The following is a 57,671-nucleotide window of genomic DNA, read 5'->3' on the forward strand; positions in this document are numbered from 1 at the left end:
ACCGATGTTGTTCGTATGATGGCGGTTTGCCAGGGTTGTGGTTGTACTGTCCCTGTGGCAACAGTGATGACCAAAGAAGTTACTTATTGCCACCCAAACGACTTGTTGCGCAATGTATGGGCGACTATGAAGGAGCAAAATCTTCTGCATGTCCCTATCGTGGATGAAAATTTTAAACCATTGGGGGTAATTAATGCACGTGATGCTCTTTTGGTTCTTATGGAAAAAGCAGAGTTTGAGAGCTCATTATTACGCGATTACGTCATGAACGTTGGATATCGATGATTTTATTCTATGCTGCTATGACGATGAGATTTAGAAACGAGTTGAGAGTGATAAGCAATTCTTATGTCAGCAAGACTAATGCCAGCCGTCATCCGAGCAAGATTTGCTTGAAGTATTTTGTGAAACATATGGAAAAAATCATCTGTTTTATTTGTGTCTTTTTCATGTGAAGCATTCATTATTCATAATCCAGTATTTTTAGATGAATGACAATCACTTGAACGTGAACATCCAAATTATAAACTGAGTCCAACGATGACCTCCAGCTGCTATGGTCACCGCAATGTGTCAGATGCTCAAAGAAGCCGGTATTGATAATGACCATATCCGTACCGAAGAATTTTCTGAGTATTAATGCCATACTTAACCTACATGGATGTAGTTGCATTTTAAAAAGATAGGAGGTCTTGAATGCGTTTTTCTATTTACCGTTATAATCCCGAAACGGATGCAAAACCCTATGTAAAAGACTACGATTTAGATATCCCACCCGATTCCAGCATGATGGTATTGGATGCACTGCAACTAATAAAAGAGCAGGATGAAACTTTAGCTTTTCGTGCATCATGTCGCGAAGGGGTTTGTGGTTCCGATGGTATGAACATTAATGGATTAAATCGTTTAGCGTGCATCACCTCAATTTCATCTCTAACACCACCTATTGTGATAAGGCCATTAATAAGTTTCACGATTATTCGCGATTTAGTGGTGGATTTTACGTTATTTTTCAAACAATACGAACGGGTTAAACCCTATTTACAAAATGACTCTGAACCTCCTTTGAAAGAGCGACTGCAAACACCAGAAGAACGTGCCAAATTAGACGGACTTTATGAATGCATTTTATGTGCTTGCTGTACCAGTAACTGCCCCTCTTCCTGGTGGAATCCAGAAAAATTTATCGGTCCTGCAGGGTTATTATCAGCTAATCGCTTCCTGCAAGACAGTCGTGATACAGCAGCAGAGGAGCGTTTAGCCAATTTACAGGATCCCTTTAGTGTTTATCGATGCCGTACCATTATGAATTGTACTGTGGTTTGCCCTAAACATTTAAATCCTGCAGAAGCGATTGCAGATATTCGTCGTTTAATGACCAAAAAAGGATCTTAACTCTTATTCAAGGAACTTATATGAATCAGCAAAAATTTCGTAATTTTGATTTACTGACGTTCAGTTATCCTTTTACAGCAATTATCTCAATCTTGCATCGAATTTCTGGAGTTTTTTTGTTTTTACTGATTCCATTTCTATTATGGATGCTTGAAACTGCCACAACTTCCCCAGATGGCTTTACCTACATCGTTGCAATATTAACAAATCCGTTTGCTAAATTAATACTATGGTTTTTTTTAGTAGCCTTTTGGTATCACCTTCTCGCTGGCATTCGTCATTTACTCATGGATGTTGGCATAGGTGAAAGCCTAAAAAATGCGCGTTTCAGTGGAGGAGTAATCCTAGCATTTACTCTCATCGTCGCACTCTTCATAGGGAGTTGGTTATGGTAAACAAGTTGATTACAGAAATGAGTTTAACGGGAAATGGTTTGCGAGATTGGCTAGTACAACGTTTTTCAGCACTCATCGTGGCAGCTTATTTTTTAGTGTTATTCGGTTTTTTTATTCTTCATCCACATCTTAATTACCTTGGGTTACGCCAATTTTTTTCAACTACATGGATGCAAGTATTTACGCTCATTGCTTTGTTGAGTTTATTTGTGCATGCCTGGATTGGGATCTGGACTGTCATCACGGATTATATAAATCCTATTGTCCCGCGCTTAAGCCTCCAAGTCTTGGTCATTTTGACGCTATTTATTTATTTCTTTTGGGGTGTAGAAATTTTATGGAAACTACTTAAATGAGAGCATGACTATGTTAACAACTTATACATTCGATGCAGTTATTGTGGGTGCAGGTGGTGCAGGAATGAGGGCTTCGCTTCATCTTGCACATTCGGGACTCAAAGTTGCAGTTCTTTCAAAGGTTTATCCAACACGTTCACACACAGTTTCTGCACAAGGTGGTATTGCTGCCGCATTAGGCAATGTACATGAAGATGATTGGCGTTGGCATATGTATGATACGATTAAAGGTTCTGATTATTTAGGCGATCAAGACAGTATCGAATACATGTGCCAGATGGCACCTAGTGCAATGTATGAGCTGGAACACATGGGTATGCCTTTTTCACGCTTGGATAATGGGAAAATATATCAACGTGCCTTTGGTGGCCAAACAATTCACTTTGGGAAAGACATAGCACATCGCACTTGTGCTGTAGCCGATCGTACTGGACATGCTTTACTGCATACTTTATTTCAAAATAATATCAAAGCAAAAACCCATTTTTTTAATGAGTGGTTTGCTATTGACCTAGTAAAAAATTCACAGAACCAAATTGCGGGTGTCATCGCATTATGCGTTGAAACAGGAGAAATGGCCTTTTTTAATGCCAAAAACACAATTCTTGCTACGGGTGGCGCAGGACGAATTTATGCTTCATCCACCAATGCACTGATTAATACGGGTGATGGCTTAGGTATGGTATTACGTGCTGGATTTCCATTGCAAGATATTGAAATGTGGCAATTTCATCCAACGGGGATCCCTGGGGTTGGCATATTAATTACCGAAGGTGTACGCGGTGAGGGTGGTTATTTGCTGAATAAACATGGAGAGCGGTTTATGGAGCGTTACGCACCTCATGCCAAAGATCTTGCCTCTCGCGATGTAGTCTCTCGTGCCATAGCTTTAGAGCTACGCGCAGGGAATGGGTATAATCCAGAAGGTATTGATTATGTTAAATTAAAACTCGACCACTTAGGTGCGGATATTATTAATTCACGTTTACCTGGAATAAGAGAGTTGGCAATAACCTTTGCTCATGTTGATCCCCTTGCTGAGTTAATCCCTGTAACACCAACTTGTCATTATATGATGGGTGGGATACCAACCAATGTACACGGACAAGCGTTGACCTTAGGGCCTGAAGATAAGGATGTAATTATTGAAGGTCTTTATGCGATTGGTGAATGCGCTAGTGTGTCAGTGCACGGTGCTAATCGCTTGGGAAGTAATTCATTATTGGATTTAGTGGTATTTGGTCGCGCAGCGGGTCTACATGCAGAACAATCAATTAAAGAGGGTTTAACCCATTCTAAAATCAGTGAAAGCGATATTGAAGCCGCCCTAGTTCGCATAAATCGGTGGAATAACACCTCCAACGGAGAAAGCGTTACTGCTATTCGGCAAGAAATGCAAAAAGCGATGCAAAGAGATTTTGGCGTATTCAGACAAGAAGAACCAATGATTGAAGGACTTAAAAAACTAAACGATTTACGTGAACGATTAAAACATGCTGCATTGACTGATAATAGCCAAGTTTTTAATACAGCACGTATTCAGGCATTGGAACTCGATAATCTCATGGAAGTAGCGTTTGTCACAGCAGTCGCTGCATTGACACGTAAGGAAAGTCGAGGCGCGCACAGTCGGGAAGATTATCCTAAACGTGATGATAAAAACTGGTTAAAGCATTTATTATGTTATTCCGACGGAAAGACAAACTATCGTCCAGTCAATATGAAACCTCTAACGGTCGACCCATTTAAGCCGACTGAAAGGGTGTATTAAGAACTATAGGGAATGAATATGAATGCCTCATTTACATTACATCCTATCGCTCCCTATCGATTGGATTATACCGTTTTCACATTACGCAGAAGAAGTAAAAATAGTGTTGATCGTTGGGATGGCCAATACTATACGCGCATATTTAACCTGGACAATAAACCCATTAAAGTGATGGTTAAGCAAACAAATAGCTTTAATAATCCAGAGATTCTTGTATCACTCGACAAGCCCATTCATCCTGTAGTTCAAGAAAAAATAAAGCACCTTATCGAAATGATGTTGGGACTCAAGCGAGATCTTACTGATTTTTATAAAATGGCCGAAGAGGATACACGATTGAGTCCACTGGTATTTCAATTTATGGGCGTCAAACCACCTCGTTTTCCTTCTCTTTTTGAAGCGCTAATTAATGCGATTTCATGCCAACAAATATCTCTTGATGCAGGCTTACACATTCAAAATCGATTGGTTCAATATATTGGCATGAAAATGAATCATAATAATCAAGTGTTGTATGCATTTCCAAGCGCAGAGGATGTGTGTCATTGTTCCGTTGTTGAACTAAAAAAAATAGGCTATAGCACCCATAAAAGTGAAACAATTCTTCGCTTGGCATCAGCGCTTATAGAAGAGCAAGCTGCCTTTAATCGTTTGGAGGGGAAACCCAATGATGAGGTGATTCAATTTCTCTGTCAATTTAAAGGGATCGGTCGTTGGACTGCTGAATATATTTTATTGCGCGGGTTAGGAAGAATTGATGTTTTTCCAGGAGATGACATCGGCGCACAAAATAATTTACATAAGTTCCTTCACCTTGAGGAGAAGCTCAATTATAAAAAAACTTCAGAAATTACTGCGCTATGGCACCCTTATGCCGGTTTAGTTTATTTTCATTTATTATTGCAAAAACTTGATGAGAAAGGAGTACTCTAAAATGCCAAACATTGAACTTAAAAGGATTTATGAGGAACCCAAAAAAACAGATGGATTTAGGATATTGGTCGACAAACTATGGCCACGTGGCATTAAGAAAGAGGATGCTGCTATTGATTTATGGCTCAAAGAGATTGCACCGAGTGATGCGCTAAGAAAGTGGTTTAACCATGATGCTCACAAATGGGCAGAGTTTCAAAAGCGTTATGCAAAAGAATTAGAAGAGAAGCATGAATTACTTAATTCAATTAAAGAAAAAGCAAAACAACAAAAAGTTACACTACTGTTTGCTTCTAAAGAAGTAGAACACAATAATGCAGTTGCATTACTCAATATACTCCTTCATCACGCGCAGTAACATCAGGAGATGTCCAAATGCTAATAAAAAAATGGATGGCTTGGTTCAAAGGCTCCCACGCAAAAAACGCCCAAACAATCATCAATGAATCATCAGAAGCATCATTTCCTGCAAGCGATCCCCCTTCTTGGATCACCCAAGAGCATGAAATTAAAAAACCGGCCATTGCATCATCCATTATTTTAGAAAAGGAATTTCACCAAAAAATACAACAATCTCTGGTAATAAATGGCATGGAATATCATTACTACAGTTTACCAGAAGCAGAACGTGCAGGCCTTAAAGGGTTATCGCAGCTGCCCTATACTTTGAAAATTCTTCTAGAAAATTTACTTCGTCATTTAGATGGGCATACGGTTACTGTAGATGATGTCAAAGCACTTGTTGATTGGTTACAAGATAAAGCTTCCGATCGTGAAATTGCCTATCGACCTGCGCGTGTATTGATGCAAGATTTTACCGGTGTTCCTGCCATCGTTGATCTCGCAGCAATGCGTGATGCCATTAAAGAAATGGGAGGAGATACGCAACAAATCAACCCATTGACTGCGGTTGATTTGGTCATTGATCATTCCATACAGGTCGATCATTTTCTTGATTCCGATGCATTTACTATCAATGCCCAAAAAGAAATGGAGCGAAATTATGAACGCTATAAATTTTTACGTTGGGGACAAAAAGCCTTTCAAAATTTTCGTGTAGTGCCACCGGATACGGGAATATGCCACCAAGTAAATTTGGAATATTTGGCGAAGACGGTTTGGAGCCAAGAAATCAATGGAAAAGCTTATGCTTTTCCAGATACATTGGTCGGCACAGACAGCCATACGACTATGATCAATGGCCTTGGTGTATTAGGATGGGGCGTTGGGGGTATTGAAGCGGAAGCCGCGATGCTAGGACAACCCATTTCAATGCTCATTCCAGAAGTTATGGGTGTCAAATTAACAGGTCACTTGCAAGAAGGTGTGACAGCAACAGATCTCGTGCTTTCGATTACTCAACTTCTACGCAAAACAGGGGTAGTGGGTAAATTTGTTGAGTTTTTTGGAGAAGGATTAGCTGAATTATCCATTGCTGATCGAGCCACCATCAGTAATATGGCGCCTGAGTATGGTGCAACCTGTGGTTTTTTTCCAATTGACCAAACAACGCTTGATTACTTACATTTAAGCGGAAGAGACAAGCAAACCATTGCTTTGGTTGAGGCCTATGCCAAAACTCAAGGTTTATGGCATGAGTTGGGCCAAGTGGAACCTGTTTATACGGATGTTATCACCCTGGATTTAGCAACAATTCGTCCTTGCATGGCGGGGCCAAAACGTCCACAAGATTATGTTGAGTTATCCAATCTGGTTCACATCATGGATCAATTTCTAGCTGAAAGTAGTCGAAGTGACGAAAAGTATAAGGCATTTAGTACTGGTGCGGGTTATGAATTACATCATGGTGATGTGGTCATTGCTGCGATTACCAGTTGCACCAATACGTCAAACCCCAACGTGCTTATTGCTGCTGGATTGTTAGCAAAAAAAGCAGTTGAAAAAGGTTTGAAAAGAAAATCATGGGTCAAAACCTCATTTGCTCCAGGCTCTCAGGTAGTTACTCGATATTTAGAGCAAACAGGCTTACAAGACTATCTTAATGAATTAGGATTTACCTTAGTAGGTTATGGTTGTACGACGTGCATTGGTAACTCAGGCCCACTTCTTGAATCTGTTGAGAAAACCGTGATTCATCATGATTTGATTGTGTCTGCAGTACTGTCTGGTAATCGTAATTTTGAAGGACGGATCCATCCACTGGTGAAAGCTAATTGGCTCGCATCTCCCCCACTTGTTGTAGCCTTTGCTCTTGCTGGAACAACTTTATTTGATTTAACTCACGAGCCTCTGGGAGTTGATAAGACAGGAAATCCTGTTTATCTTAAGGATTTATGGCCAACAAATAATGAAATTGCCCATGAAGTAGCAAAAATAACCAAGCACATGTTTCATGAAACTTACGCTCATATCTTTAATGGTACTGAAGAATGGCAGGCCATGACAATTGATGAATCTGATACTTATGTTTGGCAATCTGATTCTACCTATATTCAACATCCACCATTTTTTGAGGCAATGGATGTGATGCCAGAAAAAATACAGGATATTAAAGAAGCTAGAATTCTTGCACTGTTTGGTGATAGTATCACCACCGATCATATTTCACCTGCTGGTTCAATTAAACCAGATAGCCCCGCAGGACAATACCTTCAATCCCAAGGGATTGCTGCTAAAGAATTTAATTCTTATGGTTCACGTCGAGGTAACCATGAGGTGATGGTTCGTGGCACGTTTGCGAACATCCGCATTAGAAATGAAATGGTTCCGGGTGTTGAGGGTGGTTTAACTCGACATATTCCTACTGGTAATATAGTACCCATATATGATGCAGCAATGCGGTACAAAAAAGAACATATTCCCTTAATTGTTATTGCTGGAAAAGAATATGGGACTGGATCTTCTCGTGATTGGGCAGCAAAAGGGCCGAAGCTTCAAGGCATAGTGGCTGTTATTGCAGAAAGCTTTGAGCGAATTCATCGCTCAAATTTAATAGGTATGGGTATTCTTCCTCTGGAATTTTCTGAAGGATTCACGCGTAACACACTAAAAATTACAGGTTCTGAACAAATTGATATTTTAGATCTTGCCCAACAACTGAAACCGCATGCATCGATAAAAGCGGTAATTCGTAAGGAAGATGGAACACAAACAGAAATAAACCTTATTTCGCGAATTGATACGTTAACTGAATTGGCGTACTTCAAAAATGGTGGTATTTTACAGCATGTACTTAGAGAGATGTTAAATGCTTAGGGGTAGTGACAATTCAGTTCTCGACATCCCGCGGACAAGCCAGGGGATGTCAGGTCTTAAAAAGAGAATTGTCAACAGCCCTAATAAATATCAATAGAAAAATAAAAGAATGATGGGTTATTTTTATTTAGAACTTATCTATTAATTACACTCTTATTTTTCTGTAAGTTTATTTTTAAGGATGACTTTTTTATTCATCTAGAGACTTAATCATTTAAAACAACGTGTTTCGCATAAGGAATGTGCCAAATGGGTAATACATCCCCAGTTACAATCAATGCTCACTCAAATTCTGATTCTGTTTCAAACGTACTTAAATGGATTTTATTGTTCACGGCAATTGCTTGTTTTATGGCTCTTGCGTGGGGCACTTATAAAACGTATCAACTTGCCCCTCCGTTGCCACAACAATTTTTATCCCCTTCAGGGCAAATCATTATGACTGAAGAGGATATAGTTGCAGGTAAAGCAGGATTTCAGCGTGCTGATCTTATGGATTATGGCAGTCTCTACGGTATGGGTTCCTATTTTGGAGAAGATTATACAGCAAAATATCTGGTACGTTTGGGACGAATCATAGAGGATGAACTAGGAAAACAACGTTTTGGAACATCATTTGCAAATCTTTCTGAAGGCGATCAATATCTGGTGCGTAAAACGATGCAGCACGAATTACAAAACATTGATCTCAGTCAACAAACAAGTACTTTATCTCAACCTCTAACTACAGCAATACAACAACTACAAACTGAAATTTCACAAAACCTGCTCCAGCATAATTTAGAAACGGGGTGGACGAAAGCATATAGTCTAGATACAAAAAGTGCGATACAAACAGCGGATTTTCTAATCTATTCTTCACTCACTACTATTGCTCATAGACCGGGGCAAAACAGCTCCTATACCAATAATTGGCCCTATGAACCGACTATGGGGAATAATCCAACGCCGCATACTTTTTACTGGACCTGGATCTCTTTTTGTTTTGTATTTTTGGGTTTTGGATTCGTATTATACATTTATCATCAATATCTGAGTGCACCAGATAATGCACTCAAAAATCCAGTGCTGTTGGGTTTTGCACCACTCACAGCAAGCCAGCGAAAAGTAGGACAGTATTTTATCATTGTTGCTCTGGTTCTGCTCGTTCAAATTGGTGTTGGCGCATTATTAGCTCATTACTATGCAAAGCGTACCGATTTTTATGGCATTAATATCAATGAAATTCTTCCTTTTAATTTTTTGCGTGATGTACACATCCAAACCCCTATTGTGTGGATCGCTCTTTCCTGGATTAGTTCTGCTGTTTTTCTTGCTCCATTAATTAGTAAAAAAGAAGCAAAAAATCAGGGTTTTTTTGTGAGTCTATTATTTTGGATCACTCTTTTTATCGTAGGGGGCGCAATTATTGGCGATTACTTAGGGATTATGGGCTATGTGAATGAATTCTGGTTTTGGATTGGCAATCAGGGCCTAGCGTACTTACAACTTGGCCGTTTATGGCAAATTGGGTTTTGTGCTGGACTTTTTCTTTGGAGTTTTATTGTTTTTCGCGGAATGTGGCCAACCTGGAGTCGATTAAAAGAGGCTACGGTTGAATTTTGGACGGGAAAAATTCGCTTGGAGCATCTTTTTTGGGCGAGTACATTAAATGTTGCCATTTTATATTGTTTTGGGATGATTCCTTTAACTGGAATTGAAAAATCATTCACCATTACTGACTTTTGGCGTTGGTGGGTGGTCCATCTTTGGGTCGAGCAATCTTTTGAATTTTTTGCCGCATGTGCTACGGCCTATCTTTTAATGGGAACCGGCTTGGTTTCTCGTCTTCTGGCAGAGCGTGCTATGTTGTTTGAAACCATTCTTATCTTTTTAGGTGGTGTCATTGGTACCGGACATCATTGGTATTGGACGGGAACACCAGATATATGGGTACCCCTTGGCTCCATGTTTTCTTTCATTGAGGTATTGCCTCTTGTACTTCTTATTATTGATGCAATTGAAGAACGTCAATTGATCAAACGTAAAGGGGATTTTACTTACAATCTCGCTTATCTCTATATTTTGGGCGCCTCATTTTGGAATTTTGTTGGTGCAGGAGTATTTGGTGGCGGGACACTCAATGCGCCCTTGATTAATTATTATGAGCATGGAACTTTTCTTACTTTGAATCATGCGCATACTGCCTTGTTCGGTGCCTTTGGTTTACTGGGTATTGGATTAATTTATTTTTGCTTACGTTATGCAGCAGGAGAGAATGCTTCATGGAGCGATCGCTTAGGGGTCTGGGCTTTTTGGTTATATAACCTTGGGGTCATCCTATGGATAATTTTAAACTTTTTTCCTATTGGCTGGTCGCAATTAATGGATGTTTATGAGCATGGCTATGCTCATGCTCGAAGCCTTGAGTTTTATAATACAACCCTATTATGGCAATGGTTGAGACTACCAGGTGATGTTCTATTTGCACTGGGTGCATTACTAATGGCCTATGATTTTATTCAAAAGTTAGGTCCTTTTTTTCCAAAGTGGATAAGTGCCAACAGTGTGGAACAAAATCAGAGGAGCAGGGATAAATCAGTTTCTGAAGCGTAATAGCACCCAAAGATAAGAAAGGAGAATAGCCTTAGTGCAGGCATGTTTCATATAGTGAACTCTAGGCCTCATGAAAATTCAGTAATTCATAGTAGTCTATAATTAATTAGAGTGGGCGTTTATTTGTATCCACTGGATTTTGAATTGTTTTAGGCAACAGTCAATTTCATTTCCATAAAATGAATGTGGAGAACTGAAGTTTGATTTTGCATGAACTAGGACAGATAAATTAAATTTTTTTGAGTTATTGTGATGCAGGAATACAAAAAATTTATTTGCGTTATTTGTGGCTTTATATATGACGAAGCAGAAGGATGGCCAGAAGAGGGAATTGAGCCGGGCACACTTTGGGCTGATGTGCCAGACGACTGGTTTTGCCCAGAATGTGGCGCTTGTAAGGAAGATTTTGATATGGTTGAACTAGTCGTGGTTGAATAAAATTAAATGACACAACAATGTATCAAAACCATTCTGAATTTAATTGAACTTCTACGTTAAGTGTACGACTTTTTCTTGGTTCGGAATCACATCTGGGAGTTATGATAAAACACCATATTGTCACTAGGTTGACACGCCTCGAGCATGTTGAATGAATAAACGTTTTATAGGGGTAAATCCGTTACACAATCCCAAACCTAAACTACGTAAAGTAACCACAGGCCCAAAGGAATTACCAAATAAGCGTTTAAATCCCTCCATAAGCAATATAATTTGCCATACAGCAGCCTTGCGTTCGCGTTGATAAGCGCCTAATGCTTTTTTCGAACAAAGACCACCAGAAGCTGCATCCAAGCACTGAGTCCAGGAATTTACATCAGCTAATCCAACATTTAAACCTAAACCGGCCAAAGGGTGAATTGTATGTGCGGCATCGCCAAGAAGCAGCCAACGATTACCGGTATATTGTTTTGCATGCCTCATATGTAAAGAGAATTGATGGCGCATGCTCATTATTTCTACTTGACCTAATCTTTTAGCAAAGGCTTGGGTAAGTGACTTATTAAATTCGTGATCGGAGAGGTTCATTAATTCTTTTGCATGATTGGAATCAGTAGACCAAACAATGGAGCATTGATGTGGATCTGCCAATGGTAAAAATGCTAAAGGTCCATCGGGACGAAATACTTGAAAAGCAGTTTGTTTATGTTCTTTCTCAGTAAACACTGTAGCGACCAAAGCTTGCTGATCATAAGACCAGCTGGTTAAGGCAACTTTTAGTTTTTGTCGTACTGGAGAATGGGCTCCATCAGCGATCATTAATAGCAACCCTTTCCAGCTTTGCTTCATGTTGCTCACAATAACTTCATCATCGTCACACCTTACCGCTTCCACAAAGCTATTTGGGAATAAATGAATTGTAGGGTGCACGGCAATTTGCTTGAATAAAGCATACTTAAGAATGGATTCTTCCATGATAAAACCTAAGTTTTGCTCAGCAACATAGCGTGAGTCAAAATCAATATGTGCACCACTTACGAAGTCCCAAACATGCATACGGCAATAGGGAGAAACTCTTGACTCTTCCAAATGGTGCCAAACATTTAATTGTTGTAACAGCATTTGTGAAGCATAATTGATGGCATAAACACGAGTATCGGCACGTAAGGCACCCGCTGTTAATGAACCTGCATCAATAACGGCCACAGTATAGCCACGCTGCGCCATAGCTAAAGCTGAAGCTAACCCTACAATGCCACCGCCAACTACCAATACATTAAATTCCAGACTCATTTTGTCTCCGAACGTTTAAGCGGAGCGTGTTTTTGCGTCTCGCTTAAAGCAATTTCACACACTAAATCAGGAATCACCCCCCCAAAACCACGGGCATATCGTGCCAAAAGATTTTTTAATACAGGAATGTTATCCAATGCAATTAACCCTAAACCACGCATCAAACCCATACCTGGTAAACGGCTGGTAAATACTTGAATTAAACCATCGGTTAAGCAGGTAATTGCTTTTTGATCGTGCGTTCTTAGGTGCGCATAGTGCAGGAGCATTTCTGCAGTCAGCCCTTGCTCTGCAATGCATTGGGCCAACATTGCCACATCCCTAAGTCCTAAATTAAACCCTTGTCCTGCTACAGGGTGTAACGTATGTGCTGCATTGCCAACAAAAACAATGGGCCAGCGAATTTGCTGCGGCATTAAAACTTGCTGCAAAGGATAAGAAAAACGTTTACCTATTTTATTAAAACGACCAGCACGATAACCAAAAGCGTGTTGTAATTGTTTTAAAAAATCTGCATCTGATAAAGATAACAAATGCGCTGCCTCCTTAGGAGGTACTGCCCATACTAAAGACATTCGGTCGTCTTGCATAGGTAAGAGCGCTAAGGGGCCATGAATTGTAAACCGCTCATAGGCACATTGCTTATGCGGCTTAAGTAAACTCACATTGGCAACAAGGGCATGCTGATTGTATTGTTTCACTTTAGTCGATAAATTACAAAAACGACGTACCCGTGATTGGGTCCCATCTGCCGCAACAATTAAACGAGCAGCAAGAGTAACTTCTCCTAAGTCAGTATGGACGGTCGCCGAGCATTTTTCATAATCCAAAGACTGTAGGGTTGCGGGGGTTATAAGCTGATCTTGAGGTACTAATTGATGCAAAGCCTGGTTAATATGCTGCATTTCAACAACATAACCTAAAGGTTCATGTACTTGACTTTGTAAGCGTGAAACACCAAAATGATGTTGATCCGAGACATGAATCATCTCTATAGGGGTTACATAAGCTTTAAGATGTTCCCAAACTCCAAGCATGGTCAGTATGCGTCGACTGGCTGGTGATAGTGCTAATGAACGTGCATCAAAATCAGGCTTTATTTTATCACTAAAGGGTTTCGCTTCTACCAATAAAGTGCGATAACCTAATCCTTGCAAAGCAAGCATTAGAGTTGCGCCTGTTAAACCACCACCAATAACCAGTATATCAATATCTCTATTAATCACGCATTAATGCCTCAATCTCATGCACCTCTACAGGCAACGCCGCGGTTATTACCTCATGGCCTGTTTGAGTCACCACCACATCATCTTCAATACGCACCCCTATATCCCACCAACGTTTATCTACTCCAGGAGTATTTGCACTAATGTATAAACCAGGTTCTACAGTTAAGACCATTCCCGGTTCCAAAGGACGCCATTCACCATTAATTTTGTAAAGACCGATATCATGTACATCTAATCCCAACCAATGCCCTGAATTATGCATATAGAAGGGTTTATAGGCTTCTTTAGCAAGCAACTCATCCACATTTCCTTGCAGAATACCTAATTCACATAAGCCTTCTGTTAAAATACGTACTATAATTTGTTGTATTTCATTCCAAGGAAATCCTGGCTTAACTGCTGCAATTCCTGCTTTTTGTGCTTTGAGCACAAGTTCATAAATACTTTTTTGCTCCACACTAAATTTCCCATTCACAGGAAATGTGCGGGTAATATCGGCAGCATAATTTTCATATTCACCACCCGCATCAATTAAAACAAGATCACCTTCTCGTAAGGGTTTGTTGTTGTCCGTATAATGCAAAATACACGCATTCTCTCCTCCACCTACAATAGGATCATAAGCAACACTACGACAACCTTGACGGCTAAACTCATAGACAAGCTCAGCTTCTAACTGATATTCATGTTCCACATGCTTACAACGGCGCATAGCCTGTTCATGGGCTTTAACAGAAATATGTGCTGCTTGACGCATTAACTCCAGTTCCGCTTCACTTTTGAATAAACGCATTTCACCTAATATAGGTTCTAAATCACACAATTGCTCAGGTACTTTTATACCACGCCGTACTTGGCCTTTCACCTTCTCCAAGGCTTGCATAATTATTTTCTCAACTTCGGGATTACGTGCAAGAGCATAATAAACTGCTGTTTTTCCACTTAATAATTTAGGCAATTCGTCGGCAATACAACCTATAGGAAAAGCAGCATGCATTCCTAATTCAGACAAAGCACCATCCTGGCCTAAACGCTTTCCAGTCCATTGCTCCTCCATGGGATTACGTGGACGATTAAATAAAATACTTTGTGTCTCTGCTCCAGAGATCAGGATCAACAACGCTTCAGGTTCATTAAAACCGGTCAAATAATAAAAATTACTTTCCTGACGAAAGCGATAATGGGCATCTCCATTACGTAAGCACTCATGAGCTGCCGGGATAATTGCAATGCTTCCTTCGGGCAGTCTTTGCGTTAAATTTTTTCTTCTTGTTTGATATTCTTGTTGAGAAATCATATCAAAATCCCTTATTAATGCGTTATTCCAGAATTCCCACTAGGCTCACCCATGACCAAGTCACTATACAAACGCAGCACTGCCATCCGAGTATATTCGCTCACTTCCATCAATGCACGTTCATCATCTTCGCCTACATCTATTGTGTCACAATCAAGCTCAGCAAATTCAATAAGATGTTGAAATGCATCCTGTGCTTCTTCGTCATGGAATCGTCCAACGCCAATACCTGCCAACTTCAACGACTCAATAAACCCTTGGCACCACTCACTAAAAGCATGTGCCCTGACCAATAGAGGCTCATACTCATCAGGAAGCATCATTTCAAATCCAAAATCTAAGCTACAAATTTGTTGTTGACTTATTGAAAAAACAGCAAACATCGCTAAAACAGCATTACGGCTTGCTTCATCTTTTTTATTATTCAATAAGGCACGTAAATAAGCTTCGCCTTGAATATCTGCGCCTGCACAAAGATAGCCACACATCGCGCCATGTAATAAACTGGCAGATATCTGTAAGTTTAATACACTAATGGTTGTAGAAAACTCGCCATAATTAGGCAAATGCAAATGTTCTTTCTCAGACATATTCAACTCATTTATATAAAGTGATCTCCATAATAACCGATTTAATGCAAGCGTTCACCCTACTAATTGCTGCTTGCAAGCAAAATTGTTACTATTCTTATAATTCAATGGAATTATAAAGGTCTATTATTATGTCTCATATGAAAACATGTACCATTAAATTGCTTAATGCAACTTATGAAATTAAGTGTCCTGAAAACGAAGAGGCTAATTTACATCTTGCAGCGCAGAAATTAAATAACCAAATCCTTATCAATAAAAAGAAATCCAAACAACTTGATAATCTTCAAACGTTATTACTTGCTGCTCTTGATATAAGCCATGAATTAATATTATGCAAAAATAAACAGGCCTATCAGCAACATCAAGTAACTCAATTTATTACTTCATTAGAAAATAAAATTAATAAAATGGTAGATGGCGAATTGCTAGAAAATATTCCGGAAACAAATTAATCGTCTTTCGGAGCATTTCTTCATTACTGTAACGTTATAGGCTAGGTGTACCTAAAATATAACCAATTAAAGGGACTAAAAATGAGACGCCAATGGTATATAGGATTTGGAGTAGCCCTATTAATTACTCTTGCTTTTTTTATTATGCTGAGTGATGTTAGATGGTTTGTTGCTTTTCTTATTCCCCTGGTAATCTTATGGATCTATGATTTAGTACAGACGAAACATACCATTTTACGTAATTTCCCAGTTTTGGGCCATGTGCGCTACTTTTTAGAGTTCTTGCGTCCTGAAGTCCAACAATATTTCATTGCTACTGATGAAAGCGAACTTCCATTTAATCGTGAAACACGCTCGCTTATTTATGAACGAGCAAAAAATACGCGCGACACCATACCTTATGGAACAGAACGTGATATTTTAAGTGTGGGCTACACATGGGCGCTACACTCTTTAGATCCGAAGCATCACTCAGAAGTAGAGTCACGAATTATGGTCGGAGGTCCTGATTGTTTGCAACCTTATAGCGCCTCACGATTTAATATTTCAGGCATGAGCTTTGGTGCTTTGTCAGGAAAGGCCATTATGGCCATGAATAAAGGAGCCATGATTGGTGGTTTTGCCCAATCTACTGGTGAAGGGGGGTTAAGTCCCTATCATCTCCAAGGCGGCGATATTATATTTCAAATAGGTACGGCCTATTTTGGTTGCCGCGATGCGCAGGGGCATTTTAATGAAAAAGAATTTGCCGTAGAAGCAAACCGTAAAGAAGTAAAAATGATAGAACTTAAACTTTCTCAAGGCGCTAAACCCTCTCATGGCGGGATCTTACCCGCAGCTAAACTTACTGAGGAAATTGCGAAAGTCAGAAAAGTTTCTATGGGTCAAGACGTTGTATCACCGATTGCTCACACTGCATTTACTACTCCTATTGGTTTGCTACATTTCATAAAAAAATTACGTGATTTGTCTCATGGAAAACCTGTTGGGTTCAAGCTATGTCTCGGTCGCAGAGATGAGTTTCTCGCGATCTGTAAGGCCATGTTAAAAACCAACATCTTGCCAGACTTTATTACGGTTGATGGGGCGGAAGGAGGCACTGGGGCTGCACCCGTAGAATATACCAATTTTATTGGCACCCCTTTAGAGGCTGGATTAATTTTTGTGCATAATGCCTTAGTAGGGATTAATGTACGCGACAAAATACGCATTATCTGTAGTGGCAAAGTCGCTAATGGGTTTGACTTGCTCACTAATATCGCCTTAGGAGCGGATATGTGTAATTCAGCAAGAGCAATGATGATGGCTACAGGATGTTTACAAACCAAGCAATGTAATGCTAATACCTGCCCAACAGGAGTAGCAACTCAAAGCAAACGCTTACAATATGGTTTAGTTGTAGATGAAAAAAAATATCGAGTCGCGAATTTCCATAAAAATACCATGAAAAGCTTTTTAGAAATGGTTGGATCGTTAGGCTTAGACAATCCCAGTGATTTACAACCCAGCCATATTATGAGAAGAGTGAGTGTGCAAGAAGTTAAGTCTTTTAATGAGATCTACGAATATCTTACACCAGGACAACTATTAAGTTCTGAGATTCCGAAAAGTTATAGAACTCATTGGGAAGCAGCCGATCCAGAAAAATTTTAGGTGTTTATTTGGTGACTTCTTACCAATTAGATTGATTTTACTTGAATGTAAGATGCTCTATATTGTGCTTCATTACAAAAATTCGAGTCTTGCTTATTTTGACTGCATGTTAATGAATTGCCAAGGATCGGAAAAATCCAATTCTTCAAAATATAGTTTTTTCCTATTTTGTAAAGGAGTCCAATCAGTATAGTAACCGCCTACCTTCCCAAGATAAGGTAAGGCAATTTGTAAAACCTCATCATAATCTAACTCATCTGGTTCCACTAAGCCTTTGTTAGGATGTTGCATCGCCCAAATTATCCCACTAAGTAATCCCGCAACAACCTGTAAACTTGTTGCATTATTATGAGAAACTATTTCACGAGTTGATTCTATGGACAAAGTAGAGCCAAACCAATAAGCTCCCTTAGAATTGCCCATGAGTAAGACACCAAGCTCATCTACTCCTTCTACTATTTCGTCAACAATTAACCGACTATTTTTTTGGGGAAACCACTCTTTACTTTGCAGTTCATGAATCGATAAAATGGCATCCGGACAAGGACAATAAGCATAAAGAACTGTAGGTCTATATAAAATTTCATGATTATATTTCAAGGTTAAATAACTCGTAATCGCGGTGGTTTCTGGGTGAGTAATTAAAAATCCATGATAAGGACCAAAGCTTGGGGTCCAAGAACGAATTTTAAAACTACCACTGGGACGCTCTATATAAATACTTGATTTTTCTCCCTGCGAATGAATTTTTCCACCGCTAGGAAAATGACGCTCATGACTGCCCCATCCTATTTCAACAGGTTGTTTAATTTCCTCGATAAATCCTTTGATAGACCATGTATTAACAAATTCTCCTAATTTTTTAGGGAGGCGTGTCACTTGGGTATCATGTTCTGCAATGTGAATTACTTTAATATTAAGTGTAGAAGCAAGTTTAGCCCATTCCAATTGATTTTTGGGCATAGAAATTTGCAAATTATTATCCTTGGCCATATTTAATAAAGCTTGTTTCACAAAATGAGAAACCAATCCAGGATTAGCGCCATGAGTAAGGACAGCCGTTTTTTTAACTGTTTTTTTTAATTTTAAAATTGTTTCTCGTAACCAATAATTTGTCCTTTCTTCAGGAATATTTTTTTCAAAAAGACTTTCTCCCCACTCTTCTATAGAAGCATTTATATACAGTGCCTGTTTTTCATTGCAAAGTTGAATCATAGCCGCACTTGAAATACCAATAGAAACATCAATAACTACATCGTCTGATGCGAGTTGATTGCCGATAATTTCTATATAATTTTGTTGCGTAATCTTTTGAATAAAAAAATTAACTGCAAATTTGTGGGCAAGAGAAATTGCAAAATCTTCATCAGTGATAATTAAAATTTGCGCTGGAGAAATATTTAATCGATTAACCAATAACGGTAATATCGCTTGTCCGATACAACCAAATCCCAGTAGAATAATTTTTTTATTAAAAGTCTCTTTTCTCATACCAATTCCTTTTGGCGGATTTAATTTATAGTATAGTTATCAATAAATAATAGAGAGAGCTTATTATCTAAAATATTCGTATTACTTATTAAACCTAATCAAAATTTCAATAAAGAAATACAAAGATAAGTGATTATTAAATCCTTTCTTTTAAGAACCAATTATTTTAATGTAAGTCTCCGATTTTAAGGAGCGATAACAGTTTTTTCATAGATACCATACGCTTTAAGCATCTAATAAGGAAATTTAAATGAGTCACGATGTCGAGTTAAGAGATTATTTATCACAATCAGAGTTTAATATAGCAGGAGTGGCCTCACTTATCCGAGCAGGAGCAAGTCCTAATACTCCCAATATAAATGGCGATACCTTGCTTCATCTGGTCATTTATTGCAGAGCTTATGCACTGATTCCTGCAATATTAAGATTAGGCATGGATATTCAAAAACCCAATAAAGCAGGTTTATCTCCCTTGCAATGTTTATTTAATAATCACCCCATAGATTTTGAGGCTGCCGCTGTATTAATACAAGCGGGGGCAAAAGTTGATACGGAAGATACCTATGGCAATAATTTGTTGCAACATGCTGTTATTTCAAATTGTCTAAGCCATATCTCTTTAGCACTTAAACTCGGTGTAAATGCTAAAAAAGTAAACCACTCAGGGCAATCCCCTTTATATAATCTTCTACACCAGCAATCTATAGACAGCGAAGCAACAGCATTATTAGTTTTTGCCTGTTCAGGCATCTTAGTTAGCAGAGGCCGATTACATCTCCCTCCTATTAAACATGAGCATATAATAGATTGTTCTGAATGGCGAGTGAAATCAAAGGAATACCTTGAACCGGAAGCGTTGGCTGTTTTAGGTAAATATGGAAACAATAAAGAGCGTGTTTTAAATTATATTCAATCCTTACCCCCCTTTATGAAGAAAGAATTGGTTAATCAGGCACTGTCAAAACAAACACCTTTGGGTAAATTTTTTGCAGTAAAAAGAGGGCTATTCCAACCGGAACCAGGATCAGGGATGTGGGCTCAGTTGCTAGCAATGCAAAAAGAATTGAATCGACAAATTCCTATTTCCTCGGTTCGGTTGCCTCTAAATGAAAGCGTCCCACCATCCTTTGTTCCTGGTTTTGAACCCAGCGCTCCTCCGATATACAACACACCTATCAGAGAAAGCAATCCTTATACAGCTTCAACTTCTTGGTCAACAACATCAAGTGTATATCCTGGAATTTTTGCTCAACCACGTACTGGGCAATCGATAGAGCACACCTATCCGATGGGTTACTCACAACCAGAGTTCATGAAATAAGGGTTTTAGATGGTCAATTCTAAATACCGTGGCTTTGCTCCACGGTATAAGATACCACCGATACCGGTATTTCTATCCGTGATATATTTCGAACGTTCTTAAAGCCATTTCGTAGCCTTGATGACGGTAAGCTTTATCAACAATCTATAAAAGCAGCAAAAAGCAAAATGAGCGTCGTAAATAACGGCGGAATCAACCGCAATAACTTTATAGCTTAGCTTGCCCACACAAAATCCCTTGGGATCTTTTTGATAAAAACAGAATGCATCATGTAGGCCCGGATTCCAGCCCTCATTTGCAGCCCAGGTCACTGCAAGTTGCACTTCATTGAAGCTCATGCAAGCTATAACTGTCCATGTAAATTTACTCAGAAATTTCCCTGTTTCTTAATGATGTCATATTGAAATAAAAAAATAATTCTGAATATAAGTTACTTTGAAAAAATATTAAATAAGAGTTAGAGTGTTAGTTTGCTATTAAAAACCTATCCATTATCACTATAAGGATACCATGTCTTTAAAAAGAATGGTTTATGCCGCCGTCAAGCTGCTACTTGAATAAATCATCACTCTTCGGGATCTTCATATTTTAAGCGTTTGCCAATAGTAGGAATAAATTTAGCCAATTTGATCAGTCGTGTTTGCGCTACTTTTTTATATGCGGTATTAAACACAGCCTCAATATCTACATAATCAAGCCATAAAGTTTGTAAGGTCGAGAGTATACGATATCCCATCTCTACATTTTCGGCCAATATCTTATCGATCATCCGTGTAAGCTTTTCGTTTTTCGCTGCTTCTTCTGCATTAAATCCTAAATAATCAAGCAAAAGATTATTGGCAATATTTTTAAAATCTGAGTATTGAGATAATTTTTCACCATATAATTCGAAATCCTCAATATCATCCCCAAATATTCTTCGTGCTTCTTTGAGTACAATTTTTTTACTCGTTAAGTATTGAGCGATTTTTTCCCCACGTTTGATCTTTTCTTTAGTTAAGAGAGTTTCAGCAATTTTGTCCGCCTTTTCCTTGTAAATACTCTCTGCGATATCACTATCCCTCAACGAACTATTCATTCGTTCATTCATCTTTTCAAACATTAATTGAAAGGATTCATTAAGTAATTTCGGGACGGGTAAAGTTCCATCAAAAATTCGACCATCTGCACTAAGAGATACGGGTAACACATCTTGGGGCTCAAATGATCGTGTTGCGTTATTCCAAACCGGTTTTCGATCAACAGCCAGTAGCGTCAGCTGCAAGCACGTTTGTTTCAATAAAGGGGTTACCACTTGCTCATAGCCACACTCCCCGGCATTAGCTATATATGCTCCATAACTGACAGGAATTGGACAAGGATAAACATCATGAGCATATTCATAAAGCAAATCATCTAAACGCCGCTTAAGTTCTGGGTGTTCTTTCTCAACTTGCTCTCGTTTTTTATAGCAATACACCATCATCTCTATAGTACGTTTAATCCGTGGGAGCATTTCAATTGGGCTTAACTCATGGCAATCCCTAAAAAAGATGGTCGCTAAATGATCGCCACAACCTGGTAATTTCTGATAAAGCGCAACATACGCACCCCGAGTACGATACATTTTTTTATAACTTAGAAAATTTCGAAATGAATCTTCAGTGGCACCCATATGACTTACTGCCTGCATCATTAAGGGTGTTAAAAGTTCAGGGGGGTACTTATTATCAAAATAACCGAAATTGCTAATATCAATATTAAATTGAGCTACGGTGGTAGGATCACCAGGATTATCTAACTGATACATGAAGATTTTTTTTAATGGCGTCATTTCCACTTCATAGATTTCAAGCTCCGCTTCACGAGTTAACTCTTCTTGATGAGGTTCTAATTCAGCCAAAGCTTCGGGCGCTAGCTGGAAAACCAACTCCCATTTCTCACTGGGAACCATATCTATTTTTTTAAGTTGGCGAATGTGTTTTTCCTGCAAAGCCATAAGAAAGTCGCCAGTGCCTCTTGGGCCAATTAATACACTGAGTGCCACATCATATTTGGGCTGTAATGAAAAAGCAGAAATGAGCAACTCCTCTAATGCTCGCAGTTTCTCCGCTAAGATCTCTTTATCCGGTAACCCTATTTCTCGATACAAATCAGCTTCACACACGTGTCGATGTTCATCTTCGATAATAAGTTCAAAAAGTTCCGTTGCGACACCATACTTGTGAAAAATGGTAAAAACCTCTTCAACCAAGCCTTCGCACACTAAGTTCATCACAACCATGCCTACTTTGAGGCAATCTTGAGCACGAATAAACTCACAAATTCGTTCAATTTCTTCATTATAAGCAGGAGGCGTTGCATAAGGGGCGCAGAGGGTAAATATAATTTTAGTAAAAACAATAGCGTGATAAATTTCATCCACTAATTGCGCACGCATTCGTTTTTTTAACTCTGGGTTATGCATTTTATCTTCAAAACGCATAGGGAGCTGAATGCCCAAAACCTCCAATTGTGCCATCAACGAGAAAATATAAAGATACAGAAGCTTGTCATGTTTTATTTCAAAAGGAAGACCATTTTTAAATAGATTTTCTACTCGATTTTTGATGTCTTTTCTTTCGTCATCAGTGATTTTGTTCCATCCCTCAAGGATCCATTTTTCGGAACCCCAAAAAGGTTTTAGAAGGGTATCAAGATCTTCCATAATTAGGTTCCATTTGACGAATAAAGTTGATAGCTCATGCTGAGTACTTAGTATGCCAGAATTTAATTAAGATTCGTTTAGCGACATAAAGACCTTTCTATTTCTTGATGTCGAACCCGCGTTAATTATACTTCATCAATGCCAATATACCAATTTATAATGACTTTAAAACGGAGGGAATCACCTTAAGAGTTTCACTATTTATCAAATCATCAAAAAACTGCTCACAACTGGTATAATCTTAGTGTAGTAGAAGACATCCAGGTTTCAAGATAAGAAAACACAAATATGGAAAATACAGTCAATGCGAGCATTTAACAATTTAATGCTTGCGATGAACAACATACCGCGCTAATTCCTCAAGCGCTTTTTTATAGTTTGAATCAGGTAAAATACTTAACGCATCAATTGCAAAATCGGCTTCTTTATCCGCAATACCTCGCGTGTAATCGATTGCTTTTGTTTCAGCTATCGCATCTAATATTGCAGGTAAATGCAGAAGTGTTCCCTTTTCCAAACTTTCTCTTATTTTTACTTGTTGCTCTGCACTACCATATTTTAAAGCTTGCAGTAAAGGCAAAGTAATTTTGCCCGTTGCTAAATCATCACCAATATTTTTTCCTATAGTTTGGGCATCCGAGCAATAGTCCAAAGCATCATCAATCAATTGAAAAGCGTTGCCTAAATGCAACCCATAAGAATACATCGCTTTTTGAACTTGATGTTCTGATTTACTGATTAGAGCGCCTATCGCAGAAGATGCAGCAAAAAGAAGAGCTGTTTTAGCTCGAATCATGTCAAAGTATTCTTCAACAGAAAGATCGGAGTTATGGCGGTTAGAAAACTGCTGGATTTCACCACAACCCATCTGAGGTGCAATGCCAATGAGAAGTTGAATAATATCGATATCACCCACTTCAACCATAAGTTCTAAGTATTTTGTGAATAAATAATCTCCAACTAAAATACTTGCCTTATTACCCCATATTTTATTAGCCGTTTCTCGGCCACGACGCAAAGTGGAATCATCAATAACATCATCATGGAGAAGAGTAGCGGTATGGAAAAATTCAATCATTGCTGCAAGCATAATGTGCTCTTTACCTTCGTAACCACAAGCACGACTTGCTAAAAGAACTAACAGGCATCGTAAGCGTTTACCACCGCTTTGGATGACGTGATTTGCTATATCATCGATCAATTGGATAGGAGATTTGATTGTTTCAATGATTAAATGATTAACTGCTTCAAAATCTTCACTCACTAAATCGCGTAAATGATCAATTCCCATCACGTATCCATAAATAAAATATCTCTTGCATGCTAAGCTGGGATTATATTCAATGTCAATACGTTCTCTGCTGCAATCACATACAAGGCTTAAAGAGTAAATAACTTATAGCTTTATTATAGAATAAAAAATAAAGCTTACTTCCATTTAATATTACACCCAATACTTGGCTTTTGCTCTACACTAACAGGCTCTCCTGCAAGGATGTTTTCTAACGCCTTTTGTAAATGCTCACCCGTTACCGGTTTGTTATTGCCAGGTGTTGACTCATCCAAACAACCTCTATAAACACACAGTAAGTCTTTATCAAAAATATAAAAATCAGGAGTGCATGCTGCGTGATAGGCTTTGGCCACTTCTTGTGTTTCATCATACAAATAAGGAAATGGATAGTGAAATTGCTCTGCTTCAAGACACATTTGCTCTGGGCCATCGGCGGGATATTTTTCCGCATCATTGGAACTGATGGCTATAAATTGGATCCCTTTTTTCTGATAATATTCAGCTAACTCAACGAGCTTCACTTGAATATGTTTAACAAAAGGACAGTGATTGCACAGAAACATAATAACGGTTGCAATAGATGACTTACTCTGTGTCAAAGAAACCATTTGCTTGTTGCGTGTATCGACTAAACTAAAATCAACAGCGTTACTTCCCAGTGGAAGCATATTTGATAGGGTTGCTACCATAACGCCCTCCTCTTCTCTATCAAAAGCAGAACGACTCTGCTTTATAATTTTGGATTTTATTGACAACGTTATTTTCGTGTCTGAATAAAAATGTATCGACTTTTTTTCTTATTCTTGACTTTAATCAAGCTGGCCATGTTATAATCTACTTAACCCGATAGCAAGTGATTTTAGAACCAATGCTAACAGCATGGGAAGCATCCTGAATTCGGCGTTGAGCAAGCCCACTTTAAGGTGGGAAGCCTGAACCGATTCATTCGCTACCCACTTGAACCAAAAGGGTTCATAATCCATGTCTGTCGGGGCTACCCTTCTACCAGTTGTTTCTTTAATAAAAGATATTCATCGCGAATTTTTGCTGCTGCTTCAAATTCCATATTTTTAGCATGCAAATACATTTGTTTTTCCAAGGTATTAATGTGCTTGATTAATTCCTGGGTTGACCAATGTTTATATTCTGGGACTGATTCTGCCACTGCAACTTTACGCTTTCCATGATATGCGCCTTCCATGATGTCTGCTATGGATTTATTTATCCCTTTAGGGGTGATTCCATGCGCCTCATTAAATGCTTGTTGTTTCTCACGCCTGCGGTTTGTTTCTTCCAAAGCTCTTTGCATAGACCCGGTTATTTTATCGGCATAAAGAATTGCTCGTCCTTGCATATTGCGTGCTGCGCGCCCTATCGTTTGGATCAAAGAGCGATCCGAGCGTAAAAATCCTTCTTTATCGGCATCAAGAATAGCAACCAAAGCCACTTCAGGCATATCCAAACCTTCGCGTAGTAAATTAATCCCTACTAAAACATCAAAGACACCCAAGCGCAAATCACGAATAATTTCTACTCGCTCTACAGTATCAATATCAGAATGCAAATAACGCACCTTAATTCCATGCTCATTCAGATAATCAGTTAAATCCTCTGCCATTCGCTTCGTTAAAGTAGTTACTAAAATGCGTCCATTATGTTGGATCACTTGGCGAATTTCCGACATTAGATCATCGACCTGAGTACGAACCGGGCGAATTTCCACTTCAGGATCGACAAGACCTGTTGGCCGCACGACTTGTTCCGCCACATTATCGGAGTGTTCCTGTTCATAAGAACCTGGTGTTGCCGAAATGTAAATTGTTTGGGGTGAGCGCGCTTCAAATTCTTCAAACCGTAAAGGTCGGTTATCCAAAGCAGAAGGGAGTCTAAAGCCGTATTGCACTAAAGTTTCTTTGCGAGAGCGATCCCCTCGATACATGCCGCCAATTTGGGGCACGGTCACATGAGACTCATCAATAATCAGTAACGCTTCATTCGGTAAATAATCAAATAAAGTAGGTGGAGGCTCACCAGCTCCTCGTCCTGATAAATAGCGTGAATAATTTTCAATCCCAGAACAATACCCTAATTCCAGCATCATTTCGATATCAAAATAGGTACGTTGCTCCAGGCGCTGAGCCTCAACTAATTTATTTTGCGCCTTAAACTCCGCCAAACGCTCTTGTAATTCTTCTTTTACCCAATCTACCGTTTGCAAAATACGTTCACGAGGCGTTACATAATGGGTTTTAGGAAAAACAGTAACCCGAGGTAATCGTCGTAAAATTTCACCAGTTAGCGGATCAAACTGGGCAATATTTTCGACTTCATCATCAAATAACTCAATCCGTATAGCCTCTTTTTCAGAGTCAGCAGGAAATATATCAATAACATCACCATGCACGCGAAATTGACCACGTTCTAGAGTAAAATTGGTGCGAGTGTACTGCATTTCAGCAAGACGTCTTAAAATTTTACGCTGATCGGATTGTTCCCCACGAGAAAGATGTAATACCATACGCAAATAAGAATCAGGATCACCCAAACCATAAATTGCCGAAACAGTAGCAACAATAATTGCATCTTTACGTTCAATTAAGGCTTTGGTTGCGGACAATCGCATTTGTTCTATGTGGTCATTGATAGATGAATCCTTTTCGATAAAGGTATCTGAAGAAGGCACATAAGCCTCCGGCTGATAATAGTCGTAATAGGAAACAAAATATTCCACTGCATTATCTGGAAAAAAAGCTTTAAATTCACCATAAAGCTGAGCAGCAAGTGTCTTGTTAGGGGCCATAATTAAGGCAGGCTTTCGCATAGCTTGAATTACATGTGCTATAGTAAAGGTCTTACCTGAACCAGTAACCCCTAAAAGGGTTTGTTTGGCCAAACCTGATTTCAAGCCATCGATTAATGAGGCTATAGCGGTTGGCTGATCGCCGGCAGGTTGAAAATCGGCATAAAGTTTAAATAAATCTTTCATATCTTTATAGTATATCTCACAGGAGCAATAAATGAATATCGCATTGGCAACACGCGTGCAAAAAGTTAAACCCTCTCCCACTTTAGCTGTAGCAGCAAAAGCGACTCAAATGCGTGCACAAGGGCATGATGTGATTAACTTAGGTACTGGAGAGCCTGATTTTGACACCCCCAATTACATCAAGGAAGCAGCAATCCTAGCCATTCAACAAGGCCATACCAAGTATACCGCCGTAGACGGAATACCGGAATTAAAAGAAGCAATTAAAAATAAATTTAAGACAGATAATGGTCTTGATTATCAGCTGAATCAGATTTTAGTTTCTGTAGGTGGAAAGCAAAGTTGTTATAATCTATGCCAAGCATTACTTAATCCCGGGGACGAAGTCATCATTCCTGCTCCTTACTGGGTTTCTTACCCAGATATGGTCTTACTTGCTGAGGCGACTCCAGTAATTATTTCCACCACTCCCGCTCAACGATACAAAATCAATGCTCAGCAATTGGAAAAGGCCATTACCCCGGAAACGCGGCTAATCTTTTTAAATAGCCCTTCCAATCCATCAGGAGTGGCCTACACCCTGGATGAATTAAAAGCATTGGCCGAGGTATTGAAGAAACACCCTCAGATTGTCATTGCCACTGATGATATGTACGAACATATTCTATGGAGCCAACCTTTTGCGAATATCCTTAATGCATGTCCGGAATTATACGACAGAACTATCGTATTAAATGGGGTATCCAAAGCTTATGCGATGACCGGATGGCGCATAGGATATGCAGCAGGTCCCGCGTCCCTAATGAATGCGATGAAAACCATTCAATCTCAATCTACTTCAAATCCTTGTTCTATTGCCCAAAGAGCAGCAGTCGCTGCATTAACGGGTGGTCATGAAAGTGTTTTAACCATGGTGAAAGCATTTCATCAACGACATGATTTTGTCGCCTCCCGATTACAGGATATTCCAGGAATCGAAGTCATTCCTGCGGATGGAACATTTTATATTTTCCCCAGTGTACAAGCCATTATTGAAAAACGCGGTTATGCCAATGATCTTGAATTTTCAGAAAAACTATTAACTGAAGCAGGAGTAGCTTTAGTCCCAGGCTCCGCTTTCGGTAACGAAGGCTGTATTCGACTTTCATTTGCCACCAGCATGGAAACACTCAAAGATGCGTTAAATCGCCTCCAGGATTTTTGTAAATAAACTCTAACTCTCTCCTCGCTGCTAAGTAAGTGAGGAGAATTGCCGTTTTAATAATGAAACAAAAATTCTCAAAACAATAAGATTTAAAAATTATTATTAAATCTACTTGACCTCCAACAAGAATCGTTTTAAGATTCGGCCTCATTCCCCGGTAGCTCAGTCGGTAGAGCGGATGACTGTTAATCATTAGGTCACAGGTTCAAGTCCTGTCCGGGGAGCCACATCCAGTCTGGGTTTTGGCGAATTCCAAGTTTTTCCTTCCTGAAGCTTGGTACCAGTTTTGGTACCGATTTTAAAAGGCTCTTTCCCAATTACGGGGGCACTCCCCATTAACAACACAGCACCCTAACACGAGTTCTATAATTTTCAAAGTTACGAAAGCCATACGCTCTTCTTTGTATCAACTTCATCTTTCGATGAAAGCCTTCAGTAATGCCATTAGACTTTCTAAATCGCCACATACGTACTATCTCTTCTTTCCAATTACAAAATGTGTTTCCAAGAGCTGCTAAGGCTTTGAATGGACTACTCCTTAGTTCATTAAGTATTTTTAAAAACTGAGGAATCTTTTTCTGACACCATTGCTTATTCATTGCTTTATGTAAAAGTAATGAATGAACTTCTTGTTGAAATTGATAAACAGCATCTATTGCAGGATGGTCTTTAAGAAAAGCATCACGCTTTAATAGTCGTTGAGGGGTTAATTTATCCGGTCTTGTGCGTAGTAAGGCTAATATCCCTCGGTTACTTTTTACTTGGCTTGCCAGTTCACGATAGGTCATCATACATTGATGTTGAAGCAACCGAATAACATGGAAGCGGTCTGCTACTATTTTTGCATTAGGAAAATGTTTTTTAACAATAGAACGATACGTGCTACTTAAATCCATGCACACTACTTTAACTCGCTCTTTTCCAACTAAAGACGCCAGATAGGTCGATAGGTCTGTTTCTCTTCTTCCTTTAACAATATCAAAAATCTTGTGTTTCTTAAGGTCACAAAGTGTGGTGGCAAACCCCTGTTTTCGACTGAAGAAATGCTCATCAATCCCCAGAACAACCGGACATGGTGTATTCATCAACTCCCGAGCTTGTTCCTTATATTGTCGATGATACCAACGTTCGATTGTAGCCTTTCCTTTATTAAATTGTTGCGCTAGGTCTTTTTGAGAGATCCCACGAGTATGATTATGAAAAACGGCAGCTTGTAGACGCCACGTGGAACGCTGATGTTTATTAATGCCACCAAATTGCTGATTACCGTAACGCTTACAGTTATTGCAATACAACTTATACGCCTTAAAGCGCAATATCGTTCGACGATTACCTATTAACTCATGAGCCACACTGCGTAGGTAACTCGACTTCTTGCGTACCTCTTTGCTATTGCAATGGGCACATCGTGCTATTCGATGATACGAAATATCTAATATAAGTGGCTGATAACCACTCACTTTTTCTATAGTAAATCCAGGTAAATTTAAGATAAGATTATGCTTCGGCACTTTAATCTCCAATTTGATCGCGAAATCAATTAGTTAGTTTAACCTAACTTGATTAAAGTGCCCCCTTTGTTGGGGTAGAGCCTTTTAAAATTCAGATTACACCCTCTATAATTTATAGTGTATTTTCTTTTAGGCCATTAAATGCAAAACATCCAACAAACAGAAGTAACCCAATGGCTTGACCAATTAGAAAAAATTTCAACGGGTAGCTGTTCATGCCCCAGTTTTCTGAAGCCGTTTCATTTTGTTACTATTGGGTTAGCTGTAAAAAAAGCAGGGTGGGAGGCTATGCAGCTACCAGAAGATCTGATGCAATATGCTGCAAGAATGAAATTATGGGATGCTATAGATTTATTACCACCTTGCAATGTTTCAGAAAATAAAAATACTGGAAAATTTCTACCAGTTAAAGCTTTTCTTGATAATCAACAAGAGGTTTCGCATATTACAGATGAATTAACCAAAATTATACTAAATACTGCATCAAAACAAATCCGTGAATCCTTAACCATTTGCTTGACTGAGTTGATAAATAATTTTTTTGATCATGCTAGAGCTAACTCAAACTTACCGTGCTTAGTTTGTGCTCAAAGCTGGCCTAAAGGTAAACTAATTCAAGTTGCAATTGCTGATGCTGGAATAGGTATTAGAAATTCTTTAATTGAAAATAAACAATTGATTGCCCGTTTAGAAAATGAAAATTCATGTAAAATTGCTTCAGAGTACGGCGTAACAAGTAAACCGCAGAATGATCATTCCGGATATGGACTAACGCTAGCTAAAGATTTAATGATACAAGCAAAAGGCACCTATATTTTAGCTTCTGGTAATGAAATATACGTTTGCTCAAAAGATAACAAAGAACTCCATAGTACAATTAATTCTCAATGGAATGGGACTATACTTGTATTAGAATGGAAAATTGATGAGCCACTGGATAGTAAATCTATATATGATAGTTGGCCTATGGCTGAGGGGTATAGTGATGAAGACTTCTTTTAAAATTCAACTTAAAGATTTGGTAAATAGCAATTCTTCTCGCTCCAATGCAGCTAAAGCTTTTGAGCTTATTATTGAATGTTTAAATAAATATCAGTCGATCGAGATTAATTTAGCTGATGTAAATTTTACTCCATCTGTTGCTGATGAAGTAATTGGCAAACTTGCAGAAACACTTGGTGCTAGTCAATTTAAAGAAAAGATAATTGTTTCGAACTTCTCAGACGCTCAAATGTCACTTATGAGACATGTAATTGGACGCCGAATGTCTAAAAAACAAACCTGCCGCTTATGACTTAATACAATAACGGAATTAAGGCTAAAATAACTAAATAACTATATTTGCCCTGTTTTGAGTTTAGTGTTGGTCGAGCGGCTCACTCAAAGTTGAAACCCAGCAATGCTGTAATGCTCGAAAAAGGGGGCAAATCAACCGTTATAAGGCAAACGGTCTCGCCTGTTTATAGCTATTTTTTAATTGGTTACCTCCTATTCTTTTTAAATTGATCAAACAATTATTAAAAATTGTACCTTTACTTACCCTACTAAACGTCCAGCCACAAGTTAAGGGTTAAAGTGGCTTTGCATAAGACGTGAAAAATGACGTTTCGCCCTACTTGGCTCATCAGTTATGCTTGATTCCAAAATAGCAAATAGATAGGTGCTAAACAATCAGTTCGAAATAAGAATTTTGTCCTGACGCCAGAGGGGCGCGAGGACAAATTCGCTAGATACATTGATTTTACTGGGCAAGAGGTAGGGTATTTTCCTGCGTCACTGCACGAAACTTGCAGTGACGCATTTAATTCAGTGAACAAAATAGAGGGCGTTAATAAGGATTTATCATGTAAATGATGTCCAATCCCGAGCAGCATGATCGGACAAATGGGCTACGAGTCTTGATTTTACTGGTTAAGATTGAATTGTTAATTCTGCGTCACTGCTGGAAAATTGCAGTGACGCATAAAATAATAGATGATAGAAAAGTTATTCTTCTTTCTCAAAGTGCAAATCATTACCAGTTATCAAGCTTCCCTCATCTCTGAAATTAAGTATGATCTAGACCGTAGTCCTCTTGAAGACCTATCTGTTGATTTTCCAAGTCATGTACAACTGGTAATGATCGCTCAAACACGTACGGATCTGCTTGCCAACATTTTTTGGCTAACCAGTTAGCTGGATATTTCCATTTAGGTACCCATGCACCTATCATTACCAGAAGATTATAACTTTCAATTTGCTCATATAGTCCCGTCATAATTTTTTCAAATAACTTATCATTAGGATTAAGCTCTTTAAATTGATAAAAAGCTGCTTCCCAATCAACAGGATGTGGATAACTTTTCCAAAATTTTTCAAATTTGCTACACACATATATATAATTATTATCTTCTGACTTCTGAGGTGGGTCGGCCTCAGAGTTATTTGTTATGTCGGGTATTTGCCTTAATTTATAGGACTCCCCTGATTCTACAGAATTTTCCTGTGTTGGGTTTGTGTTGGGATTATCGTTCGGCTTCGGTACGGCCTTCTTTGGCGCAGGGTTATCCAATTCAGCGTAAATACACTTCACTATCAAGTGCCTTTCAGTTAACTGAATCTCAATAAGACCTGCACGCTCAAGAGATTTAACAGCTCGTTTCATCTGTTGAATACTAGGACCGCCTGTTTTTACTCCAGCAATCGGTCCAACATAAAGTGTTTCCCGCAACGATTGATAACTAATCCTGCGCTTGATACCTACGATGCAACTTTGTCTGTCCATGTATGGGCGAATACCCATCAGGTAAACTATTCTTTGTACATAAGGCAATTCAAGTAATGCTGCTAATTCATGAGCATTGGCGAATAAAAAATTCATGCCTCTTATCGTCCATTTTAAGCTAATTAATAGTCTTTATGGTTTCATTTTAGGAAGGAAATTGCATCGGTCAATAGCTTTTCAAGTGATGATATTGATTGATATTAAATGATATTGATATTTTTTGTGTACGTTATTTTAAAATAAAACGTACACAAATTGGTTTGTGTATGGTAGAGCGTACACAAGTCAATTGTCTTATACCAAACCACGATTAGTTTAAAAATATTTAAATTATTCTAGTATAACTAGAATTTTTGTCATAAAAATAAACCAATTTGTTTCGCTAGTTTATTTTTATGCTATATTATCTAGTATGACTAGAAAAAATGAAACAAAATTAAACCACTTCTTGGTTAACGCTCCATCCGGTGAAGTTTTAACTTCTGACTGGCTTGAATCTCATGGTGTGTCGTCAAAGCTGGCATGGTGGTATGTCCATACGGGTTTATTAGAAAACCTTGGGGCAAAAGCCTATAAAAAGACTGGTGATAAAATAGGTTGGGCTGGCGTTGTAAGTGCCCTACAAAATCAATTATCTCTGCCTGTGCACATAGGTGGTAAAACTGCATTACAATTGCTAGGCTTGGCTCACTTCATGATGATGCAAGCAAGCAATCGAGTAGAATTATTCGCGCCTTTAGGAATAAAACTTCCTAAATGGATGAAAAACACTAAATGGAACACCGAATTTTCAATGGTCAGAACGTCTATATTCAATGATCCTGATAACCAACTAGGCATCATAAAACAGACCATAGATGGTAAAGAACTACAATTATCCTGCCCAGAAAGGGCTGCGATGGAATTGCTCTATCTCTATCCACAAAGCGAGTCATTTGACGAGGTGGTTTATCTGATGGAAAACCTAAATCAACTTCGTCCGAAAGTTGTACAAACACTTTTAGAAAGCTGTAGTTCTGTCAAAGTAAAACGATTGTTTTTACATCTGGCTGAAGAGTTTAATCATCCGTGGGTTTCTGCTCTAGATTTAAATAAAATAGATCTTGGTCAAGGCAAACGAGTCATGGAAACAGGCGGTAAATATTATCCCAAGTACAAAATATCCTTGCCAGAAATAAAGGAGCAGTAAGTGAGTTTTGAACAAATATATCAAAATCAAGTGGCATTGCTAATAGATACACTACCTGTTTTAAACAAGTTTGAATGCTTTGCGTTAAAGGGTGGCACAGCGATTAACTTGTTCTTCCAAAACATGCCAAGATTAAGTGTTGATATCGATTTAACTTATTTGTTCATAGAGCCAAGAGACGAATTTTTAACAAATATTGAAGCCGAACTCATCAAAATGAAACAGCTCTTAAGTAAAAATAATTTAGTCGTTAAAGAAACACGTACTAAAGGTGGAGTGTTAACTAAATTACTGGTCTATCAAAACACTGCCATGATCAAAATCGAACCTAATTTTACGCTTAGAGGTAATGTTTTTCCTTGCGAAGAAAAAGAACTATGTCAAAAAGCACAAGATACTTTTTTTAAATATGCTCGTACAAGAACATTATCCAAAGCAGATGTTTATGGCGGTAAAATTTGTGCGGCACTGGATAGGCATCACCCTAGAGATCTATTTGATATTAAATTATTAATGGAACAAGGAGGAGTAAGTGACGAAATAAGACAAGCTTTTGTAATTTATCTGGCTAGTACAAACAGACCTATGCATGAACTTCTTTCACCTCAGCCTATGAATGAGCCAGTTAAAAAGGAATTTGAAACATTATTTAATAAACAGTTTGCTGGTATGACTGATTTGCCAGTAACCCATACTGAATTATTTCCTATCCAACATCAGTTAGCCATTCAGTTAATAAATGACTTTAGTGACAAGGAGAGACAATTCTTGCTCTCTGTAAAATCGGGCGAGCCTGAATGGTCATTGATGTCTTTATCTGGCATTGATCAATTACCCGGCATCCAATGGAAATTACATAATATTAACAAACTAGAAAAACAGAAAAAACGAGAATTGCAAGATAAACTAAAAGCCATTCTGCAAATATAACCCTAGTCACATGGATTTCACGGAAGATAAATATACCACTTTGTCCTGTAATAAATTGTAAACACAATTTGCCCAGTCATCTAGTGCATCCCGTCTTTGCGGTAACATTTCATTACGGTTATAAGTTGCCATAATCCTTGGCATTTTATGCCCAAGACATTTCTCTATCACTACGGGATCTATTTGAAGTGTCTCTCCAAGTTGAGTAGCAAAAGTTCGCCGCAGGTCATGTGCTGTCCACTCTGGTATGCCTAGACGCTCTTGGATACGTTTTATGGCTCGTGGCAGAGCATTTTCAGTTAAAGGTTGACGTCCATCAATACCGGTCAATATATAGTTTGATTGACTGATCGATCTTAATTGTTGTAATAAGTTTATGGTCAAATCGCTGAGATGCACTTTATGAAAAATACTGGCTTTTGAATGAATTGCAGGAATAGTCCAAAGCGATTCAGCAAAATTAATTTCATCCCACTGCGCCAAACGAAGTTCAGCAGTGCGCACACCAGTCAGTAAAATAATCTTAATCGCAATGCGGGTTTGTGGTGCCATTTGAGAGTCTTTACCGTCTAGAAATAACCACAAAGATTTGATTTCATCCAAACTTAAAACACGCTCTCTTGGTTTCTCATGACCTCCAATATCTCTTGCGCGAATATTAGCGGCTGGATTGGTGCTCATAGTGCCACGGCTTACCGCATAACCAAACATTTGTTTGAGCGAGCTTAAAACGCGGTTTGCATGGACACTAGCCCCTCGTTTGACGATCTTATCCAGCGCTTGAGTAATATGCTTGGTTTCCAGTTCATCCAAAACCCAATCCCCCAGGAGCATAGTGATATCACCATCAATTTGTTTTTTAACCGTTAAAGGACGTTTTAAATGTTTTTCGACATAATGAGCATACCAACTTAATGCCAGCTTTTTTACGGTGTTGTCTGATTTGGCTTGTTGCTGTTTCGCATGCTCTATAGGATTAATCCCTTGTTCTTTTAAATGTTCCGCTTCCAGCATCAGTTCTCGCGCTTCCTTCAAGCCAATTCCCGGATATTTGCCTAAAGTCATCTTGTAACGCTTGCCATCAAAAGTGAACCGAAAGATCCATGATTTACCTCCTCCTGGCATGACTCGAATTCCAAGCCCACTAAACTCGATTTGTTCAAACCATTTTTGCTGAGGTTTTAAATTACGGATGTACGCATCGGTAAATTTCATGACTGGTACCAAAGTGATTTTTGGTACCGATTTTGGTACCAGTAATTGTGAATTTAGATAATATTAAATGATATTAAAATAAAGTCAAATATCAATAAAAACATATAATATTCATTAAGTTATGATATTTTCTTATATTAATTGAAATCAATTGATATCGAATAATAAATGACTGTTAATCATTAGGTCACAAGTTCGAGTCTTGTCCGGGGAGCCACTCCTAGTCTGGATCGTGGCGAAATTCAATCAAAGCCTAAATTTTACGTGTCGAATATGTGTCGAAGTTTGAGATCACTAATCTAGAACATAAATCTTTAACTCTTAAGCTTTCAAAACAGTTAAGTTGCGTATGCCATAACGGCTGTCTACAATTTAGATATGAACAATCGCATAATTAAGAGATTAATCCAAAAAGCACAAGCAAAGTATTCCATAGATGGATGGAACCGACTTTGCCAAGCTTTTGACTGCACTAAACGTTCAATTCGCTCGCACTCTCAAACAAAAGGTTTTTTAAAAAAAATTTCAGAAAACGAAAAGGTGTATGCATTAAATAGAGATTACTTTAAATTTTATAAATATCCTTTAGGATTAATTAATATTAACAAGGCTTCTATATTTAAGGGTTTTTGCTCAGCTCATGATAATAATATCTTTTTATCTATTGATGAAGAGCCACATAATCCTATAGATAACAAAGAAATATTTTTGTATTTTTTCCGTACTATGTGTTTTGAGCTTTTTAATAAAGAACTACATTACATGAGAAATATTTTTACAACCGATGAAATTATGAAGAAAGATAATTTCCAAGAAATACAAAGCTATGACATTTATCAAAACTGGAATGAAACTCTTTTGATTCAAAATGAAGGAATAAAATTATTCATTGAAAGAGACTCAAAACATATTCTAGACAAGTTAGAAAAAATGTATAAACAAAATAATTTTGAAGACTTTCAGTATATTACAGCATTTACAAATTTGTTACCCATACACTTATCTACTATGATTAATCCACTATTCGATAATTACGATCCTAATTATTTAGATTTTCAACCACTAATAGCAGTCAATGTCATCCCTTTGGCAAACAACAGTTTTATATGTTTCTGCTGGGTTAAAGAACACCATAAATTTATGGTAAGATTTCTAGAGAAATTTGAAAACCTTGGATTAGAGAAGATTGTAAATGTAATTGCTTTTCTAGAATCCGAAGATGTATCCATCAAACCATCTTTTTTTGATAACCTTAATGAAGATTTAAAAAAAAGCTTAATAAATTCAATTGCGACCTCTCATATGAGTAATAAACAACAAAAATGGGAAAAATTTCCAGCTTTTATAAAAATTACAAGTGAAGAAATTATAAAAAATATTAATTAACATAAAAGCAGTAACAATGAGGAAATGAACAATCCATAACATGACCCCAGCGCAACATTTTATTTCAAAGAATCTAAACCCATAGTCGTTACGTTAATCGGTATCAGTTTTTAAGCTATACTTTTTAAAAATAAGTTACTTGGTGAAGTATGGAAACTCTTAAGAAGCTATGGAAAGGCGAACTTTCACTCGTCCTGACTTTCTGGGTATTTGGCGTAGTAATATCCTTAATTCTTCGGTTATTGTTTTATTATATTAATCAGAATTACATATGGTTCACGATTAAATTTGGGAGTTATCCTCTCTATTTTTTATATGGTGTATCTTTAATTTATTCATTATTTATTTGGGTGGCTATTTGGCGAAGTTCAAATAAATATAAAGGTTCACAATTTTGGGCCGCAGTTGCAAAATTGATGGTCATCCTAGGCGCTTTACACACTTTTGTAGATTATAAAACAGGAATTTTATCTAGACTATTGAGCCAAGAAAACAATCTGCGCCAACAATTAAGAGATGAGGTTAATAATTTAAATAAAGGTTTACCAACTAAATTGGATGAAAATACGGAGCTTTATAAAATTACTCTGGATAAAAATAGTATTTCATATTATTTTAGATTGGTTAATTTAAATACAAATCAATCTTCATATTTAAAAAATACCTTGAACAATGCAAATAAAACTGCAACCACAAACATAATAAATAGCGTTTGTAATAACAACGATATTACAAAGCTATTTGAACAAGATATTGATCTTTATTATCACTATGAAAATGAAGGAATTGAAATCTTCAATATTCATATTACAAAAAATGACTGCCCGTAAAAACCATTTGAACTTATATAATTAGAGGCATGTAATATAATTAAAGCAATCTACTAGAAGGGCTTTAAAGTGAATTTAATCATGGACAAAGAACAAATCATTCAATCTCCTGTTGGGTTGAAGCCACACGTTGTTTTACTTGGCGCAGGTGCTAGCATGGTATCGTTTCCTTGTGGAGACGCTAACGGAAACAGACTACCCGTTATGAATAATTTAATTGAAATAGTCCATTTAGAAGAAATACTAAAAAAGCATCATCTCAACCCAACTGTTAACTTTGAAAAAATCTATCGATTGATCAACATTTTATAATTATGAAAGTAAACTCACATAAACATGTTGTCCAATATCTCAGGGACAAAGGGGACACTTGGGGCAAGCACCTCACTACTAGGTTTTAGTCATCCCCACCCTGTGCTATGAAGGTGGGGCATATGGGACTTATTGAAACCTATACCCACCAATAAAAATCCATTCCATCATAATAATTCCTTTAAATTGGGTATAGGATTAAAATTAAATGAAGGCATGATTGTTGGCTTTTTCTCTTTATCCTGATTTTCGGCCAGCCTCTTCGGTTGCTGAACATTGGCATCCTTTTGTGAATACCCAGACTTTTGACCATTCAAATATTTCAATACGTATAACCTGAATGTATTGTACGTTGCTGTGAAGCTACCCTCATCTCTAAGCGTTTCCCATATGATAGTAATCGACCACCCCTTTTCCAAGGCTTCAGAAATGTCTTCGCGCATAGCCAGGAATGCCACTTTATTTTTTCTGGCGTTCGTTCTTTGTTGGCTCTGCTGAGAGGGCATGATGTTTTCTGTTAAGGATTTTTTCATGGGTACACTCCATATTACTGGTTATTCAATCCGTTGAGTTTTATCGTTTATTTCTAATTATTTTCGAACTTTTAGGTCCCTGGCAAAGCCCTTTTGGGTAATTTTCGGTAATTTATTATTTATTTTCGTTTATTCATGATTATTTCCGTTACTTATCGTTATATAACGAATAATTACCAAAAGACGGTTCCAAAATAAATTTCAAAATACAGGGCAAGATAGGTGAAGTTAGCTAACCAGCAGGCTGGTCACCAAACTTCACAAAGCTTATTCGCACCTTCGGGGCTCAACATAAAATCCGATGGTATAGACAATTTTATTCACCTCCCCAAATTTTGCCGGTAAAAACATACAATCTTGGGGTACCAACTCCTTTGATTCTTGGCTTATGCGAGGCTTTGCCATCTGAGGCGGGTTTCAACCAGCCAGCTTGTAATAAAACTCTTGTTACTGTGCGTTGATCAAAGCCTTTGCACAGCTCATTTTTGTACGCTTCTGTTAACACCATGTAGATTCGAAACCCTTCATCATCTGTTTGATAAAATCCTGCTCGGTTGAGTATTTTGTCATTGTTGGGTGAGTTGGCATTATCAAATCGGCTGGCTCCATGAGATTCAAAGAAAGCGCGCACTTGTGCCATAATGGAGCGATCTTCGCGGTGGCCATCAACTCCAAAAGCATCCTGCCATGCAATGAAACAAGTCTTTGCAGCGTGGAAAGATTCGCCTTTTTGCCATCCTGTCAGGCCAAATTGACTGGCGAGTTCTCCGGCAGCAGCAACTAATGCAAAGCGTCTGGCAACACGAATTATCTGACCTGTTGCCTCGGGTTGAATGACTGCATCAACAAAGGTTTGAATGGTGTCGGTAATCAACCGGCTGATTGTTTGTCGGTTGGCAACTACTTGATTCAACCATGCCATACCGATTGCGCCATGATATCGGCTGCTGTATTTCTTTAGTGATAAGGCCATACTGGCTGGGCTTAATTGATCATGAATTGTTTCAAAGATCCCCATCCCACAGGCAGCATACGCCTCAATATCAGCAAGCCTGATTTCCTGACCTGCATTAATGCGCTGTCCTGATTTTGCCATGAGTGCCGTCAAAGACTCCTCGCCAGCAGATAAGAAAAATAAAGACCATCGGGAAGATTGCCTGACCGTTCCAGTGCGAGAAGCACGTGTTTTTCCTTGACCATTGGCCAGTAAATAAGCCGCCTCCCCTGCTTCTCTGGGATCCATTTGACTGAGTTCATCAAGAATCAGCAGTCCATCATTATGTAATGACGCCAAGCCTTCGAGTCCATTGGTGGTGCTGCGCCATAAACGACAATAGGATTGTGGGTTTCCCCAAACAGAAGCAGCCAGATTCAATGCAGTACTTTTGCCTGATGAGGATGCGCCTCTGAAATGAAAACCGCCTGAGTCTTCGCCAACAATCTTTGACAGTACAGGTGCTAATGCCACAGAAATGGCAAACACCAATCTTGAATTGCCTGATGCCAGCCGACCTATTGAGTCGCGCCATTCTTCAACGATGCCTTTGGTCGACACTGCTGGTTCAATGGCATTGGTATTTTGGAAGACAATCTTTTCTGTTGCTTGCCCGATACATTGGGAAGCAGTTACAAAGACATCGCCATGCCAACCGAGTTTATCAACACATCGTGCACGTGTGTCTACTGGAAAGACTTGTAGATAGGATGCTAACAAATCGCGAGCAGTCCTATTGGGAGAAATACTCAATCCCAATCTTGCCAGCTCTCGCCTCACATCGGAGGCATCGCCTTGCAACAAAGCCAATGGCATCGCCCATTGATGCGTGATTCCATCATCATCTTGCCATTCCAGCAAACGACCCCATTCACCACTTTGTGCATCCCGGGTTTTTGCAACAACGTACAATGGCGCGCATATCCACCGGGGTGGTAATGGGTTGCCGTCCTTATCAATACCGATAAAGGTTAATCCCTCAGCAGTTAATCGAAAGCGACCACCAGCATAGTCGCAGATAATTGGGCGCTGCTTTGCATTGGCTAATTCAACAACATGATTTTGTGACATAGATTATTCTCCAAACAACAATCACACCATCGGAATGAAGCATATTCATTCTGACGAATTTTAAATTTATGCGTTCTCAATAAGCTGTAACTGACCTTCGTCACTGGTTGAGTAATAAATTTTTTGTTGTTGGAGAAAATTCAAGACATCGCTTTTTCGATACAACACCTTGCGTCCAATTTTTAAATAAGGAACACCACCACCCGCCCAGCGGTTACGTTCAAGTAACTGGGTGGAGCAGCTTAATACCGCAGCGATTGTTTGTTGATTAAAAAGCGCAGAATGTGGCGCAGATTCGAATTCATTTAATAAATGTAAACGGGATGGTTTTTGAGCAGACATAGGGATCTCCGCAATTGGTTATTCATTCAGCATAATGCCGACCTGTACCATCCTTGGAGATGAATTCAAATGCCTATCCGACTAGACTTGGACAAATAATTGATATTCACTAGCCTTTTGGCTATAAAAGCTTCTACTTCAAGCTCGGAAAAAGTATTGCGCATTCTTTCAAAGATTGTCAAGCATAAAAGATCAGATTCAAAGATGTGTTATCGAATGATATTGATTGATGCTGAAAATAGTTTTTAAAATCAATGTGTCCCTTACGTCCCATCGATACAATATAAGATTGGGGCAGCTAAAACCCAGTAATGACGCGGGTGTCCCGCTTGTCCCCGATGTCCCGCAGTTTTTTGCGTTATGGTGCAATTCGCTTAAATGCCATGGAGATATCAAAACCACAAGCATGCGCGTATTTTTCCAATGTTTTCCAGCTTGGATTGCTGCTCCCTTTCTCCAGTCGAGAAATGTTTCCTTTTTGTGTTCCCATGCGATCCGCAAGCTGCTCTTGAGTTAATCCCGCTTTTTGACGCATCGAAAGTAATGAGTCAATCAATGCAAATTCTGACTCTAATGCGTCATAGGCTTGCTTTACGTCCTCATTTTTAAGTGCTTTCTCTTTTAATGTTTTAAGGCTCATAATTTTTCCACCTCGCGTTTTCTCTGCAAAGCCAAATTCAACTCCTGCTTTGGTGTTTTTGCACTTTTCTTTACAAAAGCATGTAAAACCATAATATGCTTACCCTTCATATAACAATAAAGCGATCGGCCAATGCCTTCCTGAGCTTTTGCACGAACTTCAAACAAGCCATTACCCATCGCCTCTGTATGGGGTGGCCCAAGATTGGCGCCATGCCTTTCAATTAACTCCAGAAGCTTAAGCATTCGAGCCTGAATTTTTGGAGGCATTGCCAAGATAGCTTCCTCTACAGACTCATTATAAAAATCAACAGTCCAATGCACTTAATTTAATCCCAATGTTATCTTATATGATAACCCAATGTTATCATTTTTTCCAGTTTGATGACGCTTTACAACATATTAGTTTCCAAGGAGGGTATGTAAATATTTTCTGGTGGCAACTTTGCCATATTTGGAAGATAGTTTCATCAACTGGACTTTATCAAACTGATCGAGGTTTTTAGCAACTTTTAATTGTAATTGGCTTACATCTTCCGTTAAATATTTCGCATTGTTCAATAAGTCCACCAGTAAAAATTCTTTAGTCAGTTTAGTTGGGAAACCATTACTTGGGCGTTTAAAAGAGAAAACACGATTTCCAAGCTTTTTATCCTCATGACGTTCGCTGTTATAAACAACTACCCGGTTATAAAGTTGTGTTAGTCCTAAACCCAATTTATTGTAATCATTCCATGAATACATGAGAAAGGGCTTATTAAGAAAACCTTTAACAAGCGCCTCATCAGTCGGTGGTAGTAATCCAAAACGAGATTGCTTTGGTTTGTAATATAAGCCTGTTGCTGGCTTTTGGAGTTTGTTTGCTTCTACTAAGATATTGAGATCTCTATCCAGATTGCTTGAAAAAGATAACAAGTCCTCTCTCCGGTAAACGAAGCCGGCTTTCATATGGGAATATAGGTTGTCACGCTTTAATGTATTCATGGTTATATTATATACAGCCATAGTCAAATTTGCAAAAAATTTTATTAAAATTTCATGTAAGTATTTTTTATTCTGCCGCTCACGCTCTTCTTTAACCATATGCGCCAGGCATACAATATGTCCTTATTGTAATTGCGACACAGCTTGTGGCGTAATTGGGGCACAACCTGTGCACCAATTTTGAATTCAGGATAAGCTCGTGCAAAAGCGTGGAGTTTATTACTCATGAACTACTTCTGTTGTTGGATCGCTATTAGCGTTGCGGATGGTTGGACACCCATACACTTTAAAAAATAATCGGTAATTTGTTGCATTGGTTTTCTCAACCGTTCAACGTCCGTCACGATATACCCGGCAGTAATATCACCGTTCATTTTATGATTCATCAAACGCTTTAAAGCATAAGCGGAGATATCCAGTCCCTCAGCAATGGTAATAAATGTTCGTCTTAAATCATGAACCGTAAAATGAATGCCTGAGAGCTTGGTTACATTAGCCATTTGCTTCCGCGGCTCAATAATATGACCTGCTGCTCCCGTGCCAGGAAAAACATACTCATTAATCCTTTTTTGGCTGCGTGATAATAGCAACTCATAGAGATAACTAGAAAGAGGTAGAGTGTGTGACTCGTGATTTTTAGTATCAAGGATAGTGAGTGTTTTGGCTTTTAGATCAACTTGATCCCAGCGTAAAGTCGCAGCTTCCTGACGGCGTAATCCCGTTAGTATGATTAACAATAAGTAATCTCGCAAAACCTCACTTTGTAATTGCTGTACGCCAAGATACCAAGCAGCTAATTCATGGGCTTTAATAAAACTTTGACGACGCTCAACACGATACCAGGCTCTAGTTTGTGATAAACGTTTTACCGGGTTTTCAGTAATCAATGATTTACCTTGTGAATCTTCATATTGACCAGCCGCAAAATTGAAAAGGGCGCGCAGTAGACGCATGGCTAAATTGGCGTAAGCCTCTCCATGTTCTTGCCCTAATTTTTTATGATGTTTTGCAACACTATCTTTGGTGATGCCAAGAAGGGGTTTATTAACCCAGCCTGCAAATCCTGTGGCTAATACCTTTTTGTAATTATAAAGGGTGTTGTGCTTTAACGATTTACGGACATGGATGTAATCATTGAATACATCGTTTAAGGTGATTTGACGCATTTTTTCAGCACGCTTTTCGGCAACTGGATCGATTCCTGTCGCAATTTGCCCAAGTAGTTTTTGGGCTTCCTTTCTTGCCATCTCAACTGTCAGTTCAGGATAACGGCCTAAAGTAATTCGAGACAGTTTATTTTTTATGAGTTTTTCAACAAAAAAAGCCTTAGTTCCACCGGAGGTAACTCGGATACCAAATCCCTTCATTGCGTCATCGTAATATCGTTTTTGTGCAGTTCTTCCCTGGGTCGTTGAAACAGGCAAAGGTAATTTATCAACGGCCGATTTTGTGATTTTCATTTTCCCTCTTATTCAAACGTGTCGAATACGTGTCGAAGGAATGATTAAAACACAATAAAAGCAATTATGCTATAAAAATAGCCTATATTCCTTATAAACAAAGGGTTGCTAGGATAATTTAAAAGTTGGTAAAAGTAGTTAAAAGTCGTAATTTTATAACTGTTAATCATTAGGTCACAAGTTCGAGTCTTGTCCGGGGAGCCAATCCTAGTCTGGATCGTGGCAAAATTCGGCTCTTTCCCATTTACGGGGGCACTCACATTTAACAGCACAGCACCCTAACACGAGTTCTGTAATTTTCAAAGTTACGAAAGCCATAAGCTCTTCTTTGAATCAACTTCATCTTTCTATGAAAGCCTTCAGTAATCCCATTAGACTTTCTGAAACGCCACATACGCACTATCTCTTCCTTCCATTGACAGAAAGTCTTTCCAAGAGCTGCCAGGGCTTTAAACGGACTATTTTTTAACTCATCAAGCTTATCTAAAAATAGAGGAATCATTTTTTTACACCAATCTTTATTCATGGATTTATGTAGGAGCAATGAATGAAGTTGTTGCTGAAATTGATATATAGCATTTATTGCTGGGTTATCTTCGAGAAAGGCATCACGTTTAAGCATTCGTTGGGGTGATAATCTATCAGGGCGTGTACGCAGTAAAGCCAAGATGCCTCTGTTATTTTTTATTTGGCCCGATAATTCGCGGTAGGTCATCATACATTGATGTTGAAGTAAGCGAATGACATGAAAGCGGTCAGCCACTATTTTGGCATTGGGAAAATGTTTTTTAACAATGGAACGGTACGTACTACTTAAGTCCATACACACTACTTTAACGCGTTCCTTTCCTACCAAAGAAGCAAGATAACTCGAAAGGTCTGTCTCACTTCTTCCTTTAACAATATCAAAAATTTTATGTTTCTTAAGTACGCGTAGCCTGGTTGCTTGCAACCAGGATTTATCAGAGGCGGCAAAGATTATCAGGCTTTTGTAATAATAAAGATGCTAGTTTATTTGTTGCAAGCTCACAAGGAAGAGCAAAAACCTCAGGGTCAATTACAGATGAGACAAAACTCGGGGCGGTACGTATTTTTTTACGCTGGCATTAAAAGATCGAAAATCAGTGAAATCCTGGTTGCGAGCAACCAGGCTACGCGTGCTAAACTGATTTTCTGAATACACCCTGTCAGGCCTAGTGCTCCGGAATTTGCGCCCTGACCCAAAAATTTATTTCTTTCCGGAGGTTCTTTGGTATACCTAAAATAAAATATTTGTTTTTATGGCACCATCAAATAATGCGCACAGACTCAGCATTTTTAATGAGCAGTAACAACAGGCATTAATTTAATCAAATCTCCTAGTTGACCTTCGTAAAACATATTTCCTGAATAATAAGGTTGAATCATCGTACCTTGGGTCATTGCCGGCAATAGAGGTGAACGAGCAATTTCTTCACCAGTTAAAGCATTTCTCCACACGGCATAATCATTGTGATTATTACCTGGAATTTCCCCGTCAGGGATATCTGTACCTACGACGACACGAGTTGATTTGGGATTGATGAGTGCTGTGAACTCGGTCGTTCGCTGATCCGCTTTCCAAACAACTTGTAATCCGCTATCAGAAATACGGATGGCTGCAATTTTTCCTGGTAATGCATCGCTTGCATATATCAAATTGGTTTCTGAATCACCGGAAACCGACATAGGTGCCCAGCTGATTGCCGGAGAAAATACAGTGGCAATCAAAGTAGGAATAGGATCACCCAAAAATGGCTGAATAGAAAATTGATGCGCGGCATTCTTTTGATTAATACTAATAACGCTGAGTGCAGTAGTAGCTGGAAGCGTATTGGTTTGTGCCACCACCCAATCATTCACTACGACAAATGAGGTACAAAGTGTTTGGCCTGTTAATGTGATAGTTCCCGGATTCCAAGTGTGATCAGGTATGAAAATACCGTCCTGAACTATATAGCGAATAGCGGTTGTGGCCTCGAGTAAATACACATAATTTTTACCATTGTACTGAGTGACAGTGGGCCTTGCGCCTACTGGGTTTGGTAACGTAATTTGATGAATCCAGTGCATAGTTTTTGGATTCACGGAAACAAGAATAGAAGGAGGAACATCCGTAGGATCAGGGCAATCCAATAATGCATCTGGGCCTTGAATAGTACATCCCGCCTGACGATACACTGATTTCATTACAATAGTCCCATCCGCGGTCGCATTGAAACCATTGAATGAAGTGTTTTCAGGAAGTCCTTCTCCAGTTGGAAGTACCAGGGTTGAAATAACCTTACCAGTTGCTGGATCAAGTTTTGCCAGCCGGTAACCATAACTCACGTAAAGATATCCATCCTCTAAAATACCCAGAGAACCAGGATAATCCCATTCACCATTTGCATGAGTATCAATGAGTTGAGTATGCCAAATATGCTCGAGAGTAACGGGATTTATTTGGGCTACATAAGCGCCAATAGAGAATGGAACATCACCGTAACCTCCGCCATAAATATAAGCCAGATTCTCATTAAGGTAAGACATATTATATCCAGATGGATATCTGTTAGGAGACTTTATAGTGTTAATGGTATTTCCTCCATTCATTGAACCGGAGAAGATGGCTTCAGGAAACACATGCGAACGTCCGGAGTTATAATGCTCAAACGCTTGTAAAGAGGGATACCAGGGCGCATTTGTGTTATTAGTTTTAGTAATAGTAATACTTGCTGCAGATGTATTACTGACAGTGAACAGACAATACCCATTGTTTATCAGAGTACAACCGGTCAGCTTATAACCTGGGGTATTAATTTTTATGCCAGCGGCAGCGTAAGTATGATTCGGTATAGTGCTTAATATGCTTAAATTTAAATTACCAACACTATAATCTTGACAAGATAGAGGTCCTTTTCCATTAAGACAAAGTGTGAGTGATAAAGTTCCGGGTGCACCTCCAGTCGCTTTTATATTAAACAATAAGCCGCCGCTGTATGCTAATTTTGCCTGACTCATTAATAATAAGATGAATAAGCTAAAAAGATAGTGAGGTTTCATGTAAAAGTTCGTCCTTTGAGTGATGTTTCTTTACGGTCCGTGTCACAGGTACTTGCTTTTTTAAATAATCATTGAGTATATGATCGCCAAAAATCATATAATGTCCTAATGAGTGATAGTTCCTGTTTGTATTGTTGATATTAGCACTGGATTTAAGTAGATCATAATAACAAATTTACCCGAATATTGCCATTTGAGTTCCGACTCTGACCATTCTAGGAACTGGTGAAATAAGTGTAACTGATTTACCATGAGTGAATTTGGTTTAACCCAAGAAGAAACGTAGGCTGGGCTGTTAAGCCCAGCATATCTTATCTACTCTCCAAACCTGGATTTATTGAAAGAATCACCACAAGTCCACTGAGCGCTCAAAATTCCTTCACGAATAAAGCGGTGGATACTTGAGTAAGGCCAATCTGAAGGATTTTTGACATAGCCATGTTTCACTGGATTAAAATGAATATAATTGATGTGATGCTCATAGTCGAATATATCGCATATTATATGCCCCCAAAACGTGCGTTGCCAAATACCTCGTTCATGTTTTCTTTGTCGGGAGGGTGATATTGTTTCATAAACTCAATTTGTCTGAAAAAATTTGCTTTTATTAAGCTTAACCGTTTTGAATAATCACTATCATTAGGCATTAAGGTCATTATCATAGGTGCATGGTCTGGCAGAGAAAGGATGTCGATGCTGGACTTTTCTAACAGTGAATCTTAAATCATCGATACAATCTATGAGTCAATTGCTTTGCCTATTTTGCAAATTTAAGGTGAAGAAATAGGGAGCGCCTGGCACCAATGTTCTTTGGTATCACACAGAGTTGGACTTTCTTAATATTCCATTTCGGTATTTATAACCAACTCTTGATCATGTTCAATAAGATTTCTGGGCTTATCAGTCCAGCCTACACTGATTTGATTTTTTAGCGAGCATAACCCGTATTACGCTTCCTAGACTTTTGTGATGGCAATAAAAAAGGCAGAACTATATTCACGCCATTTGAAAAATGTGTGATGAATTTCGTGGTAATATGGATGCTCCTCAGTATAAAGATAACGTAATATACTTCAGCAAGCCTGACTATCTGCAAAAAAATAAAAGTAGGATTTTACACTGATATGAGCAGTACTCTTTTTAAGTCCGTTTCATTAGTATCATTAATGACTTTAGTCTCGCGTATTTTAGATTTTGCACGTGATCTTATCGCTGCGCAGATATTTGGAGTACATGCTAGCGTAGATGCCTTTTACATTGCATTTTAAATCCCTAATTTTATGCGGAATTTATTTGCCCTTGCTTATCCATTAACAGGTTAAAAAAGCATTGAAAAACTGGAATTATTATTATTATTATCAATCAATTTGAATTATTTTTAATCTAATATACACTTATGTTAACAATTTAATTCATAGTCCTCTAAAGGAGATAAGAATGAAGCATAAGATAGAACATATTGCCAATGGTCAATTATTAGAGGCAATTCAAACAACACCAAAGGGCACAACGGAGCTTGAGTTAGGTGGTCTAGGCCTTGGGTCTGATCACAGTTCAACCTGGGGCTCAGTTAGTGGTCATATTTATACTACAAGCGAGTTGAAAACAGGTTTCGCGGCAATACCCTCCTCCGTACGTTCTCTCGATCTCAGATCAAACAATTTTTTTATGAAAAAAGAAAAGCATGTATTTGCAGCAATTTCTGCGATCCCTAACACAGTAACCTCCTTAAATTTTTCTACAAACTATCTTGGCATGCTAGGACAATTCAATTTAGCACAATTAATCGCATCCCTTCCCGAAGGAATTAATTCACTTAATTTAACTAATAATAATCTTGGAAATTTAAGTGGCGACAGCTTAGCCACGGCTTTTCCTATTGTTAACCCTGCTGTGCGATATCTTGATTTATCCGAAAATTTTATTTTTGCTAATAAATCACCTGAACAGGCTGCAGAGATATGTAAAAGTTTACCACCAACCCTTACTGCCCTTAATTTAAGTAAAAACAATCTTAACCAAATAAAATTAGAAACTTGGCATGAACTTGCGAATACGATTCCCCATGTGGAAACCCTCTATCTAAGCCAAAAAGAACTGGATGCCATGACAACTGAGCAGCTTAGTGGTTTGAAATCAGCATTTCCCTCCCTGAAAGAGCTCATTTTGACTGATGAGAAAGGCAAGTTGGTGGATGGCAATGATCTAAGAGTGAGAGCCAATTTAGCCATTAAATATGGATTTAGTGCCCAACCACCGTCACTGAAAGAAATAGGAGCGGCTTTCTTTCGCAAAACAGGGGTTAATGTGGATGAGCAACCCATACCAAACGAATTAAAAGATTTCATCAAAAAACCCTAACTTAGAGATAAGAGCAACTTTTCCAAGGTTGCTCTTCACCCACGACATCTATATCTTTGTCTATAATGGTAATAAATGCAACGAACTGTCAATATAAAGCAAGCGCAGGCTGGGCTGTTAAGCCCAGCATATCTTATCTGCTCCCCAAACCTGGATTTATTGCAAGATCACTACAAGCCAAAAATAATCGATCTTAATGAGATCGTTGCGTTTACCTTTCCTAATAATCATCGCTCGAGAAGAGTTATGGAAAGTATCCGGAATGGTTCATGATGTTAATGGCTCTTTTGCTCATCCTCAACTTCCAATAGAGCATCATTTATCAAAACAAGTACTCTATCGAATTAAAAATTCGTAATTGAATTTTTTACCTATCTCCATTGAATTTATTTTTATTTGTAGCATGACAACGATAAGTACACCGATATAGGCGGACTTTTCTGCTGCAACTTTTATTGCTCACACCTAATATAAATGCCCCATACGCACCGTTACAGCTTGTGCAATAGAAAAAATTACAGACATCAATGTTCCAAGCAAGTTGGTCCCTCCCCATTTCCAGGAGCAAATAATTATATATTACTGTTGGATTTAAATGGCTGGATTAAGGTATATTCTCTACTTACTTAGCGCATATCAAAATTTTTTTATGCAAACTGAGTAATTTATGGAAATATTTTTTAAAATTTTCAAAGGAAAATCATGAAATTACAAATTATGAATGCACTTCTATTCTTATCACTATCTCAATTCAGCTTTGCTGCAGCCTCCGAGAAACCCAATAGTTGTCCGTCAGTATCTGGATTACAAGCCGTAGGTGTTTCTGAGGTCATAAAAGAAAATGGCTTTTGGTATGGAGCCGTAAGATCCAACAGTTACGATACTAATGATCAATGGACTTTTGTTATCGGAGCTTTCAGAGCAACTAATGAAAATAATGCAAAACAACAAGCATTGCGTGCTGTAGATTCTTTAATCTTTGACAAAGGTCCAATGGCTATTAATATTGAAGGCCAAGACAGTTGGGTATGTCTCTACAAAGACAGCTCAGGACACTCTGCTGCTACCATTACACCGGCTATGTCTTATTTACATTCCTGGATAGCTCATCATTAAATTTTAACGCTAATCTTATTATGCGAGCATTATTTAATAATACTCGCGTAAATTCGCCAGCTACTTTTTAAAGGTGCTAATGTTCAATTGGGGAAGAGTTTTTCCCAAGTAAGTGGCTCTTCCTCCGCTACCAGAATTGATTTCGGCTTAAATAGAGAAAGCTCTGGGTTAAAAATAGGCTCATAAAGTTTATCTACAGCATCAAAGGTTTTTTCCAAAGAAAGCAACTCCTCCTCTGCTACCAGAATTGGTTGCGGCTTAAATAGAGAAAGTCTAGGGTTAAAAGTAGATTTATAAAGTTTATCTACATCATCAAAGGATTCTTCTTGTAGAGATTGACGTACATCAAACAATAATCGTGGTGCAATAGAGGGTGGAACAACATGCATAACCGCCGAATATACCCCACGATTTTTAGGTGCATGAATTGGATCGGAACTTTTCCCAAGATCATCATCAAGATTATAAATATTTTCTTTCGTCAGATCACTTATCTCATGCCCATGGACAAAGTTAATACGATAGCCGGAATGAGTAACAGGTCTATTGAGAACACTATAGTTTCGGTTCATCATTAAAAATTCAATCGGTGACTCAATGACAAATTCATTATTACACTTATAAGCAGCCGTCATTGTTTCACGTGAATATAGTGTGTTTACCGTATTTGTACTCGCGTAACCTTGAAATACCCGATTAATGTTATCGATGGTGCTAGCTAACTCTTTAGCAGAACTATCTAAATAAGGTACATCTAATTTTTTGGCAAGGCTTTCAATGGTTTCTAACCCGATGCCGGCATGGCTGTAGATCGTAATTTCTGAGAGATCTTCATTAAGCGAGTATGAAATCGCTCGTAGTGCTGGTTTATAACCCACATTTGCTAATTCAAGGACTTCTTCTCTTGATATAACTTTTTTGTCAACCAATCTTTGTAAACTTTCTATTGAATGACAAATTCCCTCATAGGGTACCATCGTTGTATGAAAACGATCTTCTTTTTCATAAGATTCAATAAATTCAACACTATGATTTGACAGTAATATTTCGACTGGAACTTTATTAAGTTGCAGTTTTTCTAACAACTTTAAGGTGAAGTAATCATTCGCTCCTCGATCAGCCAACTCATCTCCGAGCAGCCTTATCATCCTTCCACGTTGGAAAGTAATATTATCTAAAATTGTATTAAATTGAACAAGACACTCTTTATCTATGTCCTCAAGAGGTGTTTGATAAATCCTCACCAACTTTTCATAGTTATCTGGACTGATATTCGCAATACCATACCTAACTAAAAAATATAATAGCTTTATCATATTTCCATGAAGATCACCGACAGTAACTTCTGCTAATTTTCCGTCTAACTCAGTGTCGTGAATTTCCGGTTTAACATAAATATCTACTTCTTCTCGCAATAGAACTGCCATTACATTTTCTCCAATAATTTACCATTTGCAGAATATAGATATGGCCTTTTTCTGGCACAAGCAGATGAAGCAGACAATAAATTAGGATTTAATCGTTTTCTAATTTGATCTTTTTACAAGCTGATTTACAGCACTGAGCATCTCAATAAAAGAAAATATTGTTTTTTAATTCATTCATAAAACTTTTTATATGTTTGAGTAAATCCCAGAGTCTATCTTCCCCTTGTTTTTTCGCATACCTTAATTCTTATGGACGCTATTGTACCAAAAAAGAAACAAAAGGAAAAGAAGTAAACAAAAAATATAATTTTTAATCATATCTTGGGACAAGCGGTTGGTTAACAGTCTGGAGCTAGAAACAAGCAAGCATAGCGATTTAAAAATAGGACAATATCTCTTCGGCATCTTCTATCATTCCAGGAAATTGCATGCCCGGTTAAAGAAGGAAGCGAATCATACCACATGTTATGGATTATTAAATATCAAACAAGATTACAATTTAATAAAATTTTATCTTGTATCATATCCTTCAATGAGTTGCATAAAAATGGTCAAAAACACAAAAACTTGTCTTCTACAGAATGAAATATTATCTTCAGTAAACATGTTAACAGAGCGTTAATTATAATCATGAACAACTTTTTTACTGAGCAAGTATTATGAGTCTTTTCTTAGAAACTAAAAATTTAATTATTACAGCCCCTGTATTGGCGGATTTTGATCACTTATATGCCTTACAAACTGATGCTGATGTCATGAAATATATTGGTCAAGGAATTCGTACTGAGACTGAAATAATAGCTGGATTAGAGAAAGCCATTGCCCACTATGAGAAACATGGTTTTAGTCTTGGTTGCGTCTTTGAAAAAGAAACGACCCAATTTGTGGGGCGTGCTGGATTAATCTATGTCGCCTACAATGACCATCAACCTGATATTGAAGTTGCATATGCATTGCACAAAACTGCTTGGAATAAAGGATATGGTCTTGAGCTCGCAAAAGCACTCATTACCTGGGGATTTCAAAACATGCCCATAGAGAAGCTTGTTGCCGATATTCATCCTAAAAATGAGCGTTCGCGTCGCGTATTGGAAAAAGCCGGAATGAGCTATGCAGGCATGGGAAAATATGAAAACAATGATGTAGCCTGGTACGCTATTTCCAATTTATCTATAGCTCACGATAAAATTGAGCTCATCCCCGCTACCCTAGAGGATTATCCGGTCATTCAAAATTTAGGTAGATTTTATGTTTATGATATGAGCGAATACGTGGGTAATGAGGAAGGATGGAAAATCCCGGAAGACGGCTTGTACCAGTGTATTGATTTTAAAAAATATTGGGAAGATAAAAACTCTTTCCCTTTTGTCATTCGTTATAAAAATGAACTGGCGGGCTTTGCTATAGTGGATAAAAAGGGAAGTAACACTAGCGTTGAATTTAATATGGCGCAATTTTTTATCGCACGAAAATTCAAAAGCAAAGGTATTGGTCGTTATATTGCGGAGCAATGTTTTAAAAAATTTCCGGGTGAATGGGAGGTGATGGTCATGGCTGGCAATGAGGGTGCTTACCGTTTCTGGCGGTCAACTATTAAACAGTATAGTGAGAATAACTTTACCGAATATACGCGTGAAATCTTGCATTTGAACAACAGCAAGAAAAATATTTTTAGATTTAACTCAAACATTTCTGGGGCTGGCTTATAATATAATGGCTATCCCCCACTTGCTTTTTTGCTTTATTCATGTCAAACATAAATACAAATTTTTTATTGCATCCGATTGTAACTTATGGAAAATATAGTGTATTGGCACGTCAATTGTATTATTTATTTTTTACAGGATAAGCAGAGTAATATTAAAACAAGGATTACATCGCTTAATCGTTCTTGAATTTTGCCACACAAAAGGATAAATCTACTTATGAGTCAGGGAATGATTAAAAAAATTGCATTAGACCTTTTGCATTCAGCAGGAATTTCACCTAACGGCCCTAATCCATGGGATATTCAAATTCATAATGAAGAATTTTATCAACGCGTTTTTCATCAGGGTACTTTAGGGCTTGGGGAAACCTATATGGAGGGATGGTGGGACTGTAAAAGCCTCGATCAATTCTTTACTCAGGTTCTCCAGGCTCATCTTGACCAAAAAATTCACGCCAACAAATGGCTATGGCCTAAATTGCTTCTCCTCAAACTGATTAACCATCAATCTAAAAAACGTGCCTTAGAAGTAGGAAGATTACATTACGATCTTGGTAATGAATTATTTGAATCGATGTTAGATACTCGGATGAATTACACTTGCGGTTATTGGAAAAATGCCAGCGATCTAGATACAGCCCAAATCAATAAATTGGAATTAAGTTGTCAAAAATTGAAACTTGAACCAGGCATGCATGTATTGGATATAGGATGTGGATTTGGTGCTTTTGCAAAATATGCCGCCGAGAATTATGGAGTCAGTGTGGTGGGAATTACTATCTCCAAAGAACAGTGTAATTATGCGAAACAAAATTGTTCTGGTTTGCCCATTGAAATTCGTTTCCAAGACTACCGTGATATCCATGAAAAATTTGATCGTGTAGTTTCATTAGGAATGTTTGAGCATGTAGGTTATAAAAATTATCGTATTTACATGCAAAAAGTCAGAGAGTGTCTCAAAGGTAATGGTCTTTTTTTATTACATACCATTGGCAGCACCCTCACTCAAACTGCGGGAGACCCGTGGATTAGCAAATATATTTTCCCAAATGGCATGCTTCCTTCCATGGAGCAACTTAGTAAAGCGTCAGAGGGATTACTGATTATGGAAAATTGGGTTAATTTTGGCGCCTATTATGATCATACATTAATGGCATGGCATGAGCGTTTTGAAAAAAATTGGACGCAGTTACAAGGACGGTATGATCATCGTTTTTATCGTATGTGGCGTTATTATTTATTGGCATGTGCCGGCACTTTTCGTTCACGCACCACACAATTGTGGCAAATTGTTTTTTCAAAGCATGGAGTTCCAGGAGGATATGAAGAACCCTTATTCACTGGGATTAGAAAAGAGACTCAGAAAGCCAATGAACCACTAACTTTAAATTACCCTGATGAAACTCGAAGTATACTGGCATAATAACAGTATACTTCTACTCAATGTGCTATCTAAGTTACAATAAAAAATTTAAACGATACTCACGCAATGAAAATAATAAAGCAAGTAATATATTTATATTGCTTTGTCTTCAATCTTTATGCAGCTACATTTCCCCAAAAAACAATTACTTACTCTGTGGGAATAGGCCAACCAATTGTTACCTCAACTGCCGAGACTTTAGAGAAAGGCGAAATAGGTATTAGCCAACGAGCAGAATATTATTCTAATATCCCCCTTTCTGATGCAGCACTATTGCAACATCCCTTAGCCGAAAGCTTAAATGCCAGTTTATACGGCTATTTGTTAATTTCTTATGGGCTGCTAAATAATTTATCTATTGGGGCAAGTCTTCCATATGTTGATAATATTTCTTTTGCTGCTGCTGGCTTTCATGAAATAACACACGTTGAAAGCGCTCTTAATTTAGGAAGCGCCCATGGCTTAGGGGATATCAATATCTTTGCTTTATCGCAATTTCTCGATGAGGATAATTACTTCATCTCATTAAGTTTAATTTCTGGTGTTAATGCTCCAACAGGTAAAACAACAGCTAGAGATAATAGAGGCACTTTATTTTCTGCTTCTGATCAGCCTGGAAGTGGAGCGTGGATCCCATTTGCTGGAATTATTATTTCGAAACAATTTAACAATTTTTCATTAAGTTCAAATATAATTTATACCCAAGGAATGGAAGGGATCCAGCATACGACGCTCGGCTCTGTATTTGATTATAATTTTGCAACTGTTTTAGAGCTGTATAGGAATGAGCAATTAAAATGGGATATTGATGGTATTCTAGAACTCAATGGTGAATATGTTACCAAGGACAAGATCGCAGGAATGCTTGATCCAAATAGCGGTGGGAATTCTATTTCTTTATTACCTGGTATTAGAGTCAATATTCATACCAATTATTCCAGTTATCTTGGTATTAATATCCCAATAGTACAAAACATCTATGGAACTCAAGTGAAAAACCAATACGGTATTACTGGGGGAATTGATATTAGCATTCAATAGGCGTTTTTGTTTTAACAACAGATAATTGATTTTAAAAATGAATCAAATTGTCATGATAATTCGTCATAAACTCCGGACTGTGCAAATAATCAGTTAATGCTTGGTTAATTTCATGTTGAAGCACAAGATCATTTGGATTGATAGCAATAACCGCAAAGTACTCGATGGCAGTAATAGGACCTAAGTCCTTAATTGTATTCGATGAGTTCACTTCCCAATAACTTGCAGTATACGAATCTATCAATGCAAATTTTATTTTTCCAACTTTTAGAGCATCAATTAATGCATCATCTTGATCGAAAAAAATAAAATTAGTATTTTTAAGTTCTAATTGTTTAAAGTGTTCCCAATAATCTTTGTCTGTAATGCCTATATTTGTATTATTTAGTAATCCCATATCAAAACGAGCTATTCCATTATTTTTTAATCCTATAATATGAATCTTTGTAATTAAATAGGGTAAAGAAAATGCAACCCGTGAAGAATGACCTTGCGGAATAGTAAGACCACTTAGTGCTATATCGACCTTGTTTTGAGCTACTGCATCAATGAGCTCATCCCAATCCATAGAAATTAACGTACAATCATCATTCAATTTCTTACATAGATATTGAATCATGTTAATATCAAAGCCAGAGAAATGTTGAGGGCTTAATTGGACAACAAAAGGAGGATCAAAGTGGGAAATCCCTACTTTTAATGTTCGTCCATAAATATTAAATGGGAGTATAATAATACAAATTATAAGTATGAAACTCTTTCTCACAAGAAAAC

52 protein-coding genes, 1 tRNA gene, 1 other RNA gene and 1 pseudogene (1 of these 55 only partly in view) are annotated in these 57,671 nt (G+C 38.1%); 30 read left to right on the top strand and 25 right to left on the bottom strand.

Annotated elements, in window-relative coordinates:
- A protein-coding gene (locus DYH34_RS16845; protein WP_058465794.1) for a CBS domain-containing protein crosses the window boundary here: on the top strand, positions 1-285 show its 3' portion. Its footprint begins 174 nt before the window's first position; 285 of the gene's 459 nt are visible here — the last part of the coding sequence; its start codon lies beyond the left edge, outside the window; its stop codon occupies positions 283-285.
- Between the two features lie 2 nt (positions 286-287).
- On the opposite strand, the gene DYH34_RS18130 is transcribed toward DYH34_RS16845, so the two are convergent.
- Positions 288-464 (bottom strand): hypothetical protein, encoded by a 177-nt coding sequence (locus tag DYH34_RS18130; RefSeq protein ID WP_157061463.1) that lies wholly within the window; start codon positions 462-464, stop codon positions 288-290.
- Positions 465-696: 232 nt separating this feature from the next.
- Here DYH34_RS18130 and DYH34_RS16850 point away from each other — a divergent pair, with 232 nt between their 5' ends.
- The 9 genes from DYH34_RS16850 to DYH34_RS16890 all read left to right on the top strand — a co-directional run bounded on the left by DYH34_RS16850 (position 697) and on the right by DYH34_RS16890 (position 11,099).
- Positions 697-1,395 (top strand): succinate dehydrogenase iron-sulfur subunit, encoded by a 699-nt coding sequence (locus DYH34_RS16850; RefSeq protein WP_058465795.1) that lies wholly within the window; start codon positions 697-699, stop codon positions 1,393-1,395.
- A 20-nt stretch (positions 1,396-1,415) separates the two neighbouring features.
- Entirely contained in the window at positions 1,416-1,790 is a 375-nt protein-coding gene (gene sdhC, locus DYH34_RS16855; protein ID WP_058465796.1) for a succinate dehydrogenase, cytochrome b556 subunit, read from the top strand.
- Positions 1,784-2,146 carry a succinate dehydrogenase, hydrophobic membrane anchor protein gene (gene sdhD, locus DYH34_RS16860; RefSeq protein ID WP_058465797.1) on the top strand — a complete coding sequence of 121 codons (363 nt, stop codon included), beginning with the start codon at positions 1,784-1,786 and terminating at the stop codon, positions 2,144-2,146. The genes sdhC and sdhD overlap by 7 nt, the downstream gene beginning before the upstream one ends.
- 4 nt (positions 2,147-2,150) lie before the next feature.
- Positions 2,151-3,917 (top strand): succinate dehydrogenase flavoprotein subunit, encoded by a 1,767-nt coding sequence (gene sdhA, locus DYH34_RS16865; protein WP_420795583.1) that lies wholly within the window; start codon positions 2,151-2,153, stop codon positions 3,915-3,917.
- Between the two features lie 18 nt (positions 3,918-3,935).
- Positions 3,936-4,850, top strand: a complete 915-nt coding sequence (locus DYH34_RS16870; RefSeq protein ID WP_058465799.1) for a DNA-3-methyladenine glycosylase family protein — start codon at positions 3,936-3,938, stop codon at positions 4,848-4,850.
- Position 4,851: 1 nt separating this feature from the next.
- The gene (locus DYH34_RS16875; protein WP_058465800.1) at positions 4,852-5,208 is read left to right on the top strand and encodes a DUF488 domain-containing protein; all 357 of its coding nucleotides are present in this window, start codon (positions 4,852-4,854) and stop codon (positions 5,206-5,208) included.
- Between the two features lie 17 nt (positions 5,209-5,225).
- The gene (gene acnA / locus DYH34_RS16880) at positions 5,226-8,066 is read left to right on the top strand and encodes an aconitate hydratase AcnA (RefSeq protein ID WP_083502792.1); all 2,841 of its coding nucleotides are present in this window, start codon (positions 5,226-5,228) and stop codon (positions 8,064-8,066) included.
- Positions 8,067-8,315: 249 nt separating this feature from the next.
- Positions 8,316-10,661 carry a nitric-oxide reductase large subunit gene (locus DYH34_RS16885; RefSeq protein WP_420795584.1) on the top strand — a complete coding sequence of 782 codons (2,346 nt, stop codon included), beginning with the start codon at positions 8,316-8,318 and terminating at the stop codon, positions 10,659-10,661.
- Between the two features lie 252 nt (positions 10,662-10,913).
- Positions 10,914-11,099, top strand: a complete 186-nt coding sequence (locus DYH34_RS16890; RefSeq protein ID WP_058465802.1) for a rubredoxin — start codon at positions 10,914-10,916, stop codon at positions 11,097-11,099.
- A 123-nt stretch (positions 11,100-11,222) separates the two neighbouring features.
- Here DYH34_RS16890 and DYH34_RS16895 read toward each other — a convergent pair whose 3' ends face one another.
- Genes DYH34_RS16895 through DYH34_RS16910 form a run of 4 tightly spaced genes read right to left on the bottom strand, consistent with a single transcriptional unit; the run spans position 11,223 to position 15,508 of the window.
- Entirely contained in the window at positions 11,223-12,392 is a 1,170-nt protein-coding gene (locus DYH34_RS16895; RefSeq protein WP_058465803.1) for an FAD-dependent oxidoreductase, read from the bottom strand.
- A complete protein-coding gene (ubiH, locus tag DYH34_RS16900; RefSeq protein WP_058465804.1) occupies positions 12,389-13,618 on the bottom strand; it encodes a 2-octaprenyl-6-methoxyphenyl hydroxylase in 1,230 nt (409 codons plus the stop codon). The genes DYH34_RS16895 and ubiH overlap by 4 nt, the downstream gene beginning before the upstream one ends.
- Entirely contained in the window at positions 13,611-14,918 is a 1,308-nt protein-coding gene (gene pepP, locus DYH34_RS16905) for a Xaa-Pro aminopeptidase (protein ID WP_058465805.1), read from the bottom strand. Before pepP ends, ubiH begins: the two co-directional genes overlap by 8 nt.
- 14 nt (positions 14,919-14,932) lie before the next feature.
- The gene (locus tag DYH34_RS16910; protein ID WP_058465806.1) at positions 14,933-15,508 is read right to left on the bottom strand and encodes a UPF0149 family protein; all 576 of its coding nucleotides are present in this window, start codon (positions 15,506-15,508) and stop codon (positions 14,933-14,935) included.
- Positions 15,509-15,639: 131 nt separating this feature from the next.
- On the opposite strand from DYH34_RS16910, the gene DYH34_RS16915 reads away from it, so the two are divergent.
- Positions 15,640-15,963, top strand: coding sequence for a cell division protein ZapA (locus DYH34_RS16915; RefSeq protein WP_058465807.1), 324 nt, complete (start codon positions 15,640-15,642; stop codon positions 15,961-15,963).
- A gap of 81 nt (positions 15,964-16,044) precedes the next feature.
- On the top strand, positions 16,045-17,616 hold the full coding sequence (locus DYH34_RS16920; protein ID WP_058465808.1) for an FMN-binding glutamate synthase family protein: 1,572 nt from the start codon (positions 16,045-16,047) through the stop codon (positions 17,614-17,616).
- A gap of 93 nt (positions 17,617-17,709) precedes the next feature.
- On the opposite strand, the gene DYH34_RS16925 is transcribed toward DYH34_RS16920, so the two are convergent.
- The gene (locus tag DYH34_RS16925) at positions 17,710-19,107 is read right to left on the bottom strand and encodes a saccharopine dehydrogenase C-terminal domain-containing protein (RefSeq protein ID WP_058465809.1); all 1,398 of its coding nucleotides are present in this window, start codon (positions 19,105-19,107) and stop codon (positions 17,710-17,712) included.
- Positions 19,108-19,357: 250 nt separating this feature from the next.
- Between DYH34_RS16925 and DYH34_RS16930 the strand changes: the two genes are divergently transcribed.
- Entirely contained in the window at positions 19,358-20,428 is a 1,071-nt protein-coding gene (locus DYH34_RS16930) for an ankyrin repeat domain-containing protein (RefSeq protein WP_058465810.1), read from the top strand.
- Positions 20,429-20,526: 98 nt separating this feature from the next.
- Here DYH34_RS16930 and DYH34_RS16935 read toward each other — a convergent pair whose 3' ends face one another.
- The 4 genes from DYH34_RS16935 to DYH34_RS16950 all read right to left on the bottom strand — a co-directional run bounded on the left by DYH34_RS16935 (position 20,527) and on the right by DYH34_RS16950 (position 25,097).
- The gene (locus DYH34_RS16935; RefSeq protein WP_058465811.1) at positions 20,527-20,766 is read right to left on the bottom strand and encodes a hypothetical protein; all 240 of its coding nucleotides are present in this window, start codon (positions 20,764-20,766) and stop codon (positions 20,527-20,529) included.
- Positions 20,767-20,993: 227 nt separating this feature from the next.
- A complete protein-coding gene (locus DYH34_RS16940; RefSeq protein ID WP_058465812.1) occupies positions 20,994-23,114 on the bottom strand; it encodes a hypothetical protein in 2,121 nt (706 codons plus the stop codon).
- A 322-nt stretch (positions 23,115-23,436) separates the two neighbouring features.
- On the bottom strand, positions 23,437-24,405 hold the full coding sequence (locus DYH34_RS16945; RefSeq protein ID WP_058465813.1) for a polyprenyl synthetase family protein: 969 nt from the start codon (positions 24,403-24,405) through the stop codon (positions 23,437-23,439).
- A 137-nt stretch (positions 24,406-24,542) separates the two neighbouring features.
- On the bottom strand, positions 24,543-25,097 hold the full coding sequence (locus tag DYH34_RS16950; RefSeq protein ID WP_058465814.1) for a thioredoxin family protein: 555 nt from the start codon (positions 25,095-25,097) through the stop codon (positions 24,543-24,545).
- A gap of 148 nt (positions 25,098-25,245) precedes the next feature.
- On the opposite strand from DYH34_RS16950, the gene ssrS reads away from it, so the two are divergent.
- A non-coding RNA gene (gene ssrS, locus DYH34_RS16955) (6S RNA) lies at positions 25,246-25,408 on the top strand.
- On the opposite strand, the gene uvrB is transcribed toward ssrS, so the two are convergent.
- The gene (uvrB, locus tag DYH34_RS16960) at positions 25,403-27,394 is read right to left on the bottom strand and encodes an excinuclease ABC subunit UvrB (RefSeq protein WP_058465815.1); all 1,992 of its coding nucleotides are present in this window, start codon (positions 27,392-27,394) and stop codon (positions 25,403-25,405) included. The two genes, ssrS and uvrB, sit on opposite strands and share 6 nt — an antisense overlap.
- Before the next feature lie 31 nt (positions 27,395-27,425).
- Between uvrB and DYH34_RS16965 the strand changes: the two genes are divergently transcribed.
- Both DYH34_RS16965 and DYH34_RS16970 read left to right on the top strand, forming a co-directional pair.
- Complete coding sequence (locus DYH34_RS16965) at positions 27,426-28,604, top strand: pyridoxal phosphate-dependent aminotransferase (RefSeq protein ID WP_058465816.1); 1,179 nt, start codon at positions 27,426-27,428, stop codon at positions 28,602-28,604.
- 145 nt (positions 28,605-28,749) lie between these two features.
- Positions 28,750-28,825: transfer RNA gene (locus tag DYH34_RS16970), tRNA-Asn, on the top strand.
- A 108-nt stretch (positions 28,826-28,933) separates the two neighbouring features.
- Here the strand turns inward: DYH34_RS16970 and DYH34_RS16975 are convergent.
- On the bottom strand, positions 28,934-30,109 hold the full coding sequence (locus DYH34_RS16975; protein ID WP_115342641.1) for an ISL3 family transposase: 1,176 nt from the start codon (positions 30,107-30,109) through the stop codon (positions 28,934-28,936).
- A 141-nt stretch (positions 30,110-30,250) separates the two neighbouring features.
- Here DYH34_RS16975 and DYH34_RS16980 point away from each other — a divergent pair, with 141 nt between their 5' ends.
- Together DYH34_RS16980 and DYH34_RS16985 are read left to right on the top strand one after the other, a co-directional pair.
- Positions 30,251-31,111, top strand: a complete 861-nt coding sequence (locus DYH34_RS16980; protein WP_058465833.1) for an ATP-binding protein — start codon at positions 30,251-30,253, stop codon at positions 31,109-31,111.
- On the top strand, positions 31,095-31,403 hold the full coding sequence (locus DYH34_RS16985; protein ID WP_027223171.1) for an STAS-like domain-containing protein: 309 nt from the start codon (positions 31,095-31,097) through the stop codon (positions 31,401-31,403). The genes DYH34_RS16980 and DYH34_RS16985 overlap by 17 nt, the downstream gene beginning before the upstream one ends.
- Positions 31,404-32,156: 753 nt before the next feature.
- On the opposite strand, the gene DYH34_RS17000 is transcribed toward DYH34_RS16985, so the two are convergent.
- Positions 32,157-32,969 (bottom strand): hypothetical protein, encoded by an 813-nt coding sequence (locus tag DYH34_RS17000; protein WP_058465835.1) that lies wholly within the window; start codon positions 32,967-32,969, stop codon positions 32,157-32,159.
- A gap of 316 nt (positions 32,970-33,285) precedes the next feature.
- On the opposite strand from DYH34_RS17000, the gene DYH34_RS17005 reads away from it, so the two are divergent.
- Positions 33,286-34,062 (top strand): type IV toxin-antitoxin system AbiEi family antitoxin, encoded by a 777-nt coding sequence (locus tag DYH34_RS17005; protein ID WP_058465836.1) that lies wholly within the window; start codon positions 33,286-33,288, stop codon positions 34,060-34,062.
- Positions 34,063-34,992, top strand: a complete 930-nt coding sequence (locus DYH34_RS17010) for a nucleotidyl transferase AbiEii/AbiGii toxin family protein (RefSeq protein WP_058465837.1) — start codon at positions 34,063-34,065, stop codon at positions 34,990-34,992.
- A gap of 6 nt (positions 34,993-34,998) precedes the next feature.
- On the opposite strand, the gene DYH34_RS17015 is transcribed toward DYH34_RS17010, so the two are convergent.
- Positions 34,999-36,207 carry a tyrosine-type recombinase/integrase gene (locus DYH34_RS17015; protein WP_058465838.1) on the bottom strand — a complete coding sequence of 403 codons (1,209 nt, stop codon included), beginning with the start codon at positions 36,205-36,207 and terminating at the stop codon, positions 34,999-35,001.
- Positions 36,208-36,585: 378 nt separating this feature from the next.
- On the opposite strand from DYH34_RS17015, the gene DYH34_RS17020 reads away from it, so the two are divergent.
- The 3 genes from DYH34_RS17020 to DYH34_RS17030 all read left to right on the top strand — a co-directional run bounded on the left by DYH34_RS17020 (position 36,586) and on the right by DYH34_RS17030 (position 38,735).
- Positions 36,586-37,593: a hypothetical protein gene (locus DYH34_RS17020; protein WP_058465839.1), complete on the top strand. Its 1,008-nt coding sequence runs from the start codon at positions 36,586-36,588 to the stop codon at positions 37,591-37,593.
- Positions 37,594-37,742: 149 nt separating this feature from the next.
- The gene (locus DYH34_RS17025; protein WP_058465840.1) at positions 37,743-38,423 is read left to right on the top strand and encodes a hypothetical protein; all 681 of its coding nucleotides are present in this window, start codon (positions 37,743-37,745) and stop codon (positions 38,421-38,423) included.
- Positions 38,424-38,504: 81 nt separating this feature from the next.
- Complete coding sequence (locus tag DYH34_RS17030; protein ID WP_058465841.1) at positions 38,505-38,735, top strand: hypothetical protein; 231 nt, start codon at positions 38,505-38,507, stop codon at positions 38,733-38,735.
- A gap of 167 nt (positions 38,736-38,902) precedes the next feature.
- Here the strand turns inward: DYH34_RS17030 and DYH34_RS17035 are convergent, their stop codons facing one another.
- From DYH34_RS17035 to DYH34_RS17080, 9 genes and pseudogenes are all read right to left on the bottom strand, one after another.
- Complete coding sequence (locus tag DYH34_RS17035) at positions 38,903-39,268, bottom strand: TraK family protein (RefSeq protein ID WP_058465842.1); 366 nt, start codon at positions 39,266-39,268, stop codon at positions 38,903-38,905.
- A 316-nt stretch (positions 39,269-39,584) separates the two neighbouring features.
- Positions 39,585-41,333 (bottom strand): DUF927 domain-containing protein, encoded by a 1,749-nt coding sequence (locus tag DYH34_RS17040; RefSeq protein ID WP_058465843.1) that lies wholly within the window; start codon positions 41,331-41,333, stop codon positions 39,585-39,587.
- Between the two features lie 66 nt (positions 41,334-41,399).
- Entirely contained in the window at positions 41,400-41,675 is a 276-nt protein-coding gene (locus tag DYH34_RS17045) for a MerR family transcriptional regulator (protein WP_058465844.1), read from the bottom strand.
- 358 nt (positions 41,676-42,033) lie between these two features.
- Positions 42,034-42,315, bottom strand: a complete 282-nt coding sequence (locus DYH34_RS17050; RefSeq protein WP_058465845.1) for a helix-turn-helix domain-containing protein — start codon at positions 42,313-42,315, stop codon at positions 42,034-42,036.
- Positions 42,312-42,638 (bottom strand): type II toxin-antitoxin system RelE/ParE family toxin, encoded by a 327-nt coding sequence (locus DYH34_RS17055; RefSeq protein ID WP_058465846.1) that lies wholly within the window; start codon positions 42,636-42,638, stop codon positions 42,312-42,314. The genes DYH34_RS17050 and DYH34_RS17055 overlap by 4 nt, the downstream gene beginning before the upstream one ends.
- Before the next feature lie 78 nt (positions 42,639-42,716).
- Positions 42,717-43,397, bottom strand: coding sequence for a hypothetical protein (locus DYH34_RS17060; RefSeq protein ID WP_238589549.1), 681 nt, complete (start codon positions 43,395-43,397; stop codon positions 42,717-42,719).
- 131 nt (positions 43,398-43,528) lie between these two features.
- Positions 43,529-44,758 carry a tyrosine-type recombinase/integrase gene (locus tag DYH34_RS17065; protein WP_058465847.1) on the bottom strand — a complete coding sequence of 410 codons (1,230 nt, stop codon included), beginning with the start codon at positions 44,756-44,758 and terminating at the stop codon, positions 43,529-43,531.
- 262 nt (positions 44,759-45,020) lie between these two features.
- A pseudogene (locus DYH34_RS17070) lies at positions 45,021-45,704 on the bottom strand (ISL3 family transposase); the annotation flags it as partial.
- Positions 45,705-46,075: 371 nt separating this feature from the next.
- On the bottom strand, positions 46,076-47,821 hold the full coding sequence (locus tag DYH34_RS17080; protein WP_058464318.1) for an NHL repeat-containing protein: 1,746 nt from the start codon (positions 47,819-47,821) through the stop codon (positions 46,076-46,078).
- Between the two features lie 1,124 nt (positions 47,822-48,945).
- On the opposite strand from DYH34_RS17080, the gene DYH34_RS18135 reads away from it, so the two are divergent.
- From DYH34_RS18135 to DYH34_RS17100, 4 genes are all read left to right on the top strand, one after another.
- The gene (locus tag DYH34_RS18135) at positions 48,946-49,089 is read left to right on the top strand and encodes a hypothetical protein (RefSeq protein ID WP_157061444.1); all 144 of its coding nucleotides are present in this window, start codon (positions 48,946-48,948) and stop codon (positions 49,087-49,089) included.
- 169 nt (positions 49,090-49,258) lie between these two features.
- Positions 49,259-50,182, top strand: a complete 924-nt coding sequence (locus DYH34_RS17090; RefSeq protein WP_058464317.1) for a leucine-rich repeat domain-containing protein — start codon at positions 49,259-49,261, stop codon at positions 50,180-50,182.
- A 196-nt stretch (positions 50,183-50,378) separates the two neighbouring features.
- Positions 50,379-50,540 (top strand): hypothetical protein, encoded by a 162-nt coding sequence (locus DYH34_RS17095; protein ID WP_238589460.1) that lies wholly within the window; start codon positions 50,379-50,381, stop codon positions 50,538-50,540.
- A 344-nt stretch (positions 50,541-50,884) separates the two neighbouring features.
- Entirely contained in the window at positions 50,885-51,298 is a 414-nt protein-coding gene (locus tag DYH34_RS17100) for a DUF4949 domain-containing protein (protein WP_058464316.1), read from the top strand.
- An 83-nt stretch (positions 51,299-51,381) separates the two neighbouring features.
- On the opposite strand, the gene wip is transcribed toward DYH34_RS17100, so the two are convergent.
- Positions 51,382-52,725 carry a Dot/Icm T4SS effector Wip gene (gene wip / locus DYH34_RS17105; protein WP_058464315.1) on the bottom strand — a complete coding sequence of 448 codons (1,344 nt, stop codon included), beginning with the start codon at positions 52,723-52,725 and terminating at the stop codon, positions 51,382-51,384.
- Between the two features lie 659 nt (positions 52,726-53,384).
- Between wip and DYH34_RS17110 the strand changes: the two genes are divergently transcribed.
- The 3 genes from DYH34_RS17110 (at position 53,385) to DYH34_RS17120 (ending at position 56,897) form a co-directional block, all read left to right on the top strand.
- Complete coding sequence (locus DYH34_RS17110) at positions 53,385-54,434, top strand: GNAT family N-acetyltransferase (protein ID WP_058464314.1); 1,050 nt, start codon at positions 53,385-53,387, stop codon at positions 54,432-54,434.
- Positions 54,435-54,650: 216 nt separating this feature from the next.
- Complete coding sequence (gene cfa / locus DYH34_RS17115; RefSeq protein ID WP_058464313.1) at positions 54,651-55,856, top strand: cyclopropane fatty acyl phospholipid synthase; 1,206 nt, start codon at positions 54,651-54,653, stop codon at positions 55,854-55,856.
- Positions 55,857-55,922: 66 nt separating this feature from the next.
- Positions 55,923-56,897 carry a hypothetical protein gene (locus DYH34_RS17120; RefSeq protein ID WP_083502726.1) on the top strand — a complete coding sequence of 325 codons (975 nt, stop codon included), beginning with the start codon at positions 55,923-55,925 and terminating at the stop codon, positions 56,895-56,897.
- A 31-nt stretch (positions 56,898-56,928) separates the two neighbouring features.
- Here the strand turns inward: DYH34_RS17120 and DYH34_RS17125 are convergent, their stop codons facing one another.
- Entirely contained in the window at positions 56,929-57,663 is a 735-nt protein-coding gene (locus DYH34_RS17125; RefSeq protein ID WP_238589459.1) for a transporter substrate-binding domain-containing protein, read from the bottom strand.
- Positions 57,664-57,671 lie beyond the last annotated feature (8 nt).

It is taken from the genome of Legionella cincinnatiensis, assembly GCF_900452415.1.
In the GTDB taxonomy this organism is placed as follows: Bacteria; Pseudomonadota; Gammaproteobacteria; order Legionellales; family Legionellaceae; genus Legionella; species Legionella cincinnatiensis.

Bases quoted from the DNA above. Each gene is read 5' to 3' on its own strand.
- DYH34_RS18130 (WP_157061463.1), bottom strand. From the start codon at position 464: ATGAATGCTTCACATGAAAAAGACACAAATAAAACAGATGATTTTTTC.
- DYH34_RS16850 (WP_058465795.1), top strand. From the start codon at position 697: ATGCGTTTTTCTATTTACCGTTATAATCCCGAAACGGATGCAAAACCC.
- sdhC (WP_058465796.1), top strand. From the start codon at position 1,416: ATGAATCAGCAAAAATTTCGTAATTTTGATTTACTGACGTTCAGTTAT.
- sdhD (WP_058465797.1), top strand. From the start codon at position 1,784: ATGGTAAACAAGTTGATTACAGAAATGAGTTTAACGGGAAATGGTTTG.
- sdhA (WP_420795583.1), top strand. From the start codon at position 2,151: ATGACTATGTTAACAACTTATACATTCGATGCAGTTATTGTGGGTGCA.
- DYH34_RS16870 (WP_058465799.1), top strand. From the start codon at position 3,936: ATGAATGCCTCATTTACATTACATCCTATCGCTCCCTATCGATTGGAT.
- DYH34_RS16875 (WP_058465800.1), top strand. From the start codon at position 4,852: ATGCCAAACATTGAACTTAAAAGGATTTATGAGGAACCCAAAAAAACA.
- acnA (WP_083502792.1), top strand. From the start codon at position 5,226: ATGCTAATAAAAAAATGGATGGCTTGGTTCAAAGGCTCCCACGCAAAA.
- DYH34_RS16885 (WP_420795584.1), top strand. From the start codon at position 8,316: ATGGGTAATACATCCCCAGTTACAATCAATGCTCACTCAAATTCTGAT.
- DYH34_RS16890 (WP_058465802.1), top strand. From the start codon at position 10,914: ATGCAGGAATACAAAAAATTTATTTGCGTTATTTGTGGCTTTATATAT.
- DYH34_RS16895 (WP_058465803.1), bottom strand. From the start codon at position 12,392: ATGAGTCTGGAATTTAATGTATTGGTAGTTGGCGGTGGCATTGTAGGG.
- pepP (WP_058465805.1), bottom strand. From the start codon at position 14,918: ATGATTTCTCAACAAGAATATCAAACAAGAAGAAAAAATTTAACGCAA.
- DYH34_RS16910 (WP_058465806.1), bottom strand. From the start codon at position 15,508: ATGTCTGAGAAAGAACATTTGCATTTGCCTAATTATGGCGAGTTTTCT.
- DYH34_RS16915 (WP_058465807.1), top strand. From the start codon at position 15,640: ATGTCTCATATGAAAACATGTACCATTAAATTGCTTAATGCAACTTAT.
- DYH34_RS16920 (WP_058465808.1), top strand. From the start codon at position 16,045: ATGAGACGCCAATGGTATATAGGATTTGGAGTAGCCCTATTAATTACT.
- DYH34_RS16925 (WP_058465809.1), bottom strand. From the start codon at position 19,107: ATGAGAAAAGAGACTTTTAATAAAAAAATTATTCTACTGGGATTTGGT.
- DYH34_RS16930 (WP_058465810.1), top strand. From the start codon at position 19,358: ATGAGTCACGATGTCGAGTTAAGAGATTATTTATCACAATCAGAGTTT.
- DYH34_RS16935 (WP_058465811.1), bottom strand. From the start codon at position 20,766: ATGAGCTTCAATGAAGTGCAACTTGCAGTGACCTGGGCTGCAAATGAG.
- DYH34_RS16940 (WP_058465812.1), bottom strand. From the start codon at position 23,114: ATGGAAGATCTTGATACCCTTCTAAAACCTTTTTGGGGTTCCGAAAAA.
- DYH34_RS16945 (WP_058465813.1), bottom strand. From the start codon at position 24,405: ATGGGAATTGATCATTTACGCGATTTAGTGAGTGAAGATTTTGAAGCA.
- DYH34_RS16950 (WP_058465814.1), bottom strand. From the start codon at position 25,097: ATGGTAGCAACCCTATCAAATATGCTTCCACTGGGAAGTAACGCTGTT.
- uvrB (WP_058465815.1), bottom strand. From the start codon at position 27,394: ATGAAAGATTTATTTAAACTTTATGCCGATTTTCAACCTGCCGGCGAT.
- DYH34_RS16965 (WP_058465816.1), top strand. From the start codon at position 27,426: ATGAATATCGCATTGGCAACACGCGTGCAAAAAGTTAAACCCTCTCCC.
- DYH34_RS16980 (WP_058465833.1), top strand. From the start codon at position 30,251: ATGCAAAACATCCAACAAACAGAAGTAACCCAATGGCTTGACCAATTA.
- DYH34_RS16985 (WP_027223171.1), top strand. From the start codon at position 31,095: ATGAAGACTTCTTTTAAAATTCAACTTAAAGATTTGGTAAATAGCAAT.
- DYH34_RS17000 (WP_058465835.1), bottom strand. From the start codon at position 32,969: ATGAATTTTTTATTCGCCAATGCTCATGAATTAGCAGCATTACTTGAA.
- DYH34_RS17005 (WP_058465836.1), top strand. From the start codon at position 33,286: ATGACTAGAAAAAATGAAACAAAATTAAACCACTTCTTGGTTAACGCT.
- DYH34_RS17015 (WP_058465838.1), bottom strand. From the start codon at position 36,207: ATGAAATTTACCGATGCGTACATCCGTAATTTAAAACCTCAGCAAAAA.
- DYH34_RS17020 (WP_058465839.1), top strand. From the start codon at position 36,586: ATGAACAATCGCATAATTAAGAGATTAATCCAAAAAGCACAAGCAAAG.
- DYH34_RS17025 (WP_058465840.1), top strand. From the start codon at position 37,743: ATGGAAACTCTTAAGAAGCTATGGAAAGGCGAACTTTCACTCGTCCTG.
- DYH34_RS17030 (WP_058465841.1), top strand. From the start codon at position 38,505: ATGGACAAAGAACAAATCATTCAATCTCCTGTTGGGTTGAAGCCACAC.
- DYH34_RS17035 (WP_058465842.1), bottom strand. From the start codon at position 39,268: ATGAAAAAATCCTTAACAGAAAACATCATGCCCTCTCAGCAGAGCCAA.
- DYH34_RS17040 (WP_058465843.1), bottom strand. From the start codon at position 41,333: ATGTCACAAAATCATGTTGTTGAATTAGCCAATGCAAAGCAGCGCCCA.
- DYH34_RS17045 (WP_058465844.1), bottom strand. From the start codon at position 41,675: ATGTCTGCTCAAAAACCATCCCGTTTACATTTATTAAATGAATTCGAA.
- DYH34_RS17050 (WP_058465845.1), bottom strand. From the start codon at position 42,315: ATGAGCCTTAAAACATTAAAAGAGAAAGCACTTAAAAATGAGGACGTA.
- DYH34_RS17060 (WP_238589549.1), bottom strand. From the start codon at position 43,397: ATGGTTAAAGAAGAGCGTGAGCGGCAGAATAAAAAATACTTACATGAA.
- DYH34_RS17065 (WP_058465847.1), bottom strand. From the start codon at position 44,758: ATGAAAATCACAAAATCGGCCGTTGATAAATTACCTTTGCCTGTTTCA.
- DYH34_RS17080 (WP_058464318.1), bottom strand. From the start codon at position 47,821: ATGAAACCTCACTATCTTTTTAGCTTATTCATCTTATTATTAATGAGT.
- DYH34_RS18135 (WP_157061444.1), top strand. From the start codon at position 48,946: ATGAGCAGTACTCTTTTTAAGTCCGTTTCATTAGTATCATTAATGACT.
- DYH34_RS17090 (WP_058464317.1), top strand. From the start codon at position 49,259: ATGAAGCATAAGATAGAACATATTGCCAATGGTCAATTATTAGAGGCA.
- DYH34_RS17095 (WP_238589460.1), top strand. From the start codon at position 50,379: ATGAGATCGTTGCGTTTACCTTTCCTAATAATCATCGCTCGAGAAGAG.
- DYH34_RS17100 (WP_058464316.1), top strand. From the start codon at position 50,885: ATGAAATTACAAATTATGAATGCACTTCTATTCTTATCACTATCTCAA.
- wip (WP_058464315.1), bottom strand. From the start codon at position 52,725: ATGGCAGTTCTATTGCGAGAAGAAGTAGATATTTATGTTAAACCGGAA.
- DYH34_RS17110 (WP_058464314.1), top strand. From the start codon at position 53,385: ATGAGTCTTTTCTTAGAAACTAAAAATTTAATTATTACAGCCCCTGTA.
- cfa (WP_058464313.1), top strand. From the start codon at position 54,651: ATGAGTCAGGGAATGATTAAAAAAATTGCATTAGACCTTTTGCATTCA.
- DYH34_RS17120 (WP_083502726.1), top strand. From the start codon at position 55,923: ATGAAAATAATAAAGCAAGTAATATATTTATATTGCTTTGTCTTCAAT.